Source organism: Planctomyces sp. SH-PL14, from assembly GCF_001610835.1.
Classification (GTDB): Bacteria; Planctomycetota; Planctomycetia; order Planctomycetales; family Planctomycetaceae; genus Planctomyces_A.
Genome location: NZ_CP011270.1, coordinates 3,953,160 through 4,010,830 on the forward strand (window position 1 = coordinate 3,953,160; position 57,671 = coordinate 4,010,830).

The 57,671-nt window shown below is 66.1% G+C and carries 42 protein-coding genes (2 of these 42 cut by a window edge); 26 read left to right on the forward strand and 16 right to left on the reverse strand.

Annotated elements, in window-relative coordinates; all coding sequences use genetic code 11:
- Both VT03_RS15310 and VT03_RS15315 read right to left on the reverse strand, forming a co-directional pair.
- A protein-coding gene (locus tag VT03_RS15310) for a Nif3-like dinuclear metal center hexameric protein (RefSeq protein ID WP_075097138.1) crosses the window boundary here: on the reverse strand, positions 1-405 show its 5' portion. The gene continues 393 nt to the left of window position 1, outside the view; the window shows 405 of its 798 coding nt (coding positions 1-405); the start codon lies at positions 403-405; its stop codon lies beyond the left edge, outside the window.
- A gap of 462 nt (positions 406-867) precedes the next feature.
- Complete coding sequence (locus VT03_RS15315) at positions 868-1,242, reverse strand: hypothetical protein (protein ID WP_156514525.1); 375 nt, start codon at positions 1,240-1,242, stop codon at positions 868-870.
- 396 nt (positions 1,243-1,638) lie between these two features.
- Here VT03_RS15315 and VT03_RS15320 point away from each other — a divergent pair, with 396 nt between their 5' ends.
- The 4 genes from VT03_RS15320 (at position 1,639) to VT03_RS15335 (ending at position 7,293) form a co-directional block, all read left to right on the forward strand.
- Entirely contained in the window at positions 1,639-2,196 is a 558-nt protein-coding gene (locus VT03_RS15320) for a PDZ domain-containing protein (RefSeq protein WP_075093778.1), read from the forward strand.
- A 438-nt stretch (positions 2,197-2,634) separates the two neighbouring features.
- Positions 2,635-3,597: a DUF1571 domain-containing protein gene (locus tag VT03_RS15325; RefSeq protein ID WP_075093779.1), complete on the forward strand. Its 963-nt coding sequence runs from the start codon at positions 2,635-2,637 to the stop codon at positions 3,595-3,597.
- Positions 3,598-3,861: 264 nt separating this feature from the next.
- Positions 3,862-5,508, forward strand: coding sequence for a hypothetical protein (locus VT03_RS15330; RefSeq protein ID WP_156514526.1), 1,647 nt, complete (start codon positions 3,862-3,864; stop codon positions 5,506-5,508).
- 201 nt (positions 5,509-5,709) lie between these two features.
- The gene (locus tag VT03_RS15335; RefSeq protein ID WP_156514527.1) at positions 5,710-7,293 is read left to right on the forward strand and encodes a hypothetical protein; all 1,584 of its coding nucleotides are present in this window, start codon (positions 5,710-5,712) and stop codon (positions 7,291-7,293) included.
- A gap of 28 nt (positions 7,294-7,321) precedes the next feature.
- Here the strand turns inward: VT03_RS15335 and VT03_RS15340 are convergent, their stop codons facing one another.
- Positions 7,322-8,122 (reverse strand): phosphoribosylformylglycinamidine synthase subunit PurQ, encoded by an 801-nt coding sequence (locus VT03_RS15340; RefSeq protein ID WP_075093782.1) that lies wholly within the window; start codon positions 8,120-8,122, stop codon positions 7,322-7,324.
- A gap of 450 nt (positions 8,123-8,572) precedes the next feature.
- Complete coding sequence (locus VT03_RS15345) at positions 8,573-10,531, reverse strand: hypothetical protein (protein ID WP_075093783.1); 1,959 nt, start codon at positions 10,529-10,531, stop codon at positions 8,573-8,575.
- Between the two features lie 250 nt (positions 10,532-10,781).
- Here VT03_RS15345 and VT03_RS15350 point away from each other — a divergent pair, with 250 nt between their 5' ends.
- The 7 genes from VT03_RS15350 to VT03_RS15380 all read left to right on the forward strand — a co-directional run bounded on the left by VT03_RS15350 (position 10,782) and on the right by VT03_RS15380 (position 22,878).
- A complete protein-coding gene (locus tag VT03_RS15350; protein WP_197489349.1) occupies positions 10,782-12,032 on the forward strand; it encodes a tetratricopeptide repeat protein in 1,251 nt (416 codons plus the stop codon).
- Between the two features lie 587 nt (positions 12,033-12,619).
- Positions 12,620-12,952 carry a hypothetical protein gene (locus VT03_RS15355; protein WP_075093785.1) on the forward strand — a complete coding sequence of 111 codons (333 nt, stop codon included), beginning with the start codon at positions 12,620-12,622 and terminating at the stop codon, positions 12,950-12,952.
- A gap of 168 nt (positions 12,953-13,120) precedes the next feature.
- Entirely contained in the window at positions 13,121-13,681 is a 561-nt protein-coding gene (locus tag VT03_RS15360; RefSeq protein ID WP_156514529.1) for a hypothetical protein, read from the forward strand.
- A gap of 303 nt (positions 13,682-13,984) precedes the next feature.
- Positions 13,985-15,316 carry a DUF1501 domain-containing protein gene (locus VT03_RS15365; protein WP_075093787.1) on the forward strand — a complete coding sequence of 444 codons (1,332 nt, stop codon included), beginning with the start codon at positions 13,985-13,987 and terminating at the stop codon, positions 15,314-15,316.
- 286 nt (positions 15,317-15,602) lie between these two features.
- The gene (locus VT03_RS15370; protein WP_075093788.1) at positions 15,603-18,242 is read left to right on the forward strand and encodes a pre-peptidase C-terminal domain-containing protein; all 2,640 of its coding nucleotides are present in this window, start codon (positions 15,603-15,605) and stop codon (positions 18,240-18,242) included.
- 93 nt (positions 18,243-18,335) lie between these two features.
- A complete protein-coding gene (locus tag VT03_RS15375) occupies positions 18,336-20,771 on the forward strand; it encodes a DUF1549 and DUF1553 domain-containing protein (protein WP_075093789.1) in 2,436 nt (811 codons plus the stop codon).
- Positions 20,772-20,889: 118 nt separating this feature from the next.
- On the forward strand, positions 20,890-22,878 hold the full coding sequence (locus VT03_RS15380) for a c-type cytochrome domain-containing protein (protein WP_075093790.1): 1,989 nt from the start codon (positions 20,890-20,892) through the stop codon (positions 22,876-22,878).
- 98 nt (positions 22,879-22,976) lie between these two features.
- Here the strand turns inward: VT03_RS15380 and VT03_RS15385 are convergent, their stop codons facing one another.
- Positions 22,977-24,326, reverse strand: a complete 1,350-nt coding sequence (locus tag VT03_RS15385; RefSeq protein ID WP_197489350.1) for a BBP7 family outer membrane beta-barrel protein — start codon at positions 24,324-24,326, stop codon at positions 22,977-22,979.
- A 656-nt stretch (positions 24,327-24,982) separates the two neighbouring features.
- Here VT03_RS15385 and VT03_RS15390 point away from each other — a divergent pair.
- Positions 24,983-26,692 carry a serine/threonine-protein kinase gene (locus VT03_RS15390; RefSeq protein ID WP_075093792.1) on the forward strand — a complete coding sequence of 570 codons (1,710 nt, stop codon included), beginning with the start codon at positions 24,983-24,985 and terminating at the stop codon, positions 26,690-26,692.
- Positions 26,693-26,734: 42 nt separating this feature from the next.
- Here the strand turns inward: VT03_RS15390 and VT03_RS15395 are convergent, their stop codons facing one another.
- Entirely contained in the window at positions 26,735-27,361 is a 627-nt protein-coding gene (locus VT03_RS15395) for a sigma-70 family RNA polymerase sigma factor (protein ID WP_075093793.1), read from the reverse strand.
- 520 nt (positions 27,362-27,881) lie between these two features.
- On the opposite strand from VT03_RS15395, the gene VT03_RS15400 reads away from it, so the two are divergent.
- The 3 genes from VT03_RS15400 to VT03_RS15410 all read left to right on the forward strand — a co-directional run bounded on the left by VT03_RS15400 (position 27,882) and on the right by VT03_RS15410 (position 30,531).
- Positions 27,882-28,835: a C-terminal binding protein gene (locus VT03_RS15400; protein WP_075093794.1), complete on the forward strand. Its 954-nt coding sequence runs from the start codon at positions 27,882-27,884 to the stop codon at positions 28,833-28,835.
- A 203-nt stretch (positions 28,836-29,038) separates the two neighbouring features.
- Positions 29,039-30,019, forward strand: coding sequence for a DUF1559 domain-containing protein (locus VT03_RS15405; protein WP_156514530.1), 981 nt, complete (start codon positions 29,039-29,041; stop codon positions 30,017-30,019).
- A 143-nt stretch (positions 30,020-30,162) separates the two neighbouring features.
- Entirely contained in the window at positions 30,163-30,531 is a 369-nt protein-coding gene (locus tag VT03_RS15410) for a hypothetical protein (RefSeq protein WP_075093795.1), read from the forward strand.
- A gap of 87 nt (positions 30,532-30,618) precedes the next feature.
- Here VT03_RS15410 and VT03_RS15415 read toward each other — a convergent pair whose 3' ends face one another.
- Positions 30,619-32,721: a sigma 54-interacting transcriptional regulator gene (locus VT03_RS15415; protein WP_075093796.1), complete on the reverse strand. Its 2,103-nt coding sequence runs from the start codon at positions 32,719-32,721 to the stop codon at positions 30,619-30,621.
- 1,308 nt (positions 32,722-34,029) lie between these two features.
- Between VT03_RS15415 and VT03_RS15420 the strand changes: the two genes are divergently transcribed.
- Entirely contained in the window at positions 34,030-34,818 is a 789-nt protein-coding gene (locus VT03_RS15420; protein WP_075093797.1) for an amidohydrolase family protein, read from the forward strand.
- Complete coding sequence (locus VT03_RS15425) at positions 34,815-35,600, forward strand: amidohydrolase family protein (protein WP_075093798.1); 786 nt, start codon at positions 34,815-34,817, stop codon at positions 35,598-35,600. The genes VT03_RS15420 and VT03_RS15425 overlap by 4 nt, the downstream gene beginning before the upstream one ends.
- A gap of 568 nt (positions 35,601-36,168) precedes the next feature.
- Here the strand turns inward: VT03_RS15425 and VT03_RS15430 are convergent.
- The gene (locus VT03_RS15430; protein ID WP_231870663.1) at positions 36,169-37,467 is read right to left on the reverse strand and encodes a DUF1501 domain-containing protein; all 1,299 of its coding nucleotides are present in this window, start codon (positions 37,465-37,467) and stop codon (positions 36,169-36,171) included.
- A 551-nt stretch (positions 37,468-38,018) separates the two neighbouring features.
- On the opposite strand from VT03_RS15430, the gene VT03_RS15435 reads away from it, so the two are divergent.
- Positions 38,019-38,990 (forward strand): hypothetical protein, encoded by a 972-nt coding sequence (locus VT03_RS15435; protein ID WP_075093800.1) that lies wholly within the window; start codon positions 38,019-38,021, stop codon positions 38,988-38,990.
- A 231-nt stretch (positions 38,991-39,221) separates the two neighbouring features.
- On the forward strand, positions 39,222-39,575 hold the full coding sequence (locus VT03_RS15440; protein WP_075093801.1) for a hypothetical protein: 354 nt from the start codon (positions 39,222-39,224) through the stop codon (positions 39,573-39,575).
- Between the two features lie 357 nt (positions 39,576-39,932).
- On the opposite strand, the gene VT03_RS15445 is transcribed toward VT03_RS15440, so the two are convergent.
- Both VT03_RS15445 and VT03_RS15450 read right to left on the reverse strand, forming a co-directional pair.
- Positions 39,933-41,135, reverse strand: coding sequence for a radical SAM protein (locus VT03_RS15445; RefSeq protein WP_075093802.1), 1,203 nt, complete (start codon positions 41,133-41,135; stop codon positions 39,933-39,935).
- A 55-nt stretch (positions 41,136-41,190) separates the two neighbouring features.
- Positions 41,191-42,309, reverse strand: coding sequence for a glycosyltransferase family protein (locus tag VT03_RS15450; protein ID WP_075093803.1), 1,119 nt, complete (start codon positions 42,307-42,309; stop codon positions 41,191-41,193).
- 680 nt (positions 42,310-42,989) lie between these two features.
- On the opposite strand from VT03_RS15450, the gene VT03_RS15455 reads away from it, so the two are divergent.
- From VT03_RS15455 to ispF, 5 genes are all read left to right on the forward strand, one after another.
- The gene (locus tag VT03_RS15455; RefSeq protein ID WP_075093804.1) at positions 42,990-43,283 is read left to right on the forward strand and encodes an ArsR/SmtB family transcription factor; all 294 of its coding nucleotides are present in this window, start codon (positions 42,990-42,992) and stop codon (positions 43,281-43,283) included.
- On the forward strand, positions 43,280-43,666 hold the full coding sequence (locus VT03_RS15460; RefSeq protein WP_075093805.1) for a VOC family protein: 387 nt from the start codon (positions 43,280-43,282) through the stop codon (positions 43,664-43,666). The genes VT03_RS15455 and VT03_RS15460 overlap by 4 nt, the downstream gene beginning before the upstream one ends.
- 88 nt (positions 43,667-43,754) lie before the next feature.
- A complete protein-coding gene (locus tag VT03_RS33535; RefSeq protein ID WP_156514531.1) occupies positions 43,755-43,907 on the forward strand; it encodes a hypothetical protein in 153 nt (50 codons plus the stop codon).
- 90 nt (positions 43,908-43,997) lie between these two features.
- Complete coding sequence (locus tag VT03_RS15465) at positions 43,998-44,177, forward strand: hypothetical protein (RefSeq protein WP_156514532.1); 180 nt, start codon at positions 43,998-44,000, stop codon at positions 44,175-44,177.
- Positions 44,178-44,258: 81 nt separating this feature from the next.
- Complete coding sequence (gene ispF, locus VT03_RS15470; RefSeq protein WP_075093807.1) at positions 44,259-44,738, forward strand: 2-C-methyl-D-erythritol 2,4-cyclodiphosphate synthase; 480 nt, start codon at positions 44,259-44,261, stop codon at positions 44,736-44,738.
- Positions 44,739-44,809: 71 nt separating this feature from the next.
- Here the strand turns inward: ispF and ruvC are convergent, their stop codons facing one another.
- Positions 44,810-45,379, reverse strand: coding sequence for a crossover junction endodeoxyribonuclease RuvC (gene ruvC, locus VT03_RS15475; protein WP_075097139.1), 570 nt, complete (start codon positions 45,377-45,379; stop codon positions 44,810-44,812).
- A gap of 554 nt (positions 45,380-45,933) precedes the next feature.
- On the opposite strand from ruvC, the gene VT03_RS15480 reads away from it, so the two are divergent.
- Together VT03_RS15480 and VT03_RS15485 are read left to right on the forward strand one after the other, a co-directional pair.
- On the forward strand, positions 45,934-46,428 hold the full coding sequence (locus tag VT03_RS15480) for a BlaI/MecI/CopY family transcriptional regulator (RefSeq protein ID WP_075093808.1): 495 nt from the start codon (positions 45,934-45,936) through the stop codon (positions 46,426-46,428).
- A gap of 20 nt (positions 46,429-46,448) precedes the next feature.
- Positions 46,449-50,621, forward strand: coding sequence for a M56 family metallopeptidase (locus VT03_RS15485; protein ID WP_075093809.1), 4,173 nt, complete (start codon positions 46,449-46,451; stop codon positions 50,619-50,621).
- Positions 50,622-50,990: 369 nt separating this feature from the next.
- On the opposite strand, the gene VT03_RS15490 is transcribed toward VT03_RS15485, so the two are convergent.
- The 5 genes from VT03_RS15490 to VT03_RS15510 all read right to left on the reverse strand — a co-directional run.
- Positions 50,991-51,980 (reverse strand): zinc-dependent alcohol dehydrogenase family protein, encoded by a 990-nt coding sequence (locus VT03_RS15490; RefSeq protein WP_075093810.1) that lies wholly within the window; start codon positions 51,978-51,980, stop codon positions 50,991-50,993.
- A gap of 8 nt (positions 51,981-51,988) precedes the next feature.
- Positions 51,989-53,002: an NAD(P)-dependent alcohol dehydrogenase gene (locus tag VT03_RS15495; RefSeq protein ID WP_075093811.1), complete on the reverse strand. Its 1,014-nt coding sequence runs from the start codon at positions 53,000-53,002 to the stop codon at positions 51,989-51,991.
- A gap of 163 nt (positions 53,003-53,165) precedes the next feature.
- The gene (locus VT03_RS15500; protein WP_075097140.1) at positions 53,166-55,256 is read right to left on the reverse strand and encodes a S46 family peptidase; all 2,091 of its coding nucleotides are present in this window, start codon (positions 55,254-55,256) and stop codon (positions 53,166-53,168) included.
- Positions 55,257-55,715: 459 nt separating this feature from the next.
- Positions 55,716-56,084 carry a hypothetical protein gene (locus tag VT03_RS15505; protein ID WP_075093812.1) on the reverse strand — a complete coding sequence of 123 codons (369 nt, stop codon included), beginning with the start codon at positions 56,082-56,084 and terminating at the stop codon, positions 55,716-55,718.
- A 36-nt stretch (positions 56,085-56,120) separates the two neighbouring features.
- On the reverse strand, positions 56,121-57,671 hold the 3' portion of the coding sequence (locus VT03_RS15510; RefSeq protein WP_075093813.1) for a serine/threonine-protein kinase. 1,812 nt of this gene lie beyond the right edge of the window; only the last 1,551 of its 3,363 coding nucleotides appear in the window; its start codon lies beyond the right edge, outside the window — the gene reads right to left on this strand; its stop codon occupies positions 56,121-56,123.

Here is a 57,671-nt window from a genome sequence, read left to right on the forward strand (position 1 = left end):
CCCTTCCGGGTCGATCGCGTGCGGTCGGAGCGGACGGACCTCTTCCAGCTTGAGACCGGCGGCGATGCTGGCGTTGATCCCCTCCGCCGCGCTGTCGAAGGCGGTGTGCGGCGAATAGACGGCGATCCGCGACTCCATCAGTTGGAGCAGCATCCGTCCCTCGTCGGTGTCGGAGGTGAGCCGCTTGACCGCGCGGAAGAGGATCGGATGGTGGCAGATGATGAGCTGGGCCTTGTCGTCAACCGCCTCCTCGGCCACGTCGGGTGTCAGCGTCAGGCAGGTCATGACGCGGCTGACGGTTCGCTCTCGATCGCCTAGCAGCAGACCCACGTTGTCCCATGACTCCGCCAGCTGCAGGGGAGCGAACTGTTCAAGGAAGGTCATGATGTCTTGAACGCGACGCATGCGAGACCGCCCGATTCGAGTCGCCAGGAGAGCAACGCCTTCCTGATTGTAATCGGCCTCGCGCAATGACATCTATCCTCGGCGCTGGTGCCGGGTGCATTCGCTGGATGGGAGTCGGTCCATGAGGCACGCGTCCTTGCCGGCACAGCGTCCATAGCTCAAACCCAATGTGCCACGGCAGCCTGGGGTCAAGGGGGCCACGCCCCCTTGCCGCCGGAGGCGCTTCTACGAGGAACCGTGGTAAGCAACGGACGATCCCTTTGTGGGATCGGCGTTGAGGACTTCCCCGCTCGCTTTGCAATCCCCGCGGGTTGGTGAGGGGCATACGGCACGGTGTCCGCGTTCGGGCACACACTCCTTCAGACATCTCTCGACGGCCAGGCCTCCGGCGGGCAAGAGGGCGTTGCCCCCTTGCATCCCCCACCAGGGTGCCCCTGGACCCGGTATTGGGCGCTCGCCCTACTACTTGCCGGAGGACGACGGCTGCACCGCCTCCTTGACCGCTCCGGCCGCCTTCTCCGTCGCACCCGCGGCCGCGTCAACGGCCTTCTCAGTCACCTCGCCCGCCTTCTCGCCAAGTTTCTCCGCTTCGGCCCCCACGTTCTTCGCCGCCTCCTGAGTCTTGTCGGCCACGTTCTCCAGCGTCTTGGCCGCGCTGTCGACTCCCTTCTCCACTTTCTCCGCCGCCTTCTCACCGGCCGCCTGCAGGGCATCCCCCGCTTCCTTGGCCCCCTGTCCCGCGGCCTTCACGGCATCACCCGCGGACTTGGACGGAGCCTGTTCACACCCGGTACTGCAGAGGGTCAAGGCTATCAGGAACATGGCGAATCGAATCATGATCGCACTCTCCGGCAGGAAGTTGGCCGCGTGAACGCTGTGCGGCACCATCTCGGTAGACCTCGATGCGGCAAGGAATATTCCGCATCGACCCTCTGTGATGGAAACCGCCCCGCCATCCCCCACCCGGATGCCCGGTCTGTCGTCACAACCGGCCCTGGGTGTGACATCGAATTGGGAGAGCACGAATCACAATGAAGACGATTCTCGCGACGCACATCGGCGCCAGAAAAGCGGGCCCTCAGTTACAAACAGCTCTGAAAGAATGACTTAGGATGAAACCCGGCAAGGCCTGCCGGTGTTGGCACCGGCCCTGCGTTTCTCTCCGCTATCCCTGCCACGAGGCAGACCAACGGATGTCTCAATGACGAGGCATCCCCACTCAGGAGAGAAACCATGCCCCGCCTTGCACTGACTTCGATCGTGACGGCCATGGCCCTCGCACTCGGTGCGACGGCGTTCGCCAAGCCTCCTTACCTTCAGATCCCTCCCGCACCGCAGCCGCTCCCGCCGCAGGCTCAGGTCAAACCGTACTGGCCCGCTCCGTCGCCGCCGAAGACGCTCCCCTATGTCCCGCCGGTCGCGACGCCGCAACCGACGCTCGTTCCCCCCGGACAATTCCCGGGACACGATGACCGGGTCACGCTCGGATTCCTCGGCCACTTCCACGACGGCGAAGGGATGTTCGTCGATCGGGTGTTCCCGGGGTCGATCGCCCAGCGCCTCGGCCTGGAAGCCGGAGACGTAATCGTGCGGGTCAACAACCGTCGTCTCGACTGCGAGCACGACTATCACGACGCCCTGAACGGCACGTCCCGCATCCGGCTGGTCGTGCGGGACGTCCGGACCGGCCGGACCCGTCCGACGCAGACGGTCTTCCTCGATGACCACGGGCATGGCCACGGCCCGGTCCGACTCTACTCACAACAACAGTCGTTGTCCCGACCGTTCTGATTACGCGACCTCGAACGGCCGCGATACCGAGGGCTTTCCCGAGCAGACACGGGGAAGCCCTTTTTTCGTGCGCCGAGGGGTGGCCGATCGACGGGCAGGAATCGGCCGGTCGCCGTCCAGAATCCCGGTGAAACCTCGTCGTTATTGGCGTTTTTATCGACAGACGTGGTGTCGACAGCCCGGGGTGGGGGAAGAACTTGACCGACCGCAATCCAGAACCGTGAACGATCCGGTCGCCGATCGACCATCGGCACCCCGGCACGGTGTTTGCCTTCATGCATGCTCGTCCAGTTGAAAGATTTGCCAGCGCACTTGGCAAGGATTTCCAGGGAGCATGCCATGTTCAATCCAGGCACAACATCGCGAACAGGATTCGACCCGATCCTGGTCACGCCTCGTCCTCAGATGTCACGAGCCCATACTTCGCGAGACGGAGCGGTGCCCAAGAGATCCTGGAAGCGACCGGCGGTCTTTGCGGAGCTGAGCGGTGCGGCGGTCGTCGCGATCGCCCTCGGCGGGTTCATGTTCGTCAAGACTCCGCGGGTCGCGGAGGGGGAGACGAATACGCGTGAGACAGCCGTCGCGGCGGCGACCGCCTATCGGCCGGCCGCATCGAACACGCCAGACATCGTCCCGGACGATGCTCGCGACGTGGTTCAGGATCAGGCGGATCGGCCCGGGCGGCTCACCGGCAAGGCCGCGGTCAAACGGGTCGTGGAGACCCTGGCCAACGGCATCGACCAGTTCGAGCAGGTGCCGGGATATCAGGCGAAGTTCTTCAAGCAGGAGCGGATCGACGGCGCCTTGAGTGACGACGAAGAGATTGACCTCAAGCTCGCCCACACGCCGTTTCGGGTCTACATGAAGTGGCGTTCGGGGGAAGTCGGTCAGCAGGCTCTCTACATCGATGGGGAGTACGACAATCAGGTCCTCGTTCAGCCGGGTGGTCTGAAGGGACGGCTCGCCGGGACGCTCAAGATGGATCCGCGGGATGAGCGGGCGATGGCCTGCTCCCGTTACCCGATCACGAACCTGGGGATGGTCGAACTCGCCAGGCTCATCCAGGCGGTCCTGGTGAAGGACCTGGAAACGAACGCGGCGATGACCTGCCAGCTCGTTGACGAGGGGACGTATGAAGGCCGCCCCTGCAGCCACTTCACCGCGACCTACCAGACGCCGCAACCGGGACATCCGTACCGCAAGGTCGAGCTCTGCCTCGACAAGGAATTTGAGATGCCGGTCCTCGCCCGGACTCACGGCTGGGACGAGAACGGGAGCCCGGCTCCCGACGAGGACACGCTCCTCGAGTGCTACCGGTATCATGAGATCGCCGTGTATGACGAAGTTCCCGAGAAGGACTTCGACCCCAAGAACCGGAAGTATGCCCTGCGGCTGAAGTAACGACGTCCAGACAGCGGACGTCTCCTCGCCCCGGACTGTTTGCCTTCACGGCAGGCTTTCCGGGGTGATTTCTTTTCCGGATTCGTCTCACGGTTCGGCCTCCGCGGACGTACTTTGCGGAAAGCCATTGCCGATCTCGAACCTCCTGGCCGGCATCACCGGGGCCTCCGGACCTCCTGAGTGGACAGCCGGCGCTTCGCGGCCAGGAGACGATCGGGCAGAATGGCCTCCTTCCACACGGACCAAACGCTCGCCGAGGTTGTCATGGGACTGCTGTCCGCGTCTTCGCTTCGCTCCCGCCGGTCATTCCGCCTGTCGACCGCCTCCCGTTGCCTCCTCTCCGCCGCAGTCGCCTTCGGCGGAATGGTCTCCAGCGGCCTTGCCGCCGAGAAGGTCGAGCGGCTGCCGGCGGCGGACATCGGTCTGCAGCTCGGTCCCGAGACCACGATCATCACCCAGCCGTTGACGGCGGACGGCTATCCGGACTTCATCGCCTACATCAATCAGCGGAACGGAGCCGGGGTCGAAGCGAGTCAGAACTTCTGGGCGGGGGCGTGGGTCGCCATGGGGAACGGCGAACAGTCGTCTCCGGAGTTCATCCATGAGGTCGAGCGGATCCTGGGAGTCCAGATCGGGATGGAGCCGAAGATCCGGGACCTGGCGGTTGTGGCCGGGGTCACGGGAGAAGCGGCCAACGCGCTCTATGAGCTGCAGTCGAAGACGATGTCGGAGCCGTGGAAGCGGGCCGACTACCCGCAGGTCCAGGCCTGGCTCGAAGCCAACGAAGCGGTGATGGCCGGCGTGACCGCTGCGGCGAAGCGGCCGAAGGCGTTCTCCCCCGCAATCAGCAGTACGAACCCCGCACTGATCGGCGTCCTGCTGCCGCACATTCAGAAGAGCCGGGAGTTCGCCCGGCTGCTCACCGCCCGCGCGATGCGGAGCCTGGGTGAAGGGGATTCGGAGGCGGCCTGGAACGACCTGATGACGGTCCACCGGATCGCGCGGCACGTCGAGAAGGGCTGGACCCTCATTGAGCAGCTTGTCGCCGTGGCGATCCGCTCGATCGGGCAGGAGGGGGTCGCGCAGTGGCTGGTCCACTCCGGCGCGACCGCCGATCAGCTCCAGGCGAAATGGCAGGAGCTCGCTCCGCTCAGCAGTCCCCGGTCATTCGGCGACATGATGCAGACGGAGCGGCTGATGTACGCCGACACCGTCATGGCGATGGTTTCGGGGTCGGTCAAGATGCAGGAGCTGACCGGCATGGTCGGCAACGGAGCGATCCAGCAGGAGCTCTCCTGGAGCCAGTCGGTCTCCGACCGGATCGCGAAGGGGGCCGAGGATACGTTCTCAAAGCTCGTTGCCGCCGCGACCGACGTGAACGTCACGCTCCGCTACGGCAACCGGATGTACGACGAACTCTCGGCCACCATGACCCCAGCGACGCATCAGGAGCGGCTGCAGCGGATCAAGGCGTTCGAAAAGCACATCGAGAAGGAGATCGGCCCGATCCGCGGCGGAGCAGGGAGCGTTCTGGCCGAATACTTCTTCTCGTCTCGTGAAGAGGCGGCGGAAGTCCCCGCGAAGGTCCTGATCTCGCTGCTGATTCCCGCTGTGACGGGATGCGAAAAGGCCCAGACCTCGGGGGAAGCCCGGGCGGCGGTCCTTGAGACCGCGTTCCGGATCCAGCAGCACCTGCTCAAGACCGACAAGCTCCCCGCCTCGCTCGACGAGCTGGCGGATGGCAAGCCGGTGCCGGCCGATCCGTTCACCGGAGCTCCGCTGAAGCTGAAGTCCGACGAGCGGGGGCTGGTGGTCTACAGCGTCGGCCGGAACGAGAAGGACGACGCGGGCAAGACCTTCAGCGATGGGCAGGACCTCGACGACCACCGCGTCGTGATCATTGTCCCGTAGTCTTCGTGTCTGTAGGCCATCCCGAGGGACGGATCACGAGGATCGCGTTGTGGTCCCGTCCGCGGATACAGACTCGGCGCTGCGGTTCCACGGAATCGGGTCCGGACCAGGACTCGCCTCCCACCTCAAGAGTTTGCGATGGGCCTCCTCTGTTCTTCGATGCCGCTGCGCACTCGTCGGTTCGCAGCTCTCATCCCTCACGTGACGCGCTGCTCCCTGGCGATCGTTGCCATCGGAGGATTCGCCTCTGTCGGAGAAGCGGGGGAGACGCTCCGCCGTCGATCCGCGGCGGAGATCGGGCTGCAGTTCGGTCGCGATACGACGGTCATCAGCGAGCCCCGGACGGCGGACGGCTATCCCGACTACGTCACCGCTCTCAACCGGCGGATGGGAGCGGGCGTCACTCTCGACGAGAACTTCTGGGCGGCCATGTGGGTGGCGATGGGGAACGCCGATCAGTCCCCCCCGGAATACATCCATGCGATGGAGCGGGCTCTGGGGGTGCCGATTGGACTGCAGCCGAAGTTCACCAGCCGAGCACGGCTGGCGGGGGGCTCGGGCGAGGCTGCGAACCAGTTTTACGAGTCAGTCCATCGGGCGGCGGCCGCTCCCTGGAAACGAGAGGACTTTCCGCGCGTTCAGGCCTGGCTGGAAAGAAACAAGGAGGCTCTGGCCGCCGGCACCGCAGCGGCGAAGCGGCCCAAGGCGTTCGCTCCCGTCGTCGACTGGCCTAAGCCGGAGGTCGCGGGAGCTCTGCTTCCACACGTGCAGGCGTGTCGTGAATTCGCCTGGCTGCTGACGGTTCGCGCCATGCAAAGCGTCGGCGAAGGGGACTCGGACGCCGCCTGGGCGGACCTGATGACGGTCTACCGCATGGCCGGACATGTCGAGCAGGGCTGGACGATGGTGGAGCTGTTTACGGCGATCGCGCTGCGGACCATCGCGCAGCCGGCCGTTGTCCAGTATCTGTCCCACACGAATGCGTCCGCCGAGGAGCTGCAGGCGAAGTGGGACGAGCTGGCTCCCCTGGCCAGGAGCCGCCCGTTCTTCACCGTGCTTGAAACCGACCGGCTCGCCTACGCCGATGCCGTGACCGCGTTTTGCTCCGGGTCGTGTTCGATGCGAGACATCGTCGGTCTGTACTACGACCTGTCCGCCGGGCGCGATCCGTCCTGGGCGGACATCGTCTCGAATCGGCTGGCCCAGGGAACGGCCGATGCCGTCGCCAAAGCGGTGTCCGCGACGGCAGATGTGAATGTGACGCTCCGGTACGGAAACCGGATCTATGATGAACTCGCCGCCGCGATGGAACCAGGAGACCACCGGGAACGAACGCGGCGGATCGCCGCCTTCGAACAGCGGCTGGAAGACGAGATTGGTCCGATCACGGGAGGAACCGGTCCGCTCCTGACCGAATACCTCCTGTCGTCCCGAGAGGAAGCGGCGGAACTTCCCGCCAAGGTGATGATCTCGCTGCTCGTCGCGGGAGTGAGCCGATGCGAGAAGACGCAGACGGCCAGCGAGGCTCGGGCCATCGTCCTGGAGACCGCCTTTCGCGTCCGGATCCAGTCCGAGCGGAGCGACTCGAGCCTCATGTCGCCCGAAGCTCTGGCAGGGGAGCCCTTACCGATCGATCCCTTTACGGGGGGCCCGATTCGCATCCGCGCGAACGAGCGCGGGATGACCGTCTACAGCGTCGGGCTGAACGAGAAGGATGATGGAGGAAAGACGCACGAGGACGGAACCGGGTTTGACGACGAGCGAGTCGTCCTGCTCATCCCGTAGCCGTTCCCGAATCAGCCAAAGGGAGGGCTCAGCCGAAGTAGGCGACGGCGTTGCGGAAGAGCTTGATCCCTTCGCCTTCGCCGCGGAGTTTGCGGCGGGTCCACTGCGGATGCTGGGTGGCGAAGAGGAAGCGTTCCGGGTGGGGCATGAGGCCGAGGATGCGGCCGGTCGGGTCGCTGAGGCCGGCGATGTTTGCCAGGGAGCCGTTCGGGTTGACGGGGTAGGGGAGGAGCTCGTCTTCGCCGGAGGTGGGGTCGCCGCTGCAGTAGCGGAGGGCGACCTGGTCTTCGCGCTTCCAGCCGCTGAGGACTTCGGGGGAGCGGGTGACGATGCGGCCTTCGGCGTGGGCGATCGGGAGCTCGATGCTTTCGATCCCCTTGAGGAAGACGCTTTTGGAGGAGGCGGTCCGGAGGCGGACCCAGAGGGCGGTGTATTTGCCGTTCTGGTTCCAGGTGAGGGTGGCGTCCGGTTGTTCTTTGGGGGGCCAGGTGGCGGCGCCGCCGGGGAGGATGCCGGACTTCATCAGGACCTGGAAGCCGTTGCAGATGCCGAGGGCGAGGGTGTCGCGCGAGAGGAATTCGCGGATGGTGTCGCCGAGGCGGTTCTGGAGTTCGGCTCCGAAGACGACGCCGGCGCCGAGGTCGTCGCCGTAGCTGAATCCGCCGGGGATGCAGAGGGCCTGGAAGTCTTTGAGGAGTCCGGGGTTTTCGAGCAGCCGGAAGAGGTGGATCCGTTCGGCCGTGCCGCCGCAAGTGTCGAAGGCGTGGGCGGTTTCGACGTCGCAGTTGGTTCCGGGGGCTCGAAGGACGCAGATGCGCGGGCTGGCCATGATTGGCGGGGATCCTGGGCAATTTCGGACGGGGCGGGCCATTATAGGTGTCTGGGCCGCAGCGTCGACGGTGTGGAACCGTCCCTGCCGGCGCGGCTCCGGTAGCTCCAACCCAACGTGCCACGGCAGCCGGGGTCAAGGGGCCAAAGAAACAACACAGGCCCCCTTGCCGCCGGAGGCGCTTCCATGAGGAACCGTGGTGAGCAACGGACGCCCGCTTTGTGAGGCCAGCGGGTTGGTGTGGGGGCATACGGCGCGATGTCCGCGTTTGGACACGTTCTCCTTCAGGCATCTCTCGACGGCCAGGCCTCCGGCGGGCAAAGGGGCGTTGCCCCTCTGCACTCCCCACCAGGGTGCCCCTGGACCCGGTGCATTGGCCCAGCACCAGATCGCCCGTCCCCCTCTACCTTCAGCCTTCCGCCTTAAGTCTTCCCCCTCCGCGCAGCGCCATCACTCCGCCTGCTGAAACTGAACCGGAGCCGCCGCCGGACGCGGATAATGCAACACCGCACCCGGATTCCGCTGCAACGTCGCCTCCCGATACACATCCACCCGACCACCCTCCGGCAACAGGTCCCCGGGAGGAATCGGGAACACACCCAGACTCACATGACTCTTCAAATCGAAACTCGGCACAGCCCCCTTCGGCTTCTCCTTCCGCCGATCGATGTACTGATACGTCACCTTGTTCGACCAGGCCACAATCGTGTACCGCGGCTGCGGCGGAATCGGAAACCGCTCCACCTGCTCCACCAAAGTCCCCAACGGACCCGGCGCTAAATACACCTCCTCCAACGTCCCCCCCGAATCCCGCTCAAACGCCACCGGAGACGACGCACCCGCAGGAATCCGAACCTCCGGCGGCGCCATCGGCACCGCCTGATCGACCACCTGCACAATCAGCTCGTCCGGCCCCGAGTTGTCCAGCGAGACCCGCGCCGGCGGCAGCGGCGGATTCGGGATCACCCGCCGGCTGACCAGCTGCGGCGTAAAGGCCAACCCCGGGACGAGGAAATAACTCGTCCACTTCCCGGCCGCCAAGGCGCTCGCGATGAGATGCCCGTGAATGTCAGTCGTAAAGAACGTCATCGAGGCCGGATCAAACAACACCGGAGCCCCCGAGACGAACCCCGCACTGATCACCGTCGGCACCCACATCCCCGCCGGCGTGTAGTTCCAGACATACCAGTTGCCATCCGTCCCGATCGCCGACGCCAGCGGCCCCTCCGGAGCCATCCCGACCGCGACCGGCGCCCCCGGAGACAGCCGCGTCGAAGTCACCGCGTCACTGCTCCAGCCCCGGACATCCTTCTTCCAGATCGCCAGCTTTCCGGTCCAGTCGACCGCCGCCACCACCACGCCGTTCCCGCCGAGCGCCGGAATCGCCGCGGCCGAGACCGAGGAGCCCGGGACAAACCCCGAACCAACCGGCGTCGCCGGACTCCACCCGCCGGCCCGCACGTACTCGACCAGCGTCCCCTGCTTGTCGACGACGTAGGCGGACGCCCGCGGCCCATCGACGAGCGTCGCGATCGGGGCCCCCGCCGGATACACCCCTTCGTGCGGCTCCACCATCGAGGCCCGGCCACGAAGGACGTCGATCTCCCACACCTTCCCCCGCGCATCGCAGAGCAGCACCCACGTCCCCGCGTCCGTGCGGATCGTGCCGAGGTTGGCCCCCGGCGGGAACTGGACCGTCGCGGCCAGCGTCCGCACCGTCGACCCTCCGGCGATGTCGATCAGGTGGCCATTCGGATCGACGGTCAGGAACCGGGGAGTCGCCCCCGCCGGATCCTCCACGATCGTCAGCGGCGCTCCGGGAACGAGCGGCACTGGAACCTCGAGCTGGTGGTGGGTCCACTTGTCGCGATGGCCGTCGAAGAACAGAAGCTTGCCCGCCGGCGAGATGTGGGCGGTCCAGGTCGCGGTCGGACCGTGAGAGAGCCAAGCGAGCGAACCCGATCCGAGCATGCCGGGGCCGACGACTCCCGCGCCTCCCGGCGCCGCGGCCGGTCCCAGGACCCCGGGCCCTCGCCCCGGCATCGGTCCGGCGGGACGGACCGCCGCGATCTGCTGCCGCCCCGGCCGCCACGCCTTCCCGGCTGCGTCGCCAATGAGCATCGTTCCGGTCCCGCTGATCGGCCAGCGGACCGCCTGCCCCGCGACCGCGGAGAAGAATCCGAGATACCGGCCGTCCGCGGAGTCGAGACGCTGCGCCCGCTCGTAGTCGAAGCGCGTCCCCGCGGCGTCGACGATGACCAGCGTGTCGCGGTCGAGGGTCGCCTGCGAAGCGAGGTCCGGACGCCCCGCGACACTCAGCTCGAACTGCTCCTGGGCCAGAGCATTTCCGCCGCCAAGGAGCAGGCACAGACCCAGGAAAAGCGGAACGCAGCATCGACGCGCGAGCATGACCGACTCCCCAACAGTGGCAACCGCGCCGCGATTATCCCCCCGGCCCAAGACGGCGTAAATGGGAATCGGCGGGCCGAGATTCCGGCCGCGGACCGGATTCGACGGTTTACGCAACCGGGGCGCGAGCGGTAGTCTCCCGGGAACACTTCATCATTACTTCATGTCCGCATCGCCCGTACCCACTCCTCCGCCGAGTCCGGCCACGGCCCAATCCTCCCGCCCGCGGCGGAAACGGATCTGGATCGCCTTGTTGGTCCTGATCGCCCTCGGCGTGACGGCCGTGCTCGCCGGCGTTCCCTGGTGCCAGTCGCGGGCGCTGCAGTCAATGCGACTCGGGAGATTCGACACCGCCGAGCGATGGCTGAATCGCGCCGGCTGGCTCGGACCGCGCGACAGCCGCACCGAGCTGCTGCGGGCCCGGCTCGACCGCAAGCGGGGACAGTTCGAGGCGATGCACAAGCACCTGCGGGACGCGGCGGCGCTTGGGTATCCGCCGTCGCTCGTGGCGGCGGAGCAGCTCCTGGCGGAACTGCAGAGCGGAGGGCTCCCTTCGGTCGATCCCCGTGTCGCGAACCTGTTCGTCCGCGCGGAGATCGAAGGGGACACGCTGGCGGAAGCGTACGTCCTGGGATGCCTGCGGAAGTATGAGTTCCCTCCCGCACTGACCCTCTTGGACAGCTGGGAGACCGACTTCCCCAAGGACCCCCGGCCCAATTTCCTGCGGGGACGAATCCTCGAGCATACGAGCGCGGAGTCGCAGGCCAAGGAAGAGTATCGACGCGCCTCGGTCAAGGCGGGCGGAGTCTTTGCCCCCGCGGAGTACTCGCTGGCGCGGATCGCGTTCGACGGCGGGGATGCGGAGACGGCGCTCGTCCACTCCCGCCGCTGCGCGGAGGGGCTCGACGTTTCCGCCGCGGCCCGGCTGGGGGAAGCGGCCGCGCTGCGGCATCTCGAGCGCTTCGCTGAAGCGGATCAGATCCTCGCGCCGCTGGAGTCGCAGGACCGGGATGCTCTGGCCCAGCAACTCGTCCAGTTGGGCCAGACTGCCGAGGCGGCGGCCGTGGCCTATGAGGCGGAGCGGGGCCGGGTGGCGGCCGGGCTTGAGCGGAACGAAGAGGCGGAACGCTGGCTGAAGACGGCGCTCGACGGCAATCCGCACGACTGGAAGCTCCGCTACGTCTACGCCCGGACGTTGTCGCGGCTGGGCCGAACCGCCGAGGCGAAGGCGGACTTCGAGCGGGTGGAGGAGACGGAGAAGGCGGTCGCTGACTGCGATCACTATCTCGAACGGATCCGCAAGAACCCGGCGGACGTGGAAGCGCGATACGAGTTGGGGCGGATCTTTGCGCAGTACATCTCGGAGCGGCAGGCGGAAGCGTGGCTGACTGGCGTCCTTCAGTACGATCCGCAGCATGCGGGGGCTCAGGCGCTTCTGAAGTCGCTGCGGGCGCCGGATGCGAAGGGTCCCGAGCGGAAGTCCGGTGATACGGACCGCTGAGCGACGGGGCAAAAGCGGTCTCGGCGCCCATTTTCACCGGGTCCAGGGGCACCCTGGTGGGGGATGCAAGGGGGCAACGCCCTCTTGCCCGCCGGAGGCCCTCTCGTCGAGAGATGTCTGAAGAAGTTTGTGTCCAGGCGCGGACAGCGTGCCGAATGCCCCCTCACCAACACGCGGGGATTCCGTACTGGGTGCCGGCACGAACGCCGTTCGAGCCAACGGAATGCATTCCCGCTCCCCAACATCCGGCGAATGCACCCCCGTGACATCAACATGCTTTTGATCCGAAGTCGTTGATGGGATTGGATTCCGGTCAGAAAGAAAACCGCCGTTTCTGCCCGATCCTGACCAGTTCTTCACAGACCGCCGCTACAGTTCCCGTGTCCGTTGGAGATGATCCATCCCATCGGATCCCACCTTGTTGGAGCGGTCCGGCGGAAAGGAATCGGCCCGGCTGCCTCCCCCTCCTGAAAGTTGCCCCGTACGCCGCACCGGCTGGCCTCTGGCCGCCACCCCACCTCGGCGTCCCGGGCGTGTTGAATTCCTCCCAGTAGAACTGGCGAGCGAGTTCCCATTTTGGAATTTCGATGTTTCTCCCGTTTCGAGAAGTCGCCCTGATGGGCGGGCTCCTCGCCGTCGCGGTCTACTCCGCCTTTGGTTTTGCTGCACTCGTTGATCAGACGGACCGCGCGAACGCGGCCGCACGACTCAACCCCTCCTGCGTGACGAAGGCCGAACTGCCGACCTGCGCCCAGGACTTCGTGATCCGCTGGGACGAGCAGTTCAAGTGCTCTCACATGCAGGAACGCCAGTCGCCAAGCGGACCGTGGGACCGGATGTCGGGCACCGCTCCGGCCGAAAGCCCGCTGGCTCGAAGCGCCATGGGCAGCCCCGCGGCACGCTGGTGGTCTGTTCACTGAGTTCCCGTCCGCATCGGTCGGTCCCCGAAGGACCACGGCGCGGATGAACTCGGCGGTCGAAAGACACACCGCAAACCTCCCGCCCCTCCCATTGTGCCGGGCCGAAGCTTTACATCGCTCGGCGTGATGGTACGTTGGAGGCCCCCGGAACTGCACGAGGTGCCGACGATGCGACGAGTCTCCTTTGCCCTGGTTCTGCTCGGACTGGCTTCGGTCGGATGGGCTCAGGGCCCGGCCCTCCCGGCCGCGCCGCAGCCGCTGATCGTTCCCCAGACGGAGGTCATTCCGGTTGTGCCGGAGGCTCCGCGGCCCCAGCCGACGCGCTACGAGACCTTGCGGCCCATCGTTCCGCAAGTCGCTCCGTCGCCGTCCTTTCCGCAGCAGTTCGATCCTCCGGGTGGCGTCTCGCTGACGCCGGTCCCGGATGGGACGGTGATTCCTTACGAGCAGGTGTTCGTCTCCCCGCTCCCGGCCCTGCCGCTGTACGACAAGGTCCGGGTCCGCCAGACGCGGAACATGCACCCCCAGGCCGTTCCGAAACTGGTGGCGATCAAGGATCCGTGCTTTGGCGGAGGGTGCGTCTACGTCGAGGTTTGCGTTCCGCCGTGCGGCCGCGAGGAAGTCTGCTGCCTGCGTTGGCGCGACGGAATCCGCCTCGACTACGGCAAGTATTCGGTCGACATCGTCACCACCCGCCGCGGACTGGTCATCGTCGATTACAACGACTGAACGCCATCCAGCAAAAACATCCGATTCGTCACGAACACCCGGGACCCGTCCCGGGTTATTTTTTTGCCCGTGCGAAGCCGGCGCCCCCGCCCTCACCCCCCCGCCTGGCCCGTTCGAGCCGTTCGTCGTGAAGTTCACCGGCAACATCTGCCGACACTTGACGATGACGAACTGGACAGATAAGGTGATCCCGATTCGTCCGGGGAAACCCCTGCGCGCACAACTTTCCCCCCACCCCGCGCTCAGCCCTCCACCCAGGTCCGCCCCTGCGGGCCACCCTCCTGAATTGATTGAGGCCACTCCATGTTGAAGTCTCATGAATTGGGTTGTACGCCGCAGCATTTCAAGCGGCTCTCCCGCCGCGGGTTCCTCCAGATCGGCATGCTCGCCGGGACCACGCTGACGCTGCCGCGGCTCCTCGAAATGGAAGCGCGGGCGGACCTCAAGAAGTATTCGAACTTCGAGGGGAAGGCGAAGTCGATCATCCACATCTATCTCCCGGGCGGGATGGCCCACCAGGAGTCGTTCGATCCGAAGCCCTACGCTCCGATCGAATACCGCGGGGAGATGAAGCAGGTCCAGACGAACGTCGACGGCGTCCTCTTCGGTGAGACGCTGGCCAAGACCGCCCAGATCGCCAACCGGATGACGATCGTCCGGTCTATGACGCACGGCGAAGCGGCCCACGAGCGCGGCACGCACAACATGTTCACGGGCTACCGCCCCAGCCCCGCCCTGCAATTCCCGAGCATCGGCTCGGTGATCTCGCACGAGTTCGGCTCGCGGAACAACCTGCCGCCGTACGTCTGCATCCCGAACATGCCGAACATTTACGCCGGCAGCGGCTACCTGAGCTCGGCCTTCGCGCCGTTCAGCCTCGGCAGCGACCCGGCCGACGGCGGCTTCAAGGTCCGCGACCTGAACCTCCCCGGCGGCGTCGATGACAGCCGGTTCGCCACCCGCCGTTCGGCGCTGGAAGCGGTCAACGCCCACTTCGTCCAGAAGGAGAAGTCGGACAAGATCAGCGCCATGAACAGCTTCTACGACAGCGCCTACAGCCTCATCAGCTCGCCGCAGGCCCGCGAAGCGTTCAACCTGGAAGCCGAGCCCGCCGCTCTCCGCGACGAATACGGCCGCAACACCGCCGGCGCCCGGATGCTCCTCTCCCGCCGTCTCGTCGAAGCGGGTGTCCGCCTGGTCAACCTGACCTACGGCGGCTGGGACATGCACGACAACATCGTCGCCGGCTTCCGCAACCAGATGCCGCAGTTCGATCAGGCCTTCACCCGCCTGATCCTCGACCTGGAGCAGCGGGGCCTGCTCGACAGCACGCTCGTCATGGTCTCGTCCGAGTTCGGCCGGACGCCGAAGATCAACGGGACCGCCGGCCGCGACCACTGGCCGAAGGTCTTCAGCGTCGCCCTCGCCGGGGGCGGGATCAAGAAGGGCTTCGTGTACGGCACGTCGAACCCGACCGCCAGCGAGCCGGATGAAAACCCGCTCGGCATCGAGGACCTGTTCACGACCGTTTACCACTGCCTGGGGGTCGTTGCCGACAAGGAGCTCATGGCTCCCGGCGACCGCCCGATCGAGATCGTCGACGGCGGCAAGGTCGTCAACGAACTCCTGGCCTGAGAGATCGATCGACTCTCCAAGTCCCAAAGGATGCCCGGCGTCTCTTTGGGATTTGGAGTTTTCGCCTGTCTGGCGTTTAGACTGACTGTTCGGCATCGCCATCTCAGGACGAGGTGAGACGAAACGCTCCAGGGAGGGACCGGTCCGGCACGCGCCGGCTCGGATGCGTTTCTGTCCAGGCTTCCTCGTTTGCTGAGCCGCCAAGGCGGCTCCGCGAAATTCCCACCTTGCGACGGGGCGTCTGCCTGCCTGCTCCGTCTCGACAATCAGTTTTCAGGGGGATCGGATGCTCTCATTCGTCCGTCGCTGCCTGTTCCTCGCCGGAACCTCGCTTGCTCTCGTTTCGGCCTTCTCGGCTTCGGCCCACGCCGTGACCCCCCGGCTCGAAAACCTGATGCCGCACGGCGTCCAGCGGGGAGTCGAGACCGAAGTGACTCTCTTCGGCAGCAACTTCGACGATGCCCAGGAACTGCTGATCTACGACCAGGGGATCCAGGTCACCGCCTTCGAGCCGACTCAGGACGAGAAGCAGAAGGGGAAGCAGATCAAGGTCAAGCTCAAGGTCGATCCGAGCGCCCCGCTGGGCTCGCACCGCGTCCGCGTCCGAACGGCGACCGGCCTGTCGAACCTCGAGAACATCTACGTCGGCCCGCTGCCGGTCGTCGAGGAGAAGGAGCCGAACTCCGAGTTCGCCACCCCGCAGGCGATCAGCAACGACGTCTGCCTCCACGGCCGCGTCGACAGTGAAGACGTCGACTACTACGTGGTCGAAGCCAAAAAAGGGGAGCGGCTCACCGCCGAAGTCTACGGCATCCGCCTCGGCTATTCCTCGCGGGGGAATTTCTTCGATCCCTACGTGGCGATCCTGAACGCCGAGCGGTTCGAGCTCTCGGCCAATGACGACGATGCCCTCGTCTACAACGACAGCATCGCTTCGATCATCGTCCCCGAGGATGGCAAGTACATCATCCAGATCCGGGACGCCGCCTACACGGGCGACGGCCGGGCCTACTACCTGCTGAACGTCGGAAAGTTCCCGCGGCCGCGGGGGATTGTCCCCAGCGGCGGCAAGCCGGGCGAAAAGTTGGCGGTCAAGTTTCTGGGCGATGTCGCCGGGGAATTCGTGCAGGAGTTCCAGCTCCCCGCCGCGCCGAGCGATCGCTACGAGCTCAATGTCCAGGACGGCGCCGGGCTCGCTCCCTCCGCGCACCTCTTCCGCGTCTCGGAGCTGACGAACATCATCGAGCAGGAGCCGAATGAGGCGACCGCCCAGATCACGACCGCGTCCGTTCCGGCGCCGGTCGCCTTCAACGGCTGTCTCGACAAGCCGGGGGACCAGGACTACTTCAAGTTCACCGCCACCAAGGGGCAGGTCTTCGACGTCGAGCTCTACGGCCGGCGCCTCCGGTCGGCGATCGACGGCGTCCTGTACGTCTGCAACAAGGACGGCGGCGGGATGGCGAGCAACGACGACAGCCGCGGGCCGGATAGCTACATCCGCTGGACCTGCCCGAACGATGGCGAGTATTCGATCCTCGTCCACGACCACCTCCGCGGCGGCGGCCCCTCCTACACCTATCGCGTTGAGATGACTCCGGTCGCTCCGCAGGTGATCGCGTCGACCGTTGACTTCGAGCGGTATGTCCAGCCGCAGCTCATCGTCCCCCAGGGGGGCGGGGTCGGCGTCCAGGTGACCGTGACCCGCCAGGACGTCGGCGGACCGATCGCCTTCCGCAGCGAAGACCTCCCGGCCGGCGTGAGCATCGAGTGCCCCGAGATGTGGCGCGGCGGCGGCACGATGCCGGTCGTCCTGTATGCCGCGCCCGACGCGCCGGTCGCGGGCAAGTTCTCGAAGATCCTGGCCCACACGGCCGATCCCGCCAAGCCCGACCTGAAGGTCGAAGGGCCGCTCATGCAGCAGGTCCTGATGGTCCTCGGCCAGAACCAGCAGAACGTGTGGCGGGAAGAGCAGCTCCGGCTGCCGGTCGTCGTGACTGAGCCGCTGCCGTTCAAGATCACGGTCGAGGCTCCCAAGACACCGATCGTCCGGGGGGGCTCGCTGAACCTCAAGGTCAAGGCGGAACGGCTGGCGGAGTTCAAAGGTCCGATCCGCATCCTGCTCCTTCAGAACCCTCCGGGGATCAGCTCGAGCGGCTCGGTCGACATCAAGGAGAACGAGACCGAGGCAGTCATTCCGCTGAACTGCAACGGCAACGGAGCGGTCGGCGTCTGGCCGATCGCGATCCGGGCCCAGGCCGACATCTCGGAGAACCCGGAGATGAACCGCCGCCGCCGCGGACAGGGGCGGGTCGAGACCTGCACGCCGTTCGTCCCGCTGGCGATCGAAGAGGAGTATGTGAAATTCGAGCTCTCCCAGGCGGCGGTCGAGCAGGGTAAGGAAGCGGCCATGCTGGCCAAGGTCACGAAGCGGAAGGACTTCGAAGGGGAAGCGGTCGCGACGCTCGTCGGACTGCCGGCCAACTCGACCGCCGAACCGCTCAAGATGACCAAGGAGACGACCGAGCTGACCTTCACGATCAAGGCGGCTGCCAATACCCCTCCCGGCAACAACCAGAACCTGTTCTGCCAGCTCCTGATCCCGGAGGCGGGCGAGCAGGTGGTCCACAACATCGGCAAGGGACGGCTGCGGGTCGATACGCCGCCGCCCCCCAAGCCGAACGCCCCCCCGCCGATGCCGATGGCGGCGGCCCCTCCCCCGATGCCCATGCCGCAGGCGGCTCCGCCGAAGCCGCTTTCCCGACTGGAACAGCTCCGGCTGGAGCAGAAGCAGAAGGAAGAGGCCGAGAAGGCGGCGGCAGCAGCTCCAGCCGCGCCTCCGGCACCCGCCGCAGCGCCCGCGGCTCCGGCTGCTCCCCCAGCGGCCCCGGCCGCACCTCCGGCCGCGCCTCCCGCCCCTGGAACATAACGTCGCTCAGGTTTCCGGCCGGAGGATCGTTCCTCCCGGATCACGCCGAACCTCAGAACACGTCCCGATCGGTCGATTCAGTCCGAGAACGATATGAGCACACGTCTGTCCTTCCCGTTCGTCACCGCCTGCTCGCTGCTGGCGTCCGCCGCCTCCGTTGCGTTCGGCGCGGACCTGGCCGAGCTGCGGGTCAGCCCCACGACCGTCAACCTGACGACGTCGCATGACCGCCAGGGGGTGGTCGTCCAGGCGGTCTTCACCGACGGGATCACCCGCGACGTCACGGCGACCTCGAACTGGGCCATCGCGCAGGACGGCGTCGTCCGCCGCGACGGCAACATGCTGTTCCCGGTGACGGACGGCGCGACCGAGCTCAAAGTCGAGTTCAGCGGCAAGACGCTCAGCGTTCCGATCAAGGTCGAGCGGGCGGCCGAAGTGAAGCCGGTCAGCTTCAAGCTCGACGTCATGCCGGTCTTCATGAAGGCGGGCTGCAACACCGGAAGCTGCCACGGCGCGGCCCGCGGCAAGGACGGGTTCCGCCTCTCGTTGTTCGGCTACGATCCCGACGGGGACCAGCACCGCATCACCCGGGAGCTCCCCGGCCGCCGCGTCGACCTCGCCATTCCGGAGTCGAGCCTCCTGATCGAGAAAGCGGTCGGGGACGTCCCCCACACCGGCGGCAAGCGGTATGAGAAGACGAGCGAGCTGAACCAGCTCATGGTGAAGTGGATCGCCTCCGGCACCCCGCAGGATCCGGCCGACATCCCGACCTGCACGGGCCTGGAGCTTTATCCCCCGAACGCCGTCCTCGACGGCGAAGGGGAGACGCAGAAGGTGACGGTCCGCGCGACCTACTCCGACGGGACGGACCGCGACGTCACCCACCTGGCCCTGTTCCTCACGAACAACGAGACTTCCGCCGCCATCTCGCCCGAAGGGGTCGTCACCGCGGGGGCCCGAGGCGAGGCCTTCGTCATGGCCCGCTTCTCGACCTTTACGGTCGGGAGCCAGTACATCGTCCTTCCGAAGGGGCTGCAGTACCAGGAGCAGCCGTTCGAGCCGGCGAACTACGTGGACCAGTTCGTCTCGGCCAAGCTCAAGAAGCTTCGCATCCATCCGTCGGGACAGTGCACCGACGAAGAGTTCATCCGCCGGATCTACATCGACCTCGTCGGCGTCCTGCCGACGAAGGACGAGTACGCCGGGTTCATGAACGACGGCGACGCGAACAAGCGGGCCAAGAAGATCGAGGAGCTGCTCGGCCGCAAGGAGTTCACGGAGCTGTGGGTCTCCAAGTGGGCCGAGATCCTGATGATGCGGTCCTCGAACGAGGTCTCGTACAAGTCGATCGTCCTGTACTACCAGTGGCTGAGCGACCAGATCGCCAACAACGTGCCGCTGGACAAGATGGTCCAGAACCTCCTCTCGTCGAGCGGGGGGACGTTCAAGGTCCCGCAGACGAACTTCTACCAGATCGAGCGGGACCGGCTGAAGCTGGCCGAGAACGTCGCCCAGATGTTCATGGGGATGCGGATCCAGTGCGCCCAGTGTCACAACCATCCGTTCGACCGCTGGACCCAGGACGACTACTACAACTTCGCCTCCTTCTTCTCGCAGGTCGGCCGCAAGGCGGGTGAAGACAGCCGCGAGCAGATCATCTTCAACGCCGGCGGCGGCGAAGTCCCCCATCCGGTGACCGGCAAGAACGCGGTCCCGCACTTCCTGGGGGGCGGCAAGGCGGAGATCAAGCCGGGTGAAGACCGGCGGGTGATCCTGGCCAAATGGCTCGCCTCGCCGCAGAACCCGTACTTCGCCAAGAACTTCGCGAACCGCGTCTGGCAGCACTTCTTCGGCATCGGGATCGTCGAGGAGATCGACGACGTCCGGATCTCGAACCCGGAATCGAATCCGGAACTGCTCGAGGCGATGGCCAGGAAGCTCACCGAGACCAATTACGACTTCAAGGGGCTGGTCCGCGACATCTGCAACTCGAAGACCTACCAGCGGTCGACGCAGCGGAATGAAAGCAACCTGACCGACGAGCGGAACTTCGCCCACCAGACGATCCGCCGGATCAAGGCGGAGTCGATGCTCGACATCATCAGCCAGGTGACGAACACGAAGGACAAGTTCCGCGGTCTCCCCCGCGGCGCCCGGGCGGTCCAGATCGCCGACGGCGCGACGAGCGACTACTTCCTGACGACCTTCGGCCGCGCCACCCGCGAGACCGCCTGCTCCTGCGAGGTCAAGATGGAGCCGACCCTCTCGCAGGCCCTGCACCTCATGAACGGCGACCTCGTGAACGCCAAGATGCAGCAGGGGGGGATCGTGAAGTCGGTCATTGACCAGAAGCTGACGCCGGAGCAGACGATCGAACAGCTCTACGTCACCTGCCTCGTCCGCAAGCCGACCGATGCGGAGATGAACGCCCTCAAGCCGCTGCTCGCGGAGGGGACCGACAAGAACAAGGGGGTCGAAGACATCTTCTGGGCCCTCCTGAACTGCCGCGAGTTCCTGTTCAACCACTGATGAGGCGGAAGGATTCCGGAGAGGGGATTCAGGCCGAACGCCCATCCTTTCTCCTGGATCCCGAATCCTCGTCCCCCCTCCCCTCCCGCCTGCCGCACTGGTCTTTCTGAGACTTCCGATGCTTCGCACCGCGACCATGGCCTTCCTCACGCTCGCGCTTCCCGCCGCTTCGCTGCTGGCCCAGGACAAGCCGGCGGAGAAGGTGACGTTCAACGACCACGTCCTGCCGATCTTCCGCGCCCGCTGCGGCTCCTGCCACAACGGGAACGACAAGAAGGGTGGGCTGGTGGTCGACAACTACCAGGCGCTCATGACGGGCGGGAGCTCGGGGACGGTCGTCGAAGGGGGAGACGCCGGCTCCAGCTATCTGTGGAGCCTGATCAATCACGAGTCCGAACCGAAGATGCCGCCGAACGCGGCGAAGCTCCCGGACAACGAGCTGGCGACGATCAAGAAGTGGATCGACGGCGGGATCCTGGAGACGAGCGGCAGCACCGCCACGATCAAGAAGACGATGTCGGTCGCCAAGATCGAGGTCACCGGGCAGCGGCCGGCGGTCGTCGCCATGCCGCAGCGGTACCTCGGTGACCCGCAGGTCCAGAGCCCGACCGTCAATGCCGTGACGGCTCTCGCCTGCAGCCCGTGGGCCTCGCTGGGCGCGGTCTCCGGACACAAGCAGGTGACCCTCTTCAATACGCAGACGGCGGAAGTCCTCGGCGTCCTTCCCTACCCGGAAGGGCAGCCCCACATCCTCAAGTTCAGCCGCACCGGAGACCTGCTGCTGGTCGGCGGGGGTCGCGGCGGAGCGGCCGGGAAAGTGGTCGTCTACGACGTCAAGACGGGCGAGCGGAAGATCGAGGTCGGCGACGAGTACGACGCCGTCCTGGGAGCGGACATCAGCCCCAACCAGCAGCTCATCGCGCTCGGCGGCCCCAAGAAGATCCTCCGCGTCTATTCGACGGCGACCGGGGAGCTCCTCTTTGAGCAGAAGAAGCACACCGACTGGGTCACGGCGATCGAGTTCAGCCCGGACGGCGTCCTCCTGGCCTCGGGGGACCGGGCCAACGGCTTGCTCGTGTGGGAGTCCGACACCGGCAAGGAGTTCTACAACCTCGTCGGCCACCAGGGATCGGTCAACGACGTCAGCTGGCGTCCGGACAGCAATGCCCTGGCCTCGGCTAGCGAAGACAACACGATCCGCCTGTGGGAGATGAACAACGGGACCGAGATCAAGAAGTGGAACGCCCACGGGGGCTGCGCGGCGGTCGACTACACCCGCGACGGCCGGCTTGTCTCGACCGGCCGCGACCGGGTCGTCCGGCTGTGGAACGGCGACGGGGGCCAGCTCAAGGAGTTCGGCGGGATGACCGACCTGGGGCTCGAGGTCGCCTATGACAACGAGACGAACTTCGTCCTCGGCGGCGATTGGAGCGGGATGGTCCGGATCTGGAACACCGCAGACGGGGCGCTCCTGCACCAGATCAACACGAACCCGCCGACTCTTGACTCGCAGATCGCGGCCGTCACGCAGGCGATGAACGCGGCCAACGGTCAGGCTGAGCAGCAGGCGGCGCAGCTGGCGGGCCTCCAGAAGGTGCTGACCGATCGCAAGACGGTCGCCGACCAGGCGACGGCGCAGATGAACGCCGCCAACGAGGCGACGAAGAAGGCGACGGACGGCAAGACCGCGGCCGAGAAGGCGCTGGCGGAGAAGACCGTTGCGCTCCAGCAGGCCGAGGCGGCCCTGAAGCAGGCGGAGCAGACTCTGGCGGCGGCTAAGGCGGCCTATGAGAAGGCGATGACCGATCAGCAGACGGTGGCCGTCGCGAAGGATGGCGTCGCCAAGATGACCGCCGACGCCACGACCGTCACGCAGCAGGCCCAGGCGGCGGAGAAGCTGGCCCAGGAGAACGCCGCCAAGGCGAAGGCCGCAGCGGACAAGGCGGTCGCCGAAGCGCCCGCGAAGCCGGAGGAGACGAAGGCGATGCAGGACATCACCGCCGCCCTCCAGACGACCCAGCAGAAGGCGGCGGCGGTCAAGGCCCAGCTCGAACGCCTCAACGCCGCGAAGGCCCAGGTCGGTGCCCAGGCCTCCGCACAGAAGTAGGGGAAGTTGTCAGGTTTGAGTTGTCAGTTTTCAGTCAGAGAGAACGAATGCATCCTCTGACTGAAAACGGATGACTGACGACTTCTTTACTCTCCGCGTTACTTGAAGTGCATTTCCATTCCGACGGTCAGCCCCTGGATCAGCAGGTTGTCGCTGCTGCCTGTGGCGGTGATGCCGGGCGGGTTCGCCGGGCCGGTGTCGTTGTAGTACGCCACCTGCGTCGCCCGGGCGATGTTGTCCACCAGGACGAGGTTGTATCCCACCGTCAGGTTGACGTACTCCGTCAGCCGGATCTTGGCATTCACCCCGAGGTCCATACCGGGCAGGAACTTGTGCCGGTCATACCGGGAGAAGGTCTCGCCGTCGTCGATGACCGGAGTGAAGCTCGAGTCCCGCAGGTTGTTGGTGTAGACCCCGGCGGAGTAGTTGTTGACCCCCAGGATCGCCTTGGGTTCCACGCCGAACGTGACCCACGGCGACTGCCACTGGAACCGGAAGCCGAACTGCGTCGCGTAGATGTGGTTCACGACCGACGAGTTGATGTTGCTGATGATCGGCGTCGCGAAGCGTCCCGCCAGCCCGTCGATGTCGTAGCGGTTGTCGAACAGGCCGGTCTGGTTGAAGTACTCGTTGTAGTTGATGTACCGGAAGCCGATCGTCGGCTCGACCGACCACGGATACGGGGTCGACATCACCTTGTAGTAGTAGTTGACGTCGCCCGACCAGACGCGGTTCTTGTAGGTTGCCCGGTATTCGTCGTAGAGGATCACGAGGTTGCCGGGGATCCCGTCGGACAGCAGGCTGGTGGCGATGAACGCCGGCCGCGGATCGGCAAAAGGAACCCCGAGCGCCGGGTCAGGCCGGACGAGATTGGCGGCGTCGAACTTGATGTTGCTGTCTTCGAGGATCCAGAAGGTCGACTCGATCGACCCGCCGTAGAACGGCAGGCTGACGTTCCCCTTCAGGCCGTCCTGGCGGTTCCAGTCACCGAGGTTCGAGGTGTCCGGAACGAAGGCCGAGTCGATCCGCGGCGGGAGCGGGACGGTGAAGTCCGGCAGAAAGACGTCGAACGGCTGGTTCGGATCGGGAACGTTGGCCAGCGGAGCTCCAAAGAGGGCCCGGCTCGGTCCGCTCACCGTCCAGTTGATGTATTCCAGCGAGAACCGGATTCCGCGGATCTCCTCGCGGATCGTCAGGTCGAGCGCGGAGTCAAAGTCGTAGAAGAAGCCCCGGTCGCGGACCGGCGGGAGCAGCTCCGGATCGTACTGGAGGCCCGGCTCCTCCCAGCCGCGATGGGTATGGTGCGGTGGGACCTGCCAGCCGTTGGGAGGAATATACGACGGATCTCCGTAAACCCCGTACGGGGGCGCCATCTGCTGAGCGGATCCCGTCGTGGCGACAAGGAAACAGCTCAGGAAGCTTCCCCAGATCATTGAGCAACGGATCATCGGAATCCTTCCCTTCATCCGCACGATCGCCGGTTCATCCCCGCCGGTCCGGTCCGTCCATGCGGAGGCCGAACGGGGGCGAGGGCGCCGGTCGTACGTCGTTTATCGGTCCTGCCGGCGGATGGGGTTGGGGAAAATATTCCGAAAAATCCGGTCGCACGACGGGTTCGGCGGGCAGTCCGGCCGGGACTGCCGATTGCCGCTGAGGCAATCCCCCGGAAATGCCGGGAATTCGGAGGACGACTTTGCTCGCCGGAGACCGTATGCTCATAGGACCGGACATCGGACCAGACCGGTTCCTCCTCCTGGCAGGCCAAGTTTTTCCGAGTCCCCGGACGTGGGGGAGGACGGAGAGGGACCGCCAGAGGGCCGTTTGGCGGGAGCGAAGGGGCGATCGAGCGGACACCATCAGAAAAGCGCAACGTACCGCTGGCGGGAAACGCTGCTTAAACTGATGATGCCCTCACGATCGTCCGCCGAGCGCCTCGGGAGCCGGGCGAACTTGAGACGTTGACGGGAGATGCGAACGGAGATGGCCCCAGATCGCCGGCCGGGTGTGTCCCGGTCAGCACCTCCGGTCTCCCACCCCCGGTCGCAGCCCCCGTGCCAGCCTGATTTTCCGGCCTTCGGAGCCCCGCCTCTCCCCCTTCAATGCGATGAGCGAGCAACGCAAGATCGGTCCCTTTATCCTCGACAGCGAACTCGGCCGGGGAGGCATGGGGACGGTCTGGCTGGCGACCTACGTCAAGACCGGGCAGAAAGTCGCTCTCAAGGAGCTCGCGGACTCCTTCTCCGGCGACCATAAGGTCGCCAAGCGCTTTGAGCGGGAGATGGAGATCCTGCAGAAGCTCCGGCACCCGAACATCGTCCGGTACTACGGCGGGGTTTCGACCGGGACGCAGCAGTTCTACGCCATGGAGCTGGTGACCGGCGGCACCGTCGACGACCAGCTCCGCAAGAAAAAGCAGCTCACCTGGCAGGAGGCGATCGACTACGGCATCCAGCTCGCCAAGGCCCTCGAGCATGCCCACGGCCACAACGTCGTCCACCGCGACCTGAAGCCGGGGAACCTCCTGCTCAACGAGAAGGGGGTCCTCAAGCTGAGCGACTTCGGGGTCGCCCGCGACGCCGACGCCACCCAGCTCACACAGGCAGGCAAGACGCTCGGCACGATGGCCTACATGGCCCCCGAGCAGATCACTGGCAAGTCGCCGATCACGCGGAAGACCGACCTGTACGCCTTCGGCTGCGTCATGTTCCAGATGCTGGCCGGGCGGACTCCCTTTGAGTCGAAGTCGCAGAGCGAACTGCTCTTCAAACACCTCGACGAAGCGCCGCCTTCGGTCCGGGACTTCAACATCGGCTGCCCGCTGGTCCTCGACGAGTTCATCGACGAGCTCCTGGAGAAGGATCCGGACGACCGCCCGCACGACGCTCTCGCCGTCCAGACCCGTCTGGCCGACATCCGGGAGCAGATCGTCGCCGGAGAGGACAAGCTGGCCAAGAAGGCGACGCGGGTCGAGACGCCGGTCAAAGAGAAGACCGCGACGATTCCGATTTTGAATCGCCTGTTCTCCCGGGCCCCCAAGACCGAGGAGTCGGGGAACGCCGAGGGGGCGACGACCGTCTCCAAGAAGAAGAAGGGGAAGAAAGGGAAGAAGGGATCGCAGGACGCGGACGTTCCGTTCTGGGAGCGGACGTGGTTCCTCGCGCTGTGCATGGTGGTCTTCGTCGGCGTCGTCTCGCTGGCCCTTCTCCCCAAGAGCGCCGCGAAGCTGGCGGCGGAGATCGCGCCGGTGATGGCCACCAACGATCCCGCGCAGTGGCTGAACGTGGAGAGCGCGATCGAGATCCTCATCAAACGCTATCCCGATACGCCGGAGGGGAAGCAGGCGATGGAGTGGAGGGACCAGATCGAGACGTACAAGGAGGAGCGGAAGATCGAGAACCGGATCCGCCGCGGCGTCGCGCCCGAGTCGGAAGCGGAACGGCTGTATGTCAGCGCCCTGCAGTACGAGAAGTTCGGCGACCGTGCCTCGGCCCTCGAGAAGTTCGAGTCGATGCAGACCGTGCTCGAGGACAACAAGACGAACCGCCCGTTCCTGAACCTGTCCCGCCGCCAGATCCAGAAGATCAAGGAAACCGCCGGCAGCTCCTCCGACCGGGCGGCCTTCATCAACGAGCAGATCGCCAAGGGGGACGAGGAGTACACGAAGGGGGACACGTTTGCCGCCAAGGACCGGTGGCGGAGCATTGTCGAGCTGTACCGCAACAACGCGGAGCTCAAGCCCCTGGTCGACCGTGCCAGCGACCGGATGTTTGATCCGGAGGAGACGATCAAGAAGGAACGCGACGCGATGAAGTGAGCGGACTGTCCGCCCCTCCTCCTCTGCTTCCCGTGGTCGCCGCTATTCGCGCCCCGGTTCTCCTTCTCCCAGGACCTCTTTAAGCCGGCGGATCGCCCGCAGGTACCGCATTCCGGCCGCCGCCGGCGTGAGGTTCAGCGCCTGGGCGACTTCGCCGTTGCCGAGGTGTTCGGCGTGCCGCATGAGGATGATTTCCCGGTCGTCCTCGTCGAGCAGCGTCAGGGCCTGGTGAAACCGCCGCTCCATTTCGCGGCGGAGCGTGGCCGCGGCGGGGGTCAGGTCCTGGTCCTGGATCTGGGCCATCAGGTCGAGCGACGACTGATCGGGAAAGGCGGCGGCCATGGACTGCTCGAGGTCGACGCTTCGACGCTGGGCATGATGCCGGCGGTGCAGGTCGATGATGCGGTCCTTGGCCATCTGGCGGAGCCAGAGGTGGAACGGCATGTCGGGCTTTTCGAGGTAGGTCCGCATTCGCTGGGCGGCCTCGATCAGGACGTCCTGGACGACGTCGCTGGCGTCGACCCGTCCCTGGATCTGGCGGTCGAGGCGCATTTCGATCATCCGCCGGAGTGCGGGCCGGTGGCGGTCCATGAGGTGGTTCAGCGCGTCGGGTTCGCCGTCCGAGATCTTCTGCAGCAGGGATCCGGTCTGGTGTTCTTCGGGCCACACGCTGCCACCTCGGGATGCGGGACGATGGTGTGAGTGTAGTCGACGCGGTGAGTTGCGAGCGATCTGCCCGTCGCGGGAATGGCCGTTGGCTCGAACCGCGTTCTTGCCGGCACAGCTATGCCACCTCAAGCCCAACCTGCCACGGCAGCCGGGGTCAAGGGGGCAACCCCTTGCCGCCGGAGGCACTTCCATGAGGAACCGTGGGACACAACGAATGTCCGCTTTGTGTGACAGGCGTTGCGGGCTCACCGCTCGCCCTGGAGTCCGCGCGGGTTGGTGAGGGGGCATACGACACGTCGTCCGCGTCTGGACACTCACTCCTTCAGATATCTCTCGACGGCTAGGCCTCCGGCGGGCAAAGGGGCGTTGCCCCTCTGCACTCCCCACCAGGGTGCCCCTGGACCCGGTGAGACAGAGAGATCCTCCATTGCGGTCGGCTCAGCACCCCGCGTGTCCAAGCGGAATGGGACGCCTATAATCCACAGGCCTCGAACCTCCGGCCCGAAAGGATTCCGCCGCCATGGCCCTCCGCGCCCTGTTCACAGATCGCCCCTGGGGAAACTCCGACCTCGAACGCGAGATCCTCGCACCCATCGGAGTCGAGGTCATCGAGGCCCCCAATGGCGACGAGTCGACGTTGGTCGCACTCGCCAAGGAAGCGGACGCCATCGCCACCTGCTGGGCCAAGGTGACCGAGAACGTCATCGCCGCCGCGCCCCGCTGCCGAATCATCTGCCGCATGGGAATCGGCCTCGACAACATCGCCATCCCGGCCGCCACCGCCCGCGGCATCCCGGTCACGAACGTCCCCGACTACTGCATTGAGGAAGTCGCCGATCACACGCTGGCACTGCTTCTCGCCCTCTCGCGCAATGTCGGCTTCTACCATCTCCGCACCAAGCGGGGCGAATACGATCTCCAGGCCGGACCTCCCATGCGGCGCCTCGCCGGGCAGACGCTCGGTCTCCTGGGACTCGGCCGGATCGGACGCCGCGTGGCGGAGAAGGCCCGCGGCCTCGGCCTGCGGGTCATCGCCCACACCCGCTCCGGCGACGACCACGGAACTGGCTGCCCGATGGTCCCGCTTGAGACGCTCTTCCGGGAAAGCGACTTCCTGTCGCTCCACGCGCCGCTCACTCCCGCCACGCGGCACATCCTCGATGAACAGGCCCTGCGGCAGATGCGGCCGCATGCGGTCGTCCTCAACACCTCGCGCGGTCCGCTGATCGATCCCGAGGCCCTCGCGACTGCGCTGCGGGAGAACCGGATCGCCGGGGCGGGCCTCGACGTCTTTGAGCCCGAGCCGCCGGATCTCGCGCATCCGCTCTACCGCGACGAGCGGGTCATCGTGACCCCCCACGCGGCATTCGTCTCGGAGGATTCGCTGACCGACCTCCGGCAGCGGGTCGCCCGGCAGATCGCCGCGCGGCTGACCGGCTCGGTCCCCGAGAATGTTGTGAATGGCGTGCCGTAGGGAAGCCGTTCGTTCTCCATTGTCCGTCGCCGGGAAGTCCTGCTGGCTGATGACGGACAACTGAGCACGCACACCCTGCGTCTCTGCCAAGTTCCCGTGAATTCCCGCGACTTCCAGTCGACGCTTGACCGCGGTGTAGCCGATGCTAAACTTCAGCGGAAATGTAATGCGTGCTACACTCGCCTAATCATTGCAGGTGAAACGTGACGTCGTTTTCACGCCGCCGGGCCGGCTTCACTCTCATCGAGCTGCTCGTCGTCATCGCCATCATCGGGGTGCTGGTCAGCATCCTCCTCCCGGCCGTCCAGCAGGCCCGCTCCGCGGCCCGCCGCGCGCAGTGTACGAACAACCTCAAGCAGCTCGGGATCGCGCTGCACAACTACCACGAGGCGTACTTCATGTTCCCGGCGTCCTACTTCGCGGACACGCGAAGCCCCGGGCGCGATGCGACGACGTATGACGGCCCCAACGGCTTCGGCTGGGGGGCTGCGCTCCTTCCGTATATCGACCAGGCTCCGCTGGCGAACCGGCTCCAGACCGACCGCCCCTGCTGGAATGCCGTCAACGCCGAGGCGGTCCGCACGGTGATCGCCGTCTTCCGCTGCCCCTCGGACACCGGGCAGCCCGGCCCCTTTAACGTGAAGAACGGAAGCGGGACGACGCTGGCGACCTTCGGCCCGTCGAGCTACGTCGCGAGCGTCGGACAGGAGGAGCCGTGGGGACGGACCGTCGACGACTATTCCTCGGTCGCCGACGGCCCGCTGTTCCGCAATTCCCGGACGCGCGCCGCCGACGTGTCGGACGGGCTGAGCCAGACCGTGTTCCTTGGCGAACACAGCTCCGTCCTCAGCAGCAAGACGTGGGTCGGAGCGGTCCCGGGGGCGGAAGTCTGCACGAACAACCCGGCCCGCTTCCCGCTGACGCAGTGCGACCGGGCCGCGACGCTCGTCAACGTCCACGCCGGCCCGTCATCCGCTGAGATCGATCCGCTGACCGGCTTCGCGCCGATCCATGCCCCCAACAGTCCGCTGTGCCACGTCTGCCAGATGTACTCGGAGCACGAAGGGGGGGCGAACGTCGTCATGGGAGACGGCAGCATCCACTTCATCTCGCAGTACATCCACCAGCCGACATGGGCCTCCCTGAGCAGCCGCGGCAAGGGAGACCGCGTTCAGGACTGGTGAGAGCCGAGTCGGCGGCCGCATGACGCGCCGCGCTCGCCCGGTGGTTCACCTCTCAGACGCCCTGACCCCGCCCGCCTCCGTCCCTCGCAACGGGCCCCTTCCCACCTTCGCCAATCCCGCCGATCATCGTCCCGGAGTCCGTCATGTCCTCGAACGTCAAATGGATCGCGGGCGCCGTCCTGCTGGTCGCCATCGTCTGGCTGCGGGGGTGGTGGGTGACGCCGCCGGCCGTCGAGTTCGACAACCTGCGGTACATTCAGCTCCTCCGGACGGCGGTCTCGTCGCGGAATTCCGAGTGGCTGAACAAGGTCGCGTCGGCGGTCGACCAGCGACTCGCCGATGGGGCGATGTCGCAGTCCGAGCACGCGCACTTCGGCAAGCTCATCGCCCAGGCCCGGTCCGGCGCCTGGGAGGCGGCCGACAAGGAGTGCTTCCGCTTCGAGGAAGCCCAGCTGAACCGCCGCCGGTCCCGGCCCGCTTCGGAACACCATGATCACGATCACGCCGGATAGGCGGCGGGACGGGCTCGCGCAACAAAAAAGCCCGCGTCCCAGGGGACGCGGGCGATAGGCTGATGGCGGAAAGCCAACGGCGGGAAATCAGTTCGTGTCTTCGCCGTCGTCTTCCGGGCCGCCCCCGGGACGACTCATGCGGTAGCGCTTCAGGCGGCGGTCGAGCGTGGTCCGCTCAATCCCGAGGATCCGGCTCGCCTGGGACTTGTTCCAGTCGCAGTGCTTCAGCACCGCCTCCATGTAGAGACGTTCGATGTCGTCCATCGTCAGTCCCTGTTGCACAAAGCTGCCCCACAGGTTGATCTGCGGGTCGTAGCAGGTCTCGGTCGGGTCCGATTCAGCAATCTCGGTCAACGGATCGGTCTCCGGGGAAAGGGAAGAGTTCGGTGGGGTCGGGGAGGACGGCGGGACGGCGGGGGGTGAGAGGTCGAGGCGGGTCAGGACGAGGTCATCCGGCGTCAGGATCTCGCGATCACTGAGGATCACCGCCCGTTCGATCACGTTTCGCAGTTCGCGGACGTTGCCGGGCCACGAGTGCTTCATCAGTTTTTCGATCGCCAGCCGGCCCAGGCCTTTGACGCGGCTGCGGGACTTGGTGGTGAACCGCTCGACGAAGTGTCCGGCGAGCTCGGCGATGTCTTCCGGATGTTCCCGCAGCGGGGGGACGTCGATCTCGATGACCTGCAGGCGGAAGAAGAGGTCGCTGCGGAACTTGCCGTGGCGGACCGCCTCTTCCAGATTGCGGTTGGTGGCGGTGACGACGCGGACGTCGACGCTGATCTCCTTGTCCCCGCCGACGCGCTCGAAGCTCTGGCCTTCGAGGACCCGCAGGAACTTGGCCTGGATCTCCTGGCTCATCTCCCCGATCTCGTCGAGGAAGATCGTCCCTTCGTCCGCCTGCTCGAACTTGCCGGCCTTCTGTGCGGAGGCGCCGGTGAACGAGCCCTTCTCGTGTCCGAACAGTTCGCTCTCGAGGAGCGTTTCCGTCAGGGCGGCGCAGTTCACGCAGACGAACGGGCCCCCCTTGCGATGGCTGTTGAAGTGCAGGGCGCGGGCGACGAGTTCCTTGCCGACGCCGCTCTCGCCGCGGATCAGGACGGTGGCGTCGGTCGGCGCAACGCGTCCGATGGCGCTCTTCACGCGGGAGAGCTTAGGGCTGGTTCCGACCAGCTCCGTTTCGATCTCCAGCTGGTCCCGGTAAGCCTTGCCCCGGCTTTGTTCGAGCGAAAGATTCCGCTCGAGCGTCTCCCGCTCACGGAGCGTCACCAGGAGTCCCGCCATCTGATCGGCGACCGCAAGCGTGAACTCGAGGTGCTCTGCCGTCAGGGGAGCGGCGTGGTCGGTGGAGTAAAGATGGATGACCCCCAGGACTTCGGCATCCGCGTCCGCCGAAATCCGGATCGGTGCGCACACGGCGCTGTCCGCCTGAAGCCGCTCGATGCTCTCGCGGCCGCTCAGGAACTCGTGCTGGGCGATATCGTGGGCGAGGACGGCGTCCTTCTCTTTGAGGACGAGTCCCGAAAGGTATTCCGAGTAGGCGCACGGCGCGTCCCCGGACCGGGAGTGCGCGGTGACGAGCGAGAGGTTTCGCGTGACGGCCGGGAGTTCCGGTGGAAGCAGCAGGATGGCGCCGACGCCGGCGGGCAGTGCTGTCATCAGCCGGTCGAGGACGATGCTGCACAGGCTGGCGATGTCGCCCGCCTCGTGCATCGCCCGGCCGATCTGGAACAGTTCGGCCGCGTCGAGCCGCACCTGGCCGCGCCGCTCGATCCCCGAGGGGAAGTCGTACTGCGTGCCGCTGCGGCGCTCGATGATCGCCACCCGGTCGGCGCGACCGTCCTGACCGTCGGTGGTCGGGTCCGTATTCGTAAAGAGGAGCGTGGTGTCGCCGACCGCCACGGAGTGGCCGAAGCGGAGCTCCACGTCGCCGGTGGCGGCGACGCCATCAACGGCGATGCCGTTACGGCTCGCCATGTCCCGCACGTACCACGAGTCATTCAGGCTGAAGAACTCACAGTGGACCCGGCTGCACTTCTTGTCGGTGATGACAATGCGATTGGAGGGGGCGCGCCCCACCGTCAGCCGTCCGCCGAGGGTGAGCGGTACAACCTCGACACGTGCAGCCCCTCGATGCACGACAAGATAGGCCACATCCTGGGCCTGATCTGACCGCGTCGGCGGACAATCCATCACTTCAACTCCAGGACCATTACAGCAGACTAGGAACCCGCTCGGTGACACTTCGAGCGGCGGCAATGTTCGAACCTGCCTCATCTGGTCATCTTACGGTGTTGAAGGCTCTGACGATGCGGCCCGTCTGATCCAGCACACCCGGGCCGCCTGACTCAAAACAGCAAGCGCCCCTAAGACCGGGGTCCCGGGGGCGCTTGCTACTGCAACAGGAAGCAAGTGCGGGCCAATCCTCGCTCGTGCAGCTGAAATGCAGGGTTGCATTTGGTGCGCCAAACAAGGATTTGAACCTCATCCACCCGGCCGTTCGGACGCAACCTATTATGAGAAATGGACTTTCTCCACCACGTCATCGTACATGACGATCCGATGGCGAACCCGCTGACGTCTGGCGAGGGTCTCTGTGACGCTGCATTGACGCAGACCGGAACGCTGCAAAACGACGCACCGCCGTCGCACTGAGAAATCCACCGGCTTCGATGCGGGCTTCTCATTCGCTCGGTTTTCGGGGGCGGCGCGATCGAATCGGTTTCCAGACCCCCTTCGAACCGGATCGAAACGCCGGACTGCGAGACTGCTGTTGCAGGACGAAGCGCGTCAGAGTGCCCGCGTCCTGGTTCCCCGATTCAAAGTGGAACGGGGCACGCAATGAAATCGCAGGGAATCCGAGAATTCCAGGGTTGGCACGCGCCGTGCAACCGCTACAACACGTCCATTCATTCACCCATTAATACCGTGTCGTTCACCTCGGGGACCTGTTCACATTCGGCCGAGGCTTTCATTCTCCCCAGGACACGGATTGCCCCGCGTTGCCCAAGGCAACGCGGGGTTTTTCATGCGCGGTGCTGGTTCTGATCGGGTCCAGGAGGACCCTGGTTGGGAGTGCAGAGGGGCCTGTGTCGTTTTATTGGCCCTTTGCCCGCCGGAGGCTTGGCCCGTCGGGAGATGTCTGCAGGAGTACGTGTCCAGGCGCGGGCGACGTGCCGGATGCCCCTTCACCTGAGACGCGGGGATTGCAAAGCGAGCGGTATCGGGTGAGGGAGTCCTCAACACGGGTCCCACAAAGCGGACGTCCGTTGTGTCCCACGGTTCCTCATGGAAGCGCCTCCGGCGGCAAGGGTCTGTGTCATTTCTGTGGCCCTTGACCTCGGCTGCCGTCGCACGTTGGGTTTGAGCGAGCAGTGCTGTGCCGGCAAGGACGCTGTTCGAGGCGGCGGCGTTGACCGACGCACGGCGAACAGGCCACAGTGAGCATCGCTCACCTGCCCCAGCGCTCTCCCGTTCCCCAGCCGCGCCCTCTTCCCCGCTATGTCCGTCATCTGGGATCTCCACTGCCACCTGTCCGGCATCGCCGGGCGGACCGTCGACGAACGGATGGCCAACCTCATCCGATACGCCGACCGGATGGGCGTCGCCCGCCTCGTCCTCTCGATGGGGACCTCCTTCCTCCAGGAGCCGACCCCGGAACAGTTTCGCCAGCAGAACGACGACGTCGTCCAGGCCCTCTCGCACTGGCATCACCGGGCCTTCGGCCTCGCCTACATCAACCCGCACTTCCTCCCCGAATCGCTCGCCGAGATCGACCGACTCGTCGCGAACGGGCCGATGATCGGGATCAAGCTCTGGGTCGCCCGCCGCTGCTCCGACTCCTCGCTCGACGCTATCGTCACCCGCTGCGCCGAGCTCAAGGCCCTCATCTTCCAGCACACCTGGATCAAAACGACCGGCAACCTCGCCGGAGAGTCGACGCCCCTCGACCTCGCCGAACTGGCCCGCCGGCACCCCAGGATCCCCATGATCCTGGGGCACTGCGGCGGAACCTGGGAGCTGGGGATCCGGGCCGTCCGCGACCTGCCGAACGTTTCGGTCGAGACCGCCGGGTTCGATCCGACCGCCGGCATGGTCGAGATGGCGGTGAAGGAACTTGGAGCCGAACGGGTCCTGTACGGGAGCGACGCCCCCGGCCGCAGCTTCGCGTCGCAGATCGCCAAGGTCGCGGGAGCAAACGTGACTGATCCGCAGAAGGACCTGATCTACAGCCGGAACCTGCAGCGGATGCTCGATCCGATTCTGCGAGGGAAGGGAGGCCGGCCATGATCGATGTCAACACCGCCCTCGGCTTCTACCCCTTCCGCCGCCTTCCTGACGACACGCCGGACCGACTCGCCGAGCGGCTGCGGAAGCACGGCGTCACCGAAGCCTGGGCGAGCTCGCACGAGGGTCTGCTGCACCGCGACTTCGGCAGCCTCAACGCCCGCCTGGCCGAGGAATGCCGACGGCATGGCGATGGGCTCTTCCGGCCAATCGGAGTCGTCCATCCCGGCCAGCCCGACTGGGAGGAGGAGGTTCGCCGCTGCGCCGAGATCCACGGCATGTCCGGGGTTCGGCTCTTCCCGGCCTACCACCAATACGACTTTTCGCTGCCGGCGGTCGCGCGGCTCTTCGACCTCGCGGTCGAGCGGAACCTGTTCGTGCAGGTTCTGTGGCGGGTCGAAGACGAGCGGACCGAGCATCCGCTGCTCCAGCCGAAGAAGCTTGACGCCGCGCCGCTCGTCGAGCTGGTCGCGGCCCGGCCGAAGCTGCGACTGTTGCTCCTCAATGCTCAGCGCGACATCCGGACCGAGACTGCGGGACGGCTGATCCAGGCCGGGGACGTCTCGTTCGACATCGCCGGCCTCGAAGGGGCGGGGGGAATCGAGCGGTGGATCGCGCAGCACCCGCCCGAGCGGCTGCTCTTAGGAACCTATGCCCCGGTGTTCCTCGCCGAGTCCGCCGTCCTCAAGCTGCGGGAATCCGAGATCCCCGGGCCGATTCAGGAGAAGATCGTTCGCGGGAACGCCGAGCGCCTCCGAAGGGGATCGGCCGAGGCGAAGTCGTAAGCCGTCGCGTGTGTGCCCCAAAAGTCGGTGGAGAATCCGACGGGCGGCTTGAGGGGAAGACATCGAGAGGTCGAGGCGACAGAGGGAACGCGTTCGCGAACGTTCGCGGCTCAGCGGGAGCTTCGCCCTCCCGGGGGGTTTCCTGTTCCTCGGTGGACTGCTCCTCCCTCTTCTCCGTGATCTCTGTGTTTTTTTCTTCCGGAGGAGTTTTGAAACACAGAGGAACGGAGGAGATAGAGAAGAAGAGGAGGGAGCGGGGGGAGACATCGGGTACGGGAGCCACCGATGCGGCTCAGCAGGAGCTTCGCCCTCCCGGGGGTTTTCCCCGTTCCTCGGCGGACTGCTCCTCCCTCATCTCTGTGCCTCTGTGTTTTTTCTTCCGGAAGAGGTTTGAAACACAGAGGAACGGAGGACACAGAGAAGAAGAGGAGAGGGTGGGCGGAGACATCGGGTATGGGAGCCACCGATGCGGCTCGGCAGGAGCTTCGCTCTCCCTGTCCCCGACGATCAGGTCTTTCTTACCCGAGAGATGCCACCGACTTTCCAGACACACACACCATCGCGCGGCTCAGGCCAGCAGGTCGGGAACGACCTCGCCGGTCGGGACGAGACGGTGCGGCCGCTTGAGCGCGTCGTGGATCTCGGTGTCGTGCGGGATCCCGAGAGCGTGGTACATCGTGCAGATCAGGTCGCCCGGCGTCATGGCGTTTCGGGCCGGGTAGGCTCCGACGGCGTCGCTCGCCCCGTAGACGAGCCCCTTAGCGAACCCGCCTCCGACCATCATCAGCGAGTAGCACCAGTTCCAGTGATCGCGCCCCGCCTGCGCGTTCACCTTGGGAGACCGGCCGAAGTCTCCGAGCACCGCGACGAGGGTCCGGTCGAGACGGCCCCGCTCCGCGAGGTCCTCGATGAGGCTCGCGCAGGCGGAGTCGAACTGCGGCAGGAGTTCGTCCCGGAGCTTGGCAAAGTTGTTGCCGTGCGTGTCCCAGGTCGCGTTGGCGTCGGGTGCCCAGGAGACCGTCACGAGCCGTGTGCCGGCCTCGATCAGCCGTCGGCTCAGCAGGACGCTCTGGCCGTAGGTGTTCCGGCCGTACCGCTCGCGCGTCTCGGGCGTTTCGAGATCGAGCCGGAACGCCCGCTGGGTGTCCGGTGAAGTCAGGAGCGAGAAGGCCCGCTCCTGAAAGGTCGACATCGAGCCGGCCGAGGGATTCCGGAGGGCTTGATCGAGATGCTGCAGCAGCGAGGCCCGGTCGTTGAGGCGCCGGCCGGCGAGGTCCGCGCCGACCGTCAGCTCCGGGATGTCGAAGTCCGCAGCGTTCGGGTCGCGGAGGACGAAGAGGGGATCGAACCGCCGCCCCAGGAGGCCGCCGAAGAAGCCGGGCTGCGGCGGTCCGCCGGCACCTTCCTTGGTGATGAACGGGAGATGGACGAACGGCACGACCGGGGCTTCGGGGGGCCGCAGGTGGGCCATGACGCTGCCGGGGGCGGGGTTATCACCGGGGCGGGCTCCGCCGCCGATCTCGCCGCGATCGTGTCCCGTCAGGGCGCAGTAGACCGCTGCCGCGTGGGCGTTGTTGACGCTGTGATGGAGGGAGCGGATCAGCGTTGCCTGGTGCATCTGCCGGGCGAGGCGCGGCAGGAGTTCGCAGACCTGCAGGCCTGGCACGGAGGACTCGATCGGCTGGAACTCTCCCCGGACGTTCTCGGGGGCTTCCGGCTTCATGTCCCACATGTCGAGGTGGCTAGGGCCGCCGTTGAGCATGAGGATGATGCAGGCGTCGGCCCGGGGGGCGAGCGACCGCACGGCATCCGCATTCAGCAGGTCCGGCAGGGCGAGGCCGGCGACTCCGAGGGAGCCGATCTGCAACGCGGATCTTCGGTCGATTGGAAGCCGTGACATGGACACCCCGCGGAGCGATCGCATCAGCAGTCGCCGATATTACCCGGCATGGCCGGACGGCGAAAGGTGATTCCGTTGCTCGAACCGCGTCCTTGCCGGCGCGGCGATGCCTGCTCAAACCCATCGTGCCACGGCCACTGGGGTCAAGGGGGCCACGCCCCCTTGCCGCCGGAGGCACTCCTGTGAGGAACCGTGGGACACAACGGGCGTCCGCTTTGTGGGACAGGCTTTGAGAACTCACCGCTCACTCTGGAATCCCCGCGGGTTGGTGAGGGGGCATCCGACACGGTGTCCGCGCTAGGACACTCGCTCCTTCAGAGAGATCGAGACGAGACGGGCCTCCGGCGGGCAAGAGGGCGTTGCCCCCTTGCATCCCCCACCAGGGTGCCCCTGGACCCGGATGGTCTCCTATCCGGTCAGCGCATACTGGACTGGCTTGGGCTCCGGTCGGCATGATGCTCGGCGATAACCGAGGCTCATTACGGCGAACTCCTTCAGACGGCGCGAGACAACGAACAATGGTGGCACCGACGGCGGACCAGTTGACGGTTCAGGACCTGACCGCACGGTTCCAGCTCCACCCCGTCGACAAGGAATCGGTCTACGGCGAGATCGCGACGTTTCCTGTCACGATGTCGATCCTCGGCGGAGACCCGCTGGCGCTCCTCTTCGCCTTCCGGGTCCGCACGGGGGACGACGCCACACTCGCCGTCCCCACCGACCTTCAAGCCGCGCTCGCGGAGGCCCGCGGCACCCTGACGCTTGAAGACGGCTACGCCTGGCTCTCCCTCCACAACCTGGGAGGCCGCTCCAGCGACGACATCGAAGCCCTGGTCCGCCGCACCGCCGAGGCACTCGCCGAATCCGCCCTCCATCCCGGCCCGGGCTGCGCCGCCTGCGGGACCGCCGATGGGGTCGAACTGCGGCATCTCGAGGGACGGACCCTCCGGATCTGTCCGGCCTGCCTGGAGCACCTCTATGCCGCCAAGAAAGAGGAGGAACGGGCGATGAACCGCCCCAGCCTCCTCGGCGGCGTCGGACTTCCCGCCGTCCTGGCGATGGCCTCCGTCGGGTGGATGCTGTTCTGGCTCGGCGTCGATCTCTTTCTGGACTGGAGAGGGCTGCGCGTTCTGATCATCGACCAGTACCTCGGAACGCTCATCATCTGCGTCCTGGGGGCGGTCGGATTCGGTCTCGGGACATTCCTCGGAAACGGCCTGCGACAATCGGGGCTGTCTCTCCGGGCACCGACCTGGGTCGGCGGAGTCGCGGTCTGCCTGCTGGCGCTCGGCGGAGAGATCCTCTACATCGCGGTCATGGTGTTTCGCGCGGCGGGGATCTTCGACCTCGCGCATGCGGCGCGGCTCCTCATTCCCTTTCTCCAGAGCTACGACTGGTTCTGGATCACCGCCCGGCTGATCGTGATCGGAGCCGCGGCGCTGGGCTGCATGCAGGCCGCCAGCCCCAAGACGGCGCCGCTGCGGATTTGACGGCCCCGCCGCGTGATCCGGTGCGGGCCGCGTTTCGTTCTCGAACCGCCGCCGGCGCTCCCGCAATCGAGGTGATTCGCCTGCTGGAAATCCGGTTTGTGATGTGGCCAGGGATGATATCCCTGGGAGCACGACGACCGACGGCGGCCCGTAGCCTACCGACCTGACGGAAGGTTAACTTAGACTCGATTTCGAGCGGGCAGCGGGTCGGAAACGGGGAAGGGGACGAGCATGAAAGCCGACAAATCGACCCTGGTGGTCCCACTCTCGCTGATCTCGATCGGGACCGGCTGGCTGCTGACGGCGATGGGAATTGCCCCTCAGATCGACTGGGTCTGGACACTCGGTCTGCTTTCGACCGGACTGCTGACGCTGGCGATCGGCGGCTTCAACAAGGTGACGGTCGTCATCGGGCCGTTCTTCCTGCTGACGAGTTGCCTGTCCGTCCTGCGTCAGACGGAGCAGCTGGCCTGGAACGTGGAGGTTCCTGTTCTTGTCATCGCCCTGGGGATCCTGCTGTTGGTCGCCCGCAGCCCGCTCGTCCCACTGCCGTCCTGGCTGACGGCGCCTCCTCCGGAGGAGTGAGCCGGCGGAATCGATGGTTTCTCCCACGGATGCAAACCACGTCCTTGCCGGACGGATTCCGTTAGCTCAAACCCAACGTGCGACGGCCGCTGGGGTCAAGGGGGTCTCACCCCCTTGCCGCCGGAGGCACTTCCATGAGGAACCTCGGTAGGCAACGGGTGGCCGCTTTGTGGAACCGGCGTCGAGGACTCACCGCTCGCTCTGCAATCCCCGCGGGTTGGTGAGGGGGCATACGGCACGGTGTCCGCGCTTCGACACGGGCTCCTTCAGACGTCTCTCGACGAGAGGGCCTCCGGCGGGCAAAGGGGCGTTGCCCCTCTGCACTCCCCACCAGGGTGCCCCTGGACCCGGCTGGGGTTACTTTGGTTCCGACGGCCCTGAGAGAGCCACCAGGGCCGTTTCGCGATCGTTGGCAGCGGCCCCGTCCACCGGTTTGCTCTGCGGCGACTTCGGACCGCCATCATCTCTTGAACGGCCGCTCGACGGTAGAAAGGCGGTCAACAGGTCCCCTGTGAAGATTGCGCTCGGCATCACCTCGCACTCCGCCCAGCAGCCGGAACAGTTGTCGACCCACCGCCGCGGCTCACGGATCGCCTCGCCATACCATACCTCATCGAACGACTGTTGCAGCAGGTTCCCAACTCGCTCCGTGTTGAACTGGCACACTGGAACCGAACCATCCGGCAGGATCCGGATATGGCTCCGCAGCGCCACGCACGCCGGCTTGGGCTTCGGACGTCGAACCTGCCTCAGTCGTGCCAGCAGGCCACTGAGATAGTACGACTTCCCGATCCGCAGCATCGGATCCCGAAGCTGCCGCAGGTCCGCGATCTGCTGCTCGACAAACCGGATCGAGTCCCCCACGTCCAGCTTGGGATGCAGCGGATACCCCGTCTCCTGGATCAGGTCGGTCGCCTTCTTGCCGAACCGCTTGTAGCCGTACATCGCCGAATCGCTGTAGGCCAGCACCGTGTGGACATCTACACCCCGAGGCTCGAACCGCTCCTTCAAGAGCTGATGGTCCGCCATCGACTGACCGGAGATGACGGTGTGATTGATGCTCACCGGCACCTTGTACCGCGACCGCAGCTCCAAGAGCCGCCGCACCGACTCTTCGGCCAGGGAGAACGTCACGTCCTCCCCCCGGTTGGCGTCGTGCTCCGCTTCGGCTCCGTCGAAGGAGACCATGAACCGCAGTCGCCGCGGCCGCGAAAAACTCTTCACGAAGTCGACGATCCGGCCCGGGTACGACCCGTTCGTCGTGATATGAATGATCCCCGGACGTGACGCCGCCAGGACCGCCTCGGCCACCTCGGGGAAATCCACGCGCAGGAACGGCTCGCCGCCTGAAAGCCGCACGACGTCCAGCCGGCCGATCTTGTCGAAGACCGTCCGGACCTGTTGCGGGGTCAGCTCGCTCCCCGGTTTCATCCGCCAGGAGTCGCACATCTGGCAGCGGGCATTGCAGCGGAAACAGACGAGGTACGTGCACCACGAGGGCCGCGGCACCGCCCGCCGGCGGTTCTTGAGGATCGAGGAGATCAGGGGAAGGATGCGCATGGCCGCTTGGGACGAAGGACTCAGGAACGGGGACCGCAGGTGCAATCGGAAGAGGTCAGTCGCCGCGAAGGGCGTCGGTTGCCTCCACGCGGCCGGCGGGCGCTTCGGCCGATGGAACGAGCTCGTGCATGAACTGACGCAGGGCGGAAAGGGACTCCTCCAGCCCGTCGCGGACGTTCTCCGACATCGTCCGGACGAACTCGGGACGTCGCTCCAGGAACTCCCGAATCTTCCCGGCGTGGAACCGCCGCAACGAGACCCGCATCCCGATCCCCATCCGCTCCACCGCCGCGGCGTTGAGTCGCTGCTCGACGCACCGTTCCGGCATCACCAGGCACGGTTTGCCCAGGAAGATCGCCTCCCCGATGAGCTGGTTGCCGGCGGTGCTGATGACCGCCCGGCAGGAGGCCAGGTCTTCGAGGAACGGCAGGTTGCTGAGCGGGAGGAACGTGAGCGAGCCGTGTCGCCCGCGGCGCGAGGAGCCGTAGATGTGGACCGGCGCACCCGCGTTTTCGAGCGCCGAGAGGATCGCGGGATTGAGCTGGTCGTCGCCGCGGTTGAAGTACGCGAGGAGGTGTTCTCCGTCGGTCGGCTTCTGTTCGCGGACCGCCTGTCGGGGGAGCGTGCTGACGACTTTCACAGTGGGCCAGCGGGGGCGGGCCTCGTAGAAGCTGGAGACGAGAACGCGGTCGGGCCGTCCCATGAGGAGCCGGTAGCAGCGGGTATCGAACCATCCTTCGAACCGGTCGGACCATTCGATCTCGGGCTGGCAGTAGGCCATGATCCCGATGTGGTCGAAGCTGATCCGCGGGATGCGGAGGACCTTGGCGACGCTGTGGGTCCAGGTCTCGGCGTCGGAGATGATGACGTCCGGGGCGAAGTCCTCGACGGTCTCGCGGATCATGTCGAAGACCGGGCCGCGCCAGAAGATGTCGAGGGCAGCGGAGGCGTTTCGGCGGAAGGTCTGCCAGTTCGACCGCTGTCCCCCTTTGCGGCCGTACGCGAAGCCGAGGGTGGGGATCCGGACGGTGGGGAAGTCGCCGGAGAGGGCGGGGTAGGCATCCCCGCCGGCGAGGACGAGCACTTGATGCTCGCGGGCCAGATGGGGGAGGACGGCAAACGTGCGGGTGGCATGTCCCCGCCCGTAACCGTGAACACCGTACAGGACGCGCATCGCGATGCCTTCCTGGCGTCTTGAGCAGTCTCCTCAACCGTGCGCTGGCGGCGAGTTTTCTCGCTCGGACAACGGCGGGTTTCCACAAGACGGAACCGGCAGACGAGAGGAAACGACTCCGGATGTTCCCAACAGGAGTCGTTGACGGCGGTCCTGGCCACCGTTGCGGGACTATCGTCTGGGAATGTGAGGGGAGGATGAGATTTGCGTGTAGTGCCTCGATTTGGAGGAAACGCGACGCGAGTCGTTCACTGGCGCGGCGCTGACCTCGCTGATCACCGGGTCCAGGGTCCCCCTGGTGGGGAGTGCAGAGGGGCCTGTGTCGTTTTCTTGGGCCCTTTGCCCGCCGGAGGTCTGGCCGTCGAGAGATGTCTGAAAGAGTGAGTGTCCAAGCGCGGACGACGTGCTGGATGCCCCCTCATCAACCCACGGGGATTGCAAAGCAAGCGTTGTCGATTGAGGGAGTCTTCATAGCTGGTTCCACAAAGCGGACATCCGTTGTGTCCCACGGTTCCTCATGGAAGCGCCTCCGGCGGCAAGGGGTCGCCCCCTTGACCCCAGGCTGCCGTGGCACGTTGGGTTTGAACTATCGGAGCCGTGCCTGCAAGGACGTGGTTCGAGCCATCCCCTTCACCAACAACAATCTTGACAGGCAAGTGATGACTTGCATATCATCCGCCATGGCTGACGTGTTCGAAGCTTTAGCCGCACCAGCCAGACGAGCGATCGTCGATGCCCTGCACGAACGGGACGGCCAGACGCTGTTCGAAATCTGTGCCCGCCTGACGATGAGGCACAACCTCACACTGACTCGCCAGGCGATCTCGCAGCACCTCGAGGTCCTGGAAGCGGCCGGCCTCGTCAGCACGAAGCGCGAGGGTCGGTACAAGTTCCACTATCTCGATACCACGCCGCTCCAGGACGCCATCGTGAATCGCTGGCTCACACCGACTCCAAAGGAAGGCGAAAAATGAAGATCGTCGTGACGAGCGTTCTGGTTGATGACCAGGAGAAGGCGTTTCAGTTCTATACACGGATCCTCGGCTTCACCAAGAAGCACGACGTTCCGATGGGACAGTTTCGCTGGCTGACCGTCGTCTCTCCCGGCGATCTGGACGGCGTCGAGCTGCTGCTCGAACCGGACCAGCACCCGGCGGCGGGGCCCTTCAAGCGGGCACTGGTCGAGGACGGCATTCCGTTCACGTCGTTCGGCGTCGACGACGCACAGGCCGAATACGACCGGCTCACCGCCCTGGGAGTCCGCTTCACCCAGCCGCCCACCGCCATGGGTCCCGTGACGACAGCGGTCTTCGACGACACCTGCGGCAACCTCATCCAGATCGCGCAGAAACACTGAGTGCGATCAACTGTTCGCTCGAAGAGTCCACGGCTTTCCGGTCTCAGTGCCTGCGCCTCTCGGAACTCGACGACCGGAGATCGTCCCAATGAAAACCGTCTTACGCACCGTGGCGGCGATCGTCGCCGGGACGTTCGTGTTGTTCGCCCTCATCGTCGCGGTCGAACTGTTCAGCGCGGTGGTCCATCCGCTCCCCGAAGGCTCCGTGGCCACCAAAGAGGAGATCTGCCGGCACGTGTAGCGGTACCCGCCCTGGGTGCTGGCCGTTGTCGTCCCCGCGTGGGCGGCTGCCGCCTTCGCCGGCACCTGGACAGCGCGAAGGATCGGGAACATGTATTCCGCCGCAGTCGTTGGGTTGCTCCTCCTCGCGGCCGTCGCCTGCAACGTCTCAATGCTCCCCTATCCGACGTGGTTCAAGGTGGCGAACCTGCTCGTGATCCCCATCGCCGTGCTCGCCGGCAGTCGCCAATCAAAGCGTCCCGCAGTGACAGCCATCGACGATCGCGTCTGAACGACGGCCAATTCCCGTGAACCGCTGACGGGACCGCAGTACGATGCCGGTTGGATCTCCACACTCTCTGATTTCGACATCATGCACCGCGTTGGACTGGGACACGACACGCACCGCCTCGGCCCGGGATTGCCTCTCATCCTGGGGGGAGTCACCGTCCCGCATGAGACTGGCTGCATCGCCCACAGCGACGGCGACGTCCTGCTCCACGCGGTCACCGACGCGCTGCTTGGCGCGTGCGCCCTGGGGGACATCGGCGAGTGGTTCCCCGACACCGATCCGCAGCACAAGGGGGCGGACTCCGGCGAGCTCCTGCTCAAGGTCCTCAATGACGTCCACAGCCGCGGCTGGCGAGTGGTCAATCTCGACTGCACCGTTTTCGCCCAGCGGCCTAAGCTCTCGCAGTACAAGCGGACGATCGCCCAGAACGTGGCCCGCCTCCTCGGCCTGGCGGCGGACCGGGTGAGCGTGAAGGCCAAGACCGGCGAGCGGGTCGGTCCCGTCGGCCGCGAAGAGGCGATCGAGGCGAGCGCGATCGTGCTGCTGGAGCGGGCGCACTGAGACGAGGTTCTCAGTCGTCAGCGTAGGCCGCCGGGAGCATGTTCCCCGAGCCGTGACTGACGAAGGAGCGTTCAGCCGACGCGGGCCTGCTGCGGTCCGCCGGTCGAACGGTTCGACATCAGCGTGATCCGCGCGCTGTAGTAGTGGCAGAGCGCGATCGCCGTCGCGTCGGCGACGTCGTTCGGCTCCAGGATCCGGCTCAGGCCGAGTTCCCGTTGCACCGCCTGCTGGATCTGCGACTTGTCTGCCGTTCCGCTCCCGGTGAGCAGCTTCTTGACCTGCTTCGGCGAATAGTGGACGACGTCGAGCCCCGCGTCCGCCATCGCGAACAGCAGCGCTCCGCGGGCATGGGCCATCAGCAGCGCGGACTTCGGGTTCTTCGTCAGCGAGAACACCTGCTCGATCGCGACCGCCTGCGGCCGGAACTCCTCAAGCACTTCCCGCAGCCCCTGGCCGATCTCAAGCACGCGCTCGGCGAGCGGCTTCGAAACGGTCGAGCGGATGACGCCCCCTTCGATCAGCCGCGGGCCGCGGTCGGTCCGCTGGAGGACGCTGTAGCCGGTCCGGTTGAGGCCCGGATCGATCCCGAGATATCGCTCGGAAACGGGCCCCGCGAAGGCATTTCCCACGGCAAACGCCATCTCGCTCCTCACCGTCGACGACACGGAACCGTTCGGTTCTCTATCGGCAGGGGGGGGCGAAGGACTGTTCTGGAAGTCGTCGGACACGGCGCGTTCCCGGAAGGAGGCGGGCTGCATCATAGCAAAATGGCTGCGATTCTTGTTTTCCGTCGCTTCGGTTCGATCGATCACGACCAATTGCGCGGCCAAACCGGGGTCCAGGGGCTCGCCCCTGGTGGGGAGTGCAGGGGGGCCACGCCCCCTTGCCCGCCGGAGGCCTGGCCGTCGAGAGATGTCTGAAGGAGCGCGTGTCCAAGCGCGGACAACGTGCCGGATGCCCCTCACCAACCCGCGGGGACTACGAAGCGAGCGGTGAGTCCTCAACGCCGATCCCACAAAGCTTTCGTCCGTTGCTGACCACGGTTCCTCATCGAAGTCCCTCCGCCGGCGTGTGTTGGCTTCTACCGTTGCCTTCTTTGTTGTGTGAAAATTTCACAGGTTTGGGATTGCAGCCTCGCGTGAAACTGTGACACTGTCACACATGATGCTTTTGTGTTGGAGGTCGTGAGGGACCCGTGGCCATCGAACCCGACAAGACCGCACTCAGCGAAACCGAGCTGGAGGTTCTGCGGATCCTCTGGCAGGACGCTCCGCTCAAACCGGCCGAGATTCAGGAGCGGTTCTCCTCGGAGATCGACAACGGGACGCTCCGGTCCGTTCTCGTGGGCCTCGTGGAGAAGGGGATCCTGGGCCGCAGCAAGGTGGGGAAGGCATTCCACTACGCCCCTCGCGTCCGTCGCGAGCGGCTGCTGGCCCGCATGACGCGGAAACTGGCCGAGATCTTTACCGGCGGGTCGGCCGGGGCCCTGGTCGTTGAGCTGATCCGCGATCAGCCGCTCGACGACGACACGCTCGCCGTCCTGCGGCAGATCGTGGCGGACGATCCCAAGCGGCGCGAGACCGAGATCCAGCCTGGAGCGGCTCGACCGCCCTCGACATCGGCCGAGCCAAACGACCAGTCAGAGGACAACGGGCCGACCTTGCGGCGTCGGCGGGCCAGGCGTTCTTGAACATCTGAGGAGTCGGCGGAATGTCGCTCGAACTGTCGTCGCTCGTCGTCGAACTGTTGGGCCGCGGGACGGTCCTGCTGCTGGCCGGATGGCTGGCGACGCTGCTCCTGCGCGGGCGTCCCGACTGGAGCCGCGGGGTCATCCGCATCGCGGCGGCGGCGGTACTCGCTTTGCCTGTTGGCCTCCTGCTGCTGGGGCGGTGGCCTGTCGAATGGCTCCCCGCGGCGGCGGCAGAATGGCGGGCGGAAGTCCCAATGCCGGCGGAACCTCACCGACCGACTGCGGCCATCGCTCCCCAGGCGCCTACACGGCCCGATGTCGTCGTTGCCCCAGAACCGGTGACGACGGGACCGCTGCGGTCCGAAGCTCGTCCCACAACCGGCCCCATCGCGGCGGTCCCGTTCCCGACAACGCCGCAGACGGCACCAACTAAGGCGAGTCGGCCTCCAGCCGGCGCCGCTTCCAGCCCGACGACGGGCCGCAGACAGAACTCGGCAGCTTCGCCGATGGGTCTCCTCGTGGTGATCTGGGGCGTGGGAGCCGGCTTTCTCCTGCTCCGCATCGTGTCGCGTTTTCGCCAGGCGCGGCGACTGGTTGGTACGGCGTCGCTTGCCGACGACGCCTGGCAATCCGCCGGCGCACGAGTCTCGAAGCGGCTTCGGCTGCGCCGCGCCGTCCCGATCCTCCGCAGTGCCGAAGTTCGAGGACCGAGCTGTGCGGGAATCCTGCGTCCGGTCGTCCTGGTTCCTGAGGACTGGCGGGATGCCGGTGTGGATCAGGCGCGGGAGATCGTTCTCGCTCATGAGCTGACCCACGTCCTGTCTCGCGATGTTCTGTGGAACGTGATCCTGGAAGCAACCGCCGCGATCTGGTGGTTCCACCCTCTCGCGTGGAGTCTCGTCCGTCGGCACCGGTTGGCGTGCGAGCTGGTCTGCGATCAGGCCGCCTCGCAGATTCTCGACTCCCGGCCGGGCTACCGGTCGGCGCTCGCGGCGTGGGCGCTCCAGTGGCGGCAACCCCTGCGAGCCGGAGCCGCCTTGCCGATGGCGGCGCCGTCCGAGCTGCGGGCTCGACTGGAGTGGCTGGAGCGGGGGCGCCCGTTCGCGCGATCGGCCTGGCCGGTCCGCGGAGCCCTGTGGGGACTGAGTCTGGCGGCGGCGTTCGCGGTCCTTCAGATTCAGCCGATCCGCCGTTCGGCTCAGGCCGCCCCACCCGGAGAAGCGCCGCCGACGCAGGCGCCGTCCTCTCCCGCCGAGAAGCCGATCGGCATCGCGGCAGAGCCGGCCGCGCAGGGGCCGAAGGAGAAACGTAAGACGATCCACGTCACTGATGAGGACGGAAAGCCGATCGCCGGAGCGGAGGTCCGGGTCCAGACGGAGGTGACCCGCGGCGACACCACCTATGCGAAGCCGATGGCCTTCACGACGGACGAGCGGGGCGACGCCGTTGTCGATCCGCAACCGGAAATCGAGAAGGTCTTCATTTCGGTGAAGGCCGACGGCTTTTCGGAGTTCACCGCTCAGTCGTCGGTCCTCGAATCGCAGACGGTTCAGTTGACGCGGGGACGGACGATCCGCGTCCTGGCGCGGGACGCGGCGGGCGAGCCTCTCCCGCGGGCGGTGCCGCTCCTCGCCGATTCCCGCATCCTCGGACGGGAGTTCAAGAAGCTCCCCGGCGGCGTGTTCGTCTCCCCTGCTATCGCTCCCGATCGAACGCTGCTCCGCACCGCGGCCGTCGGACCGGATGGGAAGCTGCTCTTCAGCGATCTCGTCGATGTCGACCCCAAAGGAAAGTTCGCCGACGGCGTCGTCGAGATGACGCTCCGGCCTGGAGTGCGGCTCCGGGGGGAGGTCGACAAGGCGGTCCCTCGGCCGGTCAAGGGGGGTGTCGTCACGCTCTACATACGCGAGGATCGCGATCACAAGATCGCCGCGTCCCGCCGGAACAACTGGGTCTGGGAGGAGTCGGCCTGGATCGCGCCGGACGGCACGTTCGAGTTCCCCTCGCTTCCTGGAGGGGGGCACGCGCAGCTTCACGTTCTCGTCGACGACTTCCTCTCGCGGGACATGACGACCGAGGAGCTCAAGGCCTACTTCGCGAAGCACGACGCCGGCGACATCAAAGCCATCGAACAGCGATCCGATCGCAATATCGGCTCGGTGCTCGTCCCCCTTTCCGGTCCCGAGGTGACGGCGACCATCCCCTGCGCTCCAGCGGCATCGTGCCGGGTTCGCGTTCTGGACCCGCTGGGGCGGCCGGTCGAAGGGGCGCGCGTCGCCTTCAATCCGAACGGTCAGTTCCTCGGCGGAGAGTTGTTCATCCCCGGAAGCGAGATGTCTTCGGCCAATCTGATTCGCGCCCTGGAGAACCAGGAGGATCCGGAGAAGAAGGCCGCCGCGGACTTCCAACGTTATCGGGAGACCGCCCGCCGGATCCGGGAGTTCGCCGAGTCGGCGTTCCTGCAGGTCGCGACGGACGCCGAAGGGGTGGCGATGACCCGCGGGTTGCCGGCGGGGCGGGAGTCTTTTGACGTCCGGGCGGCCGGCTATCAGATGCCGCTCAATCCGCTCAGCACGCCGGACTTCACATGGCGGGGTGCCAGCGTGGATCTCGTCTCCGGCCGGACGGAGCAGGTGACCGCCTCGCTGGAGGTCGATGTTCCCACATCCGAGCGGCCGGTCCTCGTGGTGATGGAGAATGCCGGACCTTTCACGGGCTCGCTTCGCGCGACCGTGACGGAACTCCACACCGAAAAGGAAGGGTGGCACCTGTGGAGCGTGTCGCGGTTCGGCCCACTCTCCCAGCCCTCGCTCGACTCGGCGGGGCGCGCGGTGCTGAAGTTTCCCGAATCGATCGGCGGCTCACCGGTCGATCAGGTCCGAGTCGCCCTGGAAGGGCACAACGACAAAGTCCCTCGGCAGTTCGTTCGAGGGAACGTCGACCTGCGTGCGAAGGGTGATGGCAAGCTGGTGGTCCTGGTCCCGGCCGAGGGCTTCGAGTATCCGACTCTTCGACCGACCGTGAAGACGGTTGACGAGCTTCTCCATGGCCTGACGAGCCCTCACATTCTCAACCAGCTCATCGAGTCGCCCAGCCTGCCGCTCCTGAAGATCCTTCTGGACCGCGCCGGCGAGACCGATCCGGAGCCGATCTCGCTCCTGGATCCGAGCCGCTTCGGCGGTGAGAAAGGAAGTCCGGCGAAGTCGATCGATCTGGCGAGCGGGCGGCTGACCGTGGTGCTGGCGGGGGTCCGGCCCAAGGGAGCGAGCTGGACCACAAAACCCGAACTGCAGCAGGCACCTGAGGCCGCCTACGTCTTCAATCACGAGGGAAAACTCCTCGCGCGGCTGGGGGGCGAGTTCAGTCCTTCGGGCTCCAGCGAAAATGTCGACGTGCTGAACCTGGGGCCGCGGGAGGACTGGTTCGTCCGGGTGACGCGGTTTGAGAAGAGTCCGCCGTTCGAGTACCGGAGCGAGTTCTATCGGCTGACCGATCGGGTCCTTCCTTCGCTTCGTTACAGCCACTACGCCAACTCCAACTCCTGGTCGGCCGGTCCCGAGGAGCGCTTTCGGCATGGCCGGCTGGGGTTCGCCTTCAACGGCCGCGATCTGGCGTTTGACGTCTTGGGCAAGACCGTCGACCGCGTACCGACCCTGCGGCAGATCACCTGGGATGCGAACGCCGACCGGTTCCGCGGTGCGCCGTTCCAGGCGGTTGAGGGCCGTGAGCTGTACCGGGTCGACGAGAAGTGGTCCAAGGACTTTGAGCCGCTGACGCTTCGGCCGGAAGCGGGGCTCGCGATCGGCGGTCCGCAGAGTTACGACTCCTGGGCCGACTGGGAAGCGGTCGTTCCCGAATCGAAGCCGCTGGGTCTATTGCTGAGCATTCCGAGCGGTGATCCGGCGTTTGCTACTTCTGTTGTGGCGGCGCTGACGCCGGGGTGGCACTCGATCCACCTGCAGGTGAAACATTTTCCCAAGGAGTCGAAGGTCCGGATTGCGCTGCGGATCGACAAGCAGCCGGAGCAGGTTTTTGAGCGGTCGGGCCAGTTGGCGGAGGAGGTCGATTCGCATCCGGTGATCCACGTGATCGAACCGGCGAAGTCGGTGATGTTGTTCAGTCAGTCGTTGGACGTGAAGTCGGTGAAGTCCAGGATCGAGCTCTCGATCACGCCGCCGGCCGAGGCCAAGTAGTCTGCTCAAACACCGTCCTTGCTGGCACAGCTCTGCTCGCTCAAACCCAACGTGCCACGGCAGCCTGGGGTCAAGGGGGTCTGTGTTGTTTTCTTGGCCCCCTTGCCGCCGGAGGCACTTCCATGAGGAACCGTGGTACACAACGGACGTCCGTTTTGTGGTACCAGCTATGAGGACTCCTTCAATCCTCACCGCGAGCTTTGCAATCCCCGCGGGTTGGTGAGGGGGCATACGGCACGTTGTCCGCGCTTGGACACCCACTCCTTCAGACATCTCTCGACGGTCAGCCTCCGGCGGGCAAAGAGGCGTTGCCCCTCTGCACTCCCCACCAGGGTGCCCCTGGACCCGGTCGATGAGGGGGCGGGGTCGCTAGACGGTCACCACGACCTTACCGATCTGCTGGTTCGACTCCAGATAACGATGAGACTCGACAATCTGATCCAGCGGGAATGTCTTCGCCACCAGCGGCTTCAGCGCCCCGGACTCCAATCCCTTCACCACGAACTCCTTCGCCGGCTTCAACTTCTCCGGATGCGTCGTGAACTCGAACAGCAGATAACCGCGAATCGTCAGCGTCTTCCCCAGGACATCCATCAGCGGCAGCGGCGTCGGCTCGGTGCTGAGCGCGCCGTACTGGAACAGAATCCCCCCCGCCGCCATCGCGGCCGTCAACTTCGCCACCGTCGGACCACCGACCGGATCAAAGACGACCCGCGCCCCCTTCTGATCGGTGAGCTTCATCACTTCCGCAACAAGGTCCTGCTCCTCCGTCGCAATGACATGCTTCGCGCCGTGCTTCAGCAGCTCCTCCCGCTTGCCACTCGTCCGCGTCAGCGCCACCGGCGTCGCCCCGATCAGGTTCGCGATCTGGATCGCCGCGATCCCCACGCTGCTCGACGCCGCCGGGATCAGGAGCGTGTCCCCCTTCGCCAGCTTCGCGATATCGATCACCGCCCCGTAGACGGTCAGGTACTGCATCCAGATCGACGTCCCCTCCTCCCACGAGAGAGACGCGGGGTACCTGGCAACAGCAGCGGCCGGGACCGTCGCGACCTCTCCGTAGACCCCGTTCTTCCCGATCGAGAAGGCCGGGATCGTGCTCACCTTGTCGCCGACGGCGAACTCCGTCACGCCATCGCCGACCGCCTCGACCGTCCCGGAGCACTCATAGCCGATCCGCGACGGAAACGACGGCTGTTCGAGATACATTCCCGAACGGAACATCGCCTCGGCCCGGTTGAGCCCGATCGCCTTCACGGCGATCCGGACTTCGCCGGGGCCCGGCGGCGCGACGGCGACCTCCTCCAGCTTGAGGACTTCAGGGCCGCCGGTCTGGTGAAAGCGAACGATGCGAGGCATGAGCCACCTTACTTGTTGACGTCCAGAACGATCCGGTACCGCGCCTTGCCCGCCGACAGGTGCGCGATGGCGTCGTTCACCTTGCTGAGCGGGAAGTGCTCGACCTGAGGCGCTACCTTCTTGCGAGCCGCGAACTCGAGCATCGTGGCGAGCCGGTTCGGGCTGCCGGTCGGGGAACCGGAGACGTTCTTCTGCCCCATGATGAGGGCGAAGGCCGGAATGCCGACCGGCTCCAGCACGGCGCCGACGATGTGCAGCCGTCCCCGCGGCTTGAGCGTGTTCAGGAGCGCCGGCCAGTCGAGCGGGACGTTGACCGTCGAGATGAGCAGGTCGAACCGGCTCGCCGCCGCCGCGATCGCCTTCGGGTCGCGGGTCGAGAGGACATGGTCCGCTCCAAAGCTCTTCGCCTCGTCGAACTTCGACTCGCTCGACGTGAAGGCGGTCACCTCACAGCCCCAGGCGTGGGCGAACTTGACCCCCATGTGCCCCAAGCCGCCGATCCCGATGACGCCGACGTGATCCGACGGCTGGATGCCGTAGCCCGCGATCGGCGTGAAGACCGTGACGCCGCCGCACAGGAGCGGACCGGTCGAGGTCATGTCGATCCCCTCGGGGAGCGGAATCGTCCAGGCCCAGTGAGCCCGCATCCGCTCGGCGAATCCGCCGTTGTGGCCGACGATCGTCGGGACCGCCGAGCCGCAGAGGTGGTGATCGCCCCCCATGCACTGCCGGCAGTGCATGCAGCTTTCCGCGGTCCAGCCGATCCCGACCGCCTGTCCGATCTTCCGTCCCTTGGCCCGCTCGCCGAGAGCGACGATCCGGCCGACCGCTTCGTGGCCGGGAACGAAGGGGAACTTCGTGACCGCCCACTCGTCCTCGATCACCGACTTGTCCGAGTGGCAGAGGCCGCAGTACTCGACGGCGATCTCGACCTCATCGGGCCCCAGCGGCCCCGGATCAATCTCCTGTTCGACGAGCTTCTGCTTGGCGGCGGTGGAAACCCAGGCGCGATACTTCGCCACGATTGATCCTTTCGACGGTGAATCTCTGCTCGATCAACCGACGTCCGGCTGACCGAGACGATGCTGAGTCATTCTCGCCGACCGCGGCGCGATGGAAAGCCTCGGCCGCGAAACTTCAGTGAAGGCGACCTGCATTCGGTTGCGGGTTGGCCGGTCGACTGCCTCACTGTCCCAGCTCGTCGGCCAGCGCCTTCGCGCCGTAGAGATCCCGGAGCGTTTCGCGGATCGCGCTGGAATGGACGCTGACGGCGCGGGCCTGGGTGTCGCTGTAGACGTAGTCGGAGACGAGCGACTGGATGTTGCCGTCGAAGATGATCCCGACGACCTCGGCCTGGCGGTTCACGACCGGGCTTCCGGAGTTGCCGCCGATAATGTCCGCCGTGTTGACGAAGTTGAACGGCGTCGAGGCCTTGAGCTTGTCGCGGCCTTCGAGCCAGCGCTTCGGGAGCTGGAACTGTCCTTCGCTGCCGTGAGCCTCGGCGTGGGCGTAGGTCCCGCCGAGCTGGGTCCACGGCGGGATCTGGTTTCCGGCCTCTTCGTAACCCTTCACCGGTCCGAAGGCGAGACGAAGGGTGAAGGTCGCGTCGGGATAGGTCCCGCTGCCGAGGACCGCGAACCGGGCGGCGGCGACCTTGGCGTAGGCTTGCCGCTGCGGCTCCTCGACCTCTTCTTCATACCGCTTCCGCAGCTCGCGGCCCCGCGGATCGACGAGCTTGGCGAGCCCGATGAGCGGGTCGTCCGACGACTCGATCCCCTTCTGGCCCGCCTTGGCGACCTTGCGGCGTTCTTCGACGTCGATGAGCCGCGATCCGCGGATCAGGGCGGCGGCCCGCTCGCGCGGGGACTGGCCGGCGAGGACCTTGGCGACGAGCGGATGGTCCGGACCGAGGTGCTCCACCAGCATCGCCAGCGAGTCGGCAAGCTTGGCGATCTCCAGGTCCGGATAGAGCGGCGCCTCGGAGTAGAGTCCCTGTTCGAGCGATTCGCGGGCGGCGGTCGTGTAGCTGTCGAGCCGCTCGGCATTCGGCTTGGTGTCTTCTTCCGCCATCCGGACGAGGGTCCGGGCGATCCCGAAGAGCGACGTGTTGAACGCCGCACCGAACTCGAACAGGCTCAGCTCGCGGCGGAACTCCTTGAGGTGCTCGAGCGAACCGGCGACTTCGTCCCACGCGGTCCCGTACTTCTTCTGGAGGTCGGGCTTCGCCGCGACCGCCTTCCGCAGGCTCTCTTCCTCCGCCCGCTTCTGGCGCATGACGACCGGGTCCTGCAGGCCGGCGAGTCCGCCGAGTTCGGACTTGCGGCTGTTCTGGATGCCGAACAGGTCGTCCTTGGCCTGGCGGGCGTTCTCCAGGCTCCGCTCGCTGAAGTTCGTCAGCATGACTTCCCGCCGCCGCAGGACGTCCATCGTCTGCGGGAGCGACAGGTCGCGAAGGTATTCGAGGTGGGCCATCGTGTTGAGGCGGCTGGTGCTGCCGGGATGGCCGGAGACGAACGTCAGCTCATCGTCCGCCGCGCCCGCTTCGCTCCACTTGAGGAAGTGTTCCATCTTCGCCGGCTTGCCGTCCTCGTAGACCCGGAAGAAGCAGACGTCGAGGCAGTACCGCGGATACTCGAAGTTGTCCGGGTCGCCGCCGAAGAACGCGATCCCCTGCTCGGGGGCGAAGACCAGCCGGACGTCGGTGTACTTCTTGAACTGGTACAGGTGGTATTCGCCCCCCTGGTAGAGAGTGACGATATCGCTGCGGAGGCCGGTCTTCTGGTGCTGTTCTTCTTCGATCGTGTTGATCACCGCCCGCCGCGCCGCAAAGGCCTCCGCGGCGGACGAGCCCGGCTTGACCGCCGCGTTGACCTTGGCCGTGACGTCCTCGATGTGGACGAGGACGTTCAGTTCCAGGTCGACGCACTTGAGCTCATCCGCTTCCGATTTGGCGTGGAACCCTTCTTCGAGGAGGTCCCGTTCGGCGGAGCTGAGTTTCTGGAGGGCGTCGGCTCCGACGTGATGGTTCGTCATCACGAGTCCGCGGGAGGAGACGAACGAGCCTGATCCGCCGCTGTTGAACCGGACGCTGGAGAGCCGCAGGTGTTCCAGCCACTGGTCGGTCGGTTCGAAGCCGTACTTTGTCTTCAGCAGTTCCTTGGGGACGCGGTTGAAGAGCCACATCCCTTCATCGCCGCGGACTGCGTCCGCCGAGAGGCCGAGGGCCAGAGCTGCGAGACACATCCTTGAGGCAGAGCGCCGAAACCATCGCATCATCGACCGGATCTCCTGAACGGTGAAGACCGCAGGGTAGCCACCCGAAGCCAAGTCAGCACCCGAGCGCGTCCGAACCGACGGACAATCGATTGCGGAAGCGGACCGGGGTCCAGGGGCTGGCCCCTGGTGGGGAGTGCAGAGGGGCAACGCCCCTTTGCCCGCCGGAGGCTTGGCCGTCGAGAGATGTCTGAAGGAGTAAGTGTCCAAACGCGGACAACGTGTCGTATGCCCCCCTCACCAACCCGCGGGGATTGCAATGCGAGCGTTGTGGTGGGAGGGAGTCCTCAACGCCGGCACCACAAAGCGGTCGTCCGTTGTTTACACCGGTTCCTCATGGAAGCGCCTCCGGCGGCAAGGGGTGCCCCCTTGACCCCGGCTGCCGTCGCACATTGGGCTTGAGCTGACGACGCTGCGTCGGCACGGACGCGATTCGAAACAGCGGAATCAGCCTTCCAAGCTTCACTGACCGTCATTCGGCGATTGCACTTCCTCGGAGTCGGCTGACGACTCTCGATGCCACTCGTCCGCTTCGGGCTGCATACACCGGTCCTGCCAATCCTTGAGGGAAGTGTAGAAACGCGTGTTTGGCCAAACACCGCTGTTCTCAGGACGCCCGGTCCACGTGAGATGGACGACCGCGTAGGGTTCCGCGGTCCCTTCCAGCCGAAACAGCACGTCGTCGTTGTCGCCCCGTCTGGCAATGGCAAGCGGCCGGCAGCCATTGAGGGGATGTGCGGGGCTGATCTCTCTGAGCAGCTCCTGCTCCAGATTGCTGGGTGCGCGGGTGACCGCTTCCCAGGGCGCCAGAAACTCAACCTGATCCGACAATCTGGACCTCCGCTGTCCCTGTGGAACGAGTCGCCTCTACGGATCGAGGCTGTCGAAAATTCGCACCGATTCATCCCGGCTGGCGGTTCCCAGACGGCGGCCGTCGCGGCTGAACGTCACGCCGAAGACCGTCGACTCATGCTTGAACCGCAGGAGCTGCTGGCCGGTCGCCATATCCCAGACGCGGGCCGAACCATCCGCGCCGCCAGTCGCGAGCCGGGTTCCGTCGGGAGAGAACTCGACCTGATAAGCCGTGTTCGTCGCACCCCGGAGCTCGAACTTGAGCGTCCGCTCCGGCATCGCCCAGACCTGCACGACGCCGACCGACGACGTCGCCATCAGGTCCCCGGCGAGACTGATCGCCACGTCGTTCGTCCCGGTCACCGGATGGACCCACTGCTGCGAATCGGAATCGAAGCTCCAGCACCGGACCGTCCCATCTTCGCCGGCGCTCAGGACCGACCGGTCGCGGGGGTGCCAGGCGACATCCATCACCCGCCGCGTGTGCCCTTTCCAGGTGCGGACGCACCGGCCGGTCGCCGTTTCCCAGACCCGGACCGTCTGGTCGTGGCCGGCGCTCGCCAGGTGCTTTCCGTCCGGACTGAGGGCGAGTCCCCAGATCGGGGCGGTGTGGCCCTTCCAGATCGCCGGCGGCGAATCGGGCTGCTGGAGGCTCCAGGCGCGGATCGTGGTGTCGTCCGAGCTGGAATAGAGCGTCGTTCCGTCGTGGGAGAAGACGACCCCTTCGGTCTGCTCGGTGTGCCCCTTGAAGGTCCGGAGCAGCGCGCCGGTCCGGACGTTCCAGGTCCGCACCGTCTTGTCGCGGCTCGCGGTCGCGACCGTCTCGCCATCCGGACTGAAGGCGACCCGGAAGACCCATCCGTCGTGCCCCCGCAGCCGATGACAGAGCGGGTCGGCGGAGATGTTCCATTCCAGGATGTCCCCCCGGCTGGAGCCGGTGACGAGGCGCTGGCCGTCGAGATTCATGGCCGCGAAGTGAACCGGTCCCGCGTGACCCCGCAGCACCCGCGACTGGTCCGAGAGTCCCGGCGTCCAGAACCGGACCGTGGCGTCATCCGACGCGGAGAGGATCTTCTCGACGTTCGCCGTCATGGCGACGTCTTCCACCCGCCGCTCGTGTCCGAGGAACTGCCGGACCTTCTTCCCGGTCCGCAGGTCCCACTGGACGATCGACAGCAGCGAGCCGGCGGCCCCCACGAGCCAGTCGCCGCCCGGATCGCGGCGGATGACCCCCATGCCGTCGAACAGTCCCTCCAGGTCCGCCTCCGGCTTGCCGGTCTCGGCGTTCCAGCTCTGGACACGGTCTCCGAACGACAGGGTCGTCATCACCCGTTTGTCGTCGTGCGAGAACTCGACCCCGCTTTGGGCGTTGGCCTTGGGGACCTGCCACCGGGCGACCCGCTGGAACGTGTCGACGTTCAGGACGGCGACCTGCCCGTTGGCAAACACGGCGGCGATCCGGGAGTCGTCGCGCGTCAGGGCCAGGGGACCGACCGCTGCGTTGGCGACCGGACCGTCGCTCTTGCGAATCGTCTTCCCGGCGGCATCCAGGAGCGCGATCCGGCC

Excerpts from the sequence above, each read along its gene's own strand:
- VT03_RS15375 (WP_075093789.1), top strand. The coding sequence starts at position 18,336 with ATGAGCACACGTCTGTCCTTCCCGTTCGTCACCGCCTGCTCGCTGCTG.
- VT03_RS15320 (WP_075093778.1), top strand. The coding sequence starts at position 1,639 with ATGCCCCGCCTTGCACTGACTTCGATCGTGACGGCCATGGCCCTCGCA.
- VT03_RS15440 (WP_075093801.1), top strand. The coding sequence starts at position 39,222 with ATGAAAGCCGACAAATCGACCCTGGTGGTCCCACTCTCGCTGATCTCG.
- VT03_RS15415 (WP_075093796.1), bottom strand. The coding sequence starts at position 32,721 with ATGGATTGTCCGCCGACGCGGTCAGATCAGGCCCAGGATGTGGCCTAT.
- VT03_RS15500 (WP_075097140.1), bottom strand. The coding sequence starts at position 55,256 with ATGATGCGATGGTTTCGGCGCTCTGCCTCAAGGATGTGTCTCGCAGCT.
- VT03_RS15345 (WP_075093783.1), bottom strand. The coding sequence starts at position 10,531 with ATGCTCGCGCGTCGATGCTGCGTTCCGCTTTTCCTGGGTCTGTGCCTG.
- VT03_RS33535 (WP_156514531.1), top strand. The coding sequence starts at position 43,755 with ATGAAAACCGTCTTACGCACCGTGGCGGCGATCGTCGCCGGGACGTTC.
- VT03_RS15385 (WP_197489350.1), bottom strand. The coding sequence starts at position 24,326 with ATGATCCGTTGCTCAATGATCTGGGGAAGCTTCCTGAGCTGTTTCCTT.
- VT03_RS15330 (WP_156514526.1), top strand. The coding sequence starts at position 3,862 with ATGGGACTGCTGTCCGCGTCTTCGCTTCGCTCCCGCCGGTCATTCCGC.
- VT03_RS15465 (WP_156514532.1), top strand. The coding sequence starts at position 43,998 with ATGTATTCCGCCGCAGTCGTTGGGTTGCTCCTCCTCGCGGCCGTCGCC.
- ruvC (WP_075097139.1), bottom strand. The coding sequence starts at position 45,379 with ATGGCGTTTGCCGTGGGAAATGCCTTCGCGGGGCCCGTTTCCGAGCGA.
- VT03_RS15490 (WP_075093810.1), bottom strand. The coding sequence starts at position 51,980 with ATGCCTCGCATCGTTCGCTTTCACCAGACCGGCGGCCCTGAAGTCCTC.
- VT03_RS15420 (WP_075093797.1), top strand. The coding sequence starts at position 34,030 with ATGTCCGTCATCTGGGATCTCCACTGCCACCTGTCCGGCATCGCCGGG.
- VT03_RS15355 (WP_075093785.1), top strand. The coding sequence starts at position 12,620 with ATGTTTCTCCCGTTTCGAGAAGTCGCCCTGATGGGCGGGCTCCTCGCC.
- VT03_RS15450 (WP_075093803.1), bottom strand. The coding sequence starts at position 42,309 with ATGCGCGTCCTGTACGGTGTTCACGGTTACGGGCGGGGACATGCCACC.
- VT03_RS15365 (WP_075093787.1), top strand. The coding sequence starts at position 13,985 with ATGTTGAAGTCTCATGAATTGGGTTGTACGCCGCAGCATTTCAAGCGG.
- VT03_RS15315 (WP_156514525.1), bottom strand. The coding sequence starts at position 1,242 with ATGATTCGATTCGCCATGTTCCTGATAGCCTTGACCCTCTGCAGTACC.
- VT03_RS15370 (WP_075093788.1), top strand. The coding sequence starts at position 15,603 with ATGCTCTCATTCGTCCGTCGCTGCCTGTTCCTCGCCGGAACCTCGCTT.
- VT03_RS15485 (WP_075093809.1), top strand. The coding sequence starts at position 46,449 with ATGTCGCTCGAACTGTCGTCGCTCGTCGTCGAACTGTTGGGCCGCGGG.
- VT03_RS15340 (WP_075093782.1), bottom strand. The coding sequence starts at position 8,122 with ATGGCCAGCCCGCGCATCTGCGTCCTTCGAGCCCCCGGAACCAACTGC.
- VT03_RS15425 (WP_075093798.1), top strand. The coding sequence starts at position 34,815 with ATGATCGATGTCAACACCGCCCTCGGCTTCTACCCCTTCCGCCGCCTT.
- VT03_RS15380 (WP_075093790.1), top strand. The coding sequence starts at position 20,890 with ATGCTTCGCACCGCGACCATGGCCTTCCTCACGCTCGCGCTTCCCGCC.
- VT03_RS15360 (WP_156514529.1), top strand. The coding sequence starts at position 13,121 with ATGCGACGAGTCTCCTTTGCCCTGGTTCTGCTCGGACTGGCTTCGGTC.
- VT03_RS15400 (WP_075093794.1), top strand. The coding sequence starts at position 27,882 with ATGGCCCTCCGCGCCCTGTTCACAGATCGCCCCTGGGGAAACTCCGAC.
- VT03_RS15410 (WP_075093795.1), top strand. The coding sequence starts at position 30,163 with ATGTCCTCGAACGTCAAATGGATCGCGGGCGCCGTCCTGCTGGTCGCC.
- VT03_RS15455 (WP_075093804.1), top strand. The coding sequence starts at position 42,990 with ATGGCTGACGTGTTCGAAGCTTTAGCCGCACCAGCCAGACGAGCGATC.
- VT03_RS15445 (WP_075093802.1), bottom strand. The coding sequence starts at position 41,135 with ATGCGCATCCTTCCCCTGATCTCCTCGATCCTCAAGAACCGCCGGCGG.
- VT03_RS15390 (WP_075093792.1), top strand. The coding sequence starts at position 24,983 with ATGAGCGAGCAACGCAAGATCGGTCCCTTTATCCTCGACAGCGAACTC.
- VT03_RS15435 (WP_075093800.1), top strand. The coding sequence starts at position 38,019 with ATGGTGGCACCGACGGCGGACCAGTTGACGGTTCAGGACCTGACCGCA.
- VT03_RS15460 (WP_075093805.1), top strand. The coding sequence starts at position 43,280 with ATGAAGATCGTCGTGACGAGCGTTCTGGTTGATGACCAGGAGAAGGCG.
- ispF (WP_075093807.1), top strand. The coding sequence starts at position 44,259 with ATGCACCGCGTTGGACTGGGACACGACACGCACCGCCTCGGCCCGGGA.